General features: G+C 49.1%; 51 protein-coding genes and 2 riboswitches (1 of these 53 only partly in view). Of the genes, 35 read left to right on the top strand and 16 right to left on the bottom strand.

Annotated features, from left to right (window positions below):
• Positions 1-33 precede the first annotated feature (33 nt).
• Positions 34-2,058: a sigma 54-interacting transcriptional regulator gene (locus HPY31_RS24780; RefSeq protein ID WP_172142854.1), complete on the bottom strand. Its 2,025-nt coding sequence runs from the start codon at positions 2,056-2,058 to the stop codon at positions 34-36.
• 182 nt (positions 2,059-2,240) lie between these two features.
• Between HPY31_RS24780 and HPY31_RS24775 the strand changes: the two genes are divergently transcribed.
• The gene (locus tag HPY31_RS24775) at positions 2,241-2,912 is read left to right on the top strand and encodes a LytTR family DNA-binding domain-containing protein (RefSeq protein ID WP_172142853.1); all 672 of its coding nucleotides are present in this window, start codon (positions 2,241-2,243) and stop codon (positions 2,910-2,912) included.
• A 142-nt stretch (positions 2,913-3,054) separates the two neighbouring features.
• On the top strand, positions 3,055-4,566 hold the full coding sequence (locus tag HPY31_RS24770; protein ID WP_172142871.1) for a succinyl-CoA:acetate CoA-transferase ScpC: 1,512 nt from the start codon (positions 3,055-3,057) through the stop codon (positions 4,564-4,566).
• Positions 4,567-4,649: 83 nt separating this feature from the next.
• On the opposite strand, the gene HPY31_RS24765 is transcribed toward HPY31_RS24770, so the two are convergent.
• A complete protein-coding gene (locus HPY31_RS24765) occupies positions 4,650-5,816 on the bottom strand; it encodes an MFS transporter (RefSeq protein ID WP_172142852.1) in 1,167 nt (388 codons plus the stop codon).
• Positions 5,817-5,973: 157 nt separating this feature from the next.
• On the opposite strand from HPY31_RS24765, the gene HPY31_RS24760 reads away from it, so the two are divergent.
• Positions 5,974-6,414, top strand: coding sequence for an Lrp/AsnC family transcriptional regulator (locus HPY31_RS24760; protein WP_012684114.1), 441 nt, complete (start codon positions 5,974-5,976; stop codon positions 6,412-6,414).
• Between the two features lie 85 nt (positions 6,415-6,499).
• Here HPY31_RS24760 and HPY31_RS24755 read toward each other — a convergent pair whose 3' ends face one another.
• The 6 genes from HPY31_RS24755 to HPY31_RS24730 form a co-directional block, all read right to left on the bottom strand.
• The gene (locus tag HPY31_RS24755) at positions 6,500-7,531 is read right to left on the bottom strand and encodes a cytochrome d ubiquinol oxidase subunit II (RefSeq protein ID WP_172142851.1); all 1,032 of its coding nucleotides are present in this window, start codon (positions 7,529-7,531) and stop codon (positions 6,500-6,502) included.
• Positions 7,528-8,862 carry a cytochrome ubiquinol oxidase subunit I gene (locus tag HPY31_RS24750; protein WP_202890543.1) on the bottom strand — a complete coding sequence of 445 codons (1,335 nt, stop codon included), beginning with the start codon at positions 8,860-8,862 and terminating at the stop codon, positions 7,528-7,530. The genes HPY31_RS24755 and HPY31_RS24750 overlap by 4 nt, the downstream gene beginning before the upstream one ends.
• A 163-nt stretch (positions 8,863-9,025) precedes the next feature.
• Positions 9,026-9,799, bottom strand: a complete 774-nt coding sequence (locus HPY31_RS24745; protein WP_172142849.1) for a pirin family protein — start codon at positions 9,797-9,799, stop codon at positions 9,026-9,028.
• A 54-nt stretch (positions 9,800-9,853) separates the two neighbouring features.
• Entirely contained in the window at positions 9,854-10,240 is a 387-nt protein-coding gene (locus tag HPY31_RS24740; RefSeq protein WP_137031275.1) for a DoxX family protein, read from the bottom strand.
• Between the two features lie 75 nt (positions 10,241-10,315).
• Positions 10,316-10,942 (bottom strand): FMN-dependent NADH-azoreductase, encoded by a 627-nt coding sequence (locus tag HPY31_RS24735; protein WP_172142848.1) that lies wholly within the window; start codon positions 10,940-10,942, stop codon positions 10,316-10,318.
• Between the two features lie 140 nt (positions 10,943-11,082).
• Positions 11,083-11,529: a MarR family winged helix-turn-helix transcriptional regulator gene (locus HPY31_RS24730; protein ID WP_012684120.1), complete on the bottom strand. Its 447-nt coding sequence runs from the start codon at positions 11,527-11,529 to the stop codon at positions 11,083-11,085.
• 192 nt (positions 11,530-11,721) lie between these two features.
• Between HPY31_RS24730 and HPY31_RS24725 the strand changes: the two genes are divergently transcribed.
• Both HPY31_RS24725 and HPY31_RS24720 read left to right on the top strand, forming a co-directional pair.
• Positions 11,722-12,822: a carbohydrate kinase gene (locus tag HPY31_RS24725; RefSeq protein ID WP_064203385.1), complete on the top strand. Its 1,101-nt coding sequence runs from the start codon at positions 11,722-11,724 to the stop codon at positions 12,820-12,822.
• Between the two features lie 3 nt (positions 12,823-12,825).
• Positions 12,826-13,752, top strand: coding sequence for a pseudouridine-5'-phosphate glycosidase (locus tag HPY31_RS24720; RefSeq protein WP_012684122.1), 927 nt, complete (start codon positions 12,826-12,828; stop codon positions 13,750-13,752).
• A gap of 78 nt (positions 13,753-13,830) precedes the next feature.
• On the opposite strand, the gene HPY31_RS24715 is transcribed toward HPY31_RS24720, so the two are convergent.
• The gene (locus HPY31_RS24715; RefSeq protein WP_253901933.1) at positions 13,831-14,742 is read right to left on the bottom strand and encodes a VanZ family protein; all 912 of its coding nucleotides are present in this window, start codon (positions 14,740-14,742) and stop codon (positions 13,831-13,833) included.
• Between the two features lie 394 nt (positions 14,743-15,136).
• On the opposite strand from HPY31_RS24715, the gene HPY31_RS24710 reads away from it, so the two are divergent.
• The 7 genes from HPY31_RS24710 (at position 15,137) to HPY31_RS24680 (ending at position 22,522) form a co-directional block, all read left to right on the top strand.
• Positions 15,137-17,557: a heavy metal translocating P-type ATPase gene (locus HPY31_RS24710; RefSeq protein WP_172142847.1), complete on the top strand. Its 2,421-nt coding sequence runs from the start codon at positions 15,137-15,139 to the stop codon at positions 17,555-17,557.
• Positions 17,558-17,621: 64 nt separating this feature from the next.
• Positions 17,622-17,822 carry a cation transporter gene (locus HPY31_RS24705; protein WP_012684125.1) on the top strand — a complete coding sequence of 67 codons (201 nt, stop codon included), beginning with the start codon at positions 17,622-17,624 and terminating at the stop codon, positions 17,820-17,822.
• Between the two features lie 747 nt (positions 17,823-18,569).
• A riboswitch (cyclic di-AMP (ydaO/yuaA leader) is annotated at positions 18,570-18,716 on the top strand.
• Between the two features lie 128 nt (positions 18,717-18,844).
• On the top strand, positions 18,845-19,054 hold the full coding sequence (locus tag HPY31_RS24700) for a hypothetical protein (RefSeq protein WP_172142846.1): 210 nt from the start codon (positions 18,845-18,847) through the stop codon (positions 19,052-19,054).
• Between the two features lie 57 nt (positions 19,055-19,111).
• The gene (locus tag HPY31_RS24695; protein WP_216675797.1) at positions 19,112-20,338 is read left to right on the top strand and encodes a quaternary amine ABC transporter ATP-binding protein; all 1,227 of its coding nucleotides are present in this window, start codon (positions 19,112-19,114) and stop codon (positions 20,336-20,338) included.
• On the top strand, positions 20,322-21,161 hold the full coding sequence (locus HPY31_RS24690; RefSeq protein WP_172142844.1) for an ABC transporter permease: 840 nt from the start codon (positions 20,322-20,324) through the stop codon (positions 21,159-21,161). The genes HPY31_RS24695 and HPY31_RS24690 overlap by 17 nt, the downstream gene beginning before the upstream one ends.
• Complete coding sequence (locus HPY31_RS24685) at positions 21,158-22,093, top strand: glycine betaine ABC transporter substrate-binding protein (protein WP_172142843.1); 936 nt, start codon at positions 21,158-21,160, stop codon at positions 22,091-22,093. The genes HPY31_RS24690 and HPY31_RS24685 overlap by 4 nt, the downstream gene beginning before the upstream one ends.
• 18 nt (positions 22,094-22,111) lie before the next feature.
• On the top strand, positions 22,112-22,522 hold the full coding sequence (locus HPY31_RS24680; RefSeq protein ID WP_172142842.1) for a hypothetical protein: 411 nt from the start codon (positions 22,112-22,114) through the stop codon (positions 22,520-22,522).
• A 56-nt stretch (positions 22,523-22,578) separates the two neighbouring features.
• On the opposite strand, the gene HPY31_RS24675 is transcribed toward HPY31_RS24680, so the two are convergent.
• Positions 22,579-22,947, bottom strand: coding sequence for a Na-translocating system protein MpsC family protein (locus tag HPY31_RS24675; protein ID WP_012684130.1), 369 nt, complete (start codon positions 22,945-22,947; stop codon positions 22,579-22,581).
• 242 nt (positions 22,948-23,189) lie between these two features.
• Positions 23,190-23,336, top strand: a riboswitch (cyclic di-AMP (ydaO/yuaA leader).
• A 702-nt stretch (positions 23,337-24,038) separates the two neighbouring features.
• Here HPY31_RS24675 and kdpA point away from each other — a divergent pair.
• The 11 genes from kdpA (at position 24,039) to HPY31_RS24620 (ending at position 38,775) form a co-directional block, all read left to right on the top strand.
• Entirely contained in the window at positions 24,039-25,712 is a 1,674-nt protein-coding gene (kdpA, locus tag HPY31_RS24670) for a potassium-transporting ATPase subunit KdpA (protein WP_172142841.1), read from the top strand.
• Between the two features lie 218 nt (positions 25,713-25,930).
• Positions 25,931-27,970, top strand: a complete 2,040-nt coding sequence (gene kdpB / locus HPY31_RS24665) for a potassium-transporting ATPase subunit KdpB (RefSeq protein ID WP_172142840.1) — start codon at positions 25,931-25,933, stop codon at positions 27,968-27,970.
• 35 nt (positions 27,971-28,005) lie between these two features.
• Positions 28,006-28,569, top strand: a complete 564-nt coding sequence (kdpC, locus tag HPY31_RS24660; RefSeq protein ID WP_172142839.1) for a potassium-transporting ATPase subunit KdpC — start codon at positions 28,006-28,008, stop codon at positions 28,567-28,569.
• Between the two features lie 21 nt (positions 28,570-28,590).
• Positions 28,591-30,921 (top strand): universal stress protein, encoded by a 2,331-nt coding sequence (locus tag HPY31_RS24655; RefSeq protein WP_172142838.1) that lies wholly within the window; start codon positions 28,591-28,593, stop codon positions 30,919-30,921.
• A gap of 12 nt (positions 30,922-30,933) precedes the next feature.
• Entirely contained in the window at positions 30,934-31,659 is a 726-nt protein-coding gene (locus HPY31_RS24650; RefSeq protein ID WP_172142869.1) for a hypothetical protein, read from the top strand.
• Between the two features lie 61 nt (positions 31,660-31,720).
• The gene (locus HPY31_RS24645; protein ID WP_172142837.1) at positions 31,721-32,563 is read left to right on the top strand and encodes an arginase family protein; all 843 of its coding nucleotides are present in this window, start codon (positions 31,721-31,723) and stop codon (positions 32,561-32,563) included.
• A gap of 158 nt (positions 32,564-32,721) precedes the next feature.
• Positions 32,722-34,053 carry a DUF4179 domain-containing protein gene (locus HPY31_RS24640; RefSeq protein ID WP_172142836.1) on the top strand — a complete coding sequence of 444 codons (1,332 nt, stop codon included), beginning with the start codon at positions 32,722-32,724 and terminating at the stop codon, positions 34,051-34,053.
• A 123-nt stretch (positions 34,054-34,176) separates the two neighbouring features.
• Positions 34,177-34,743 carry an RNA polymerase sigma factor gene (locus tag HPY31_RS24635; RefSeq protein ID WP_172142835.1) on the top strand — a complete coding sequence of 189 codons (567 nt, stop codon included), beginning with the start codon at positions 34,177-34,179 and terminating at the stop codon, positions 34,741-34,743.
• Positions 34,736-36,376 (top strand): DUF4179 domain-containing protein, encoded by a 1,641-nt coding sequence (locus HPY31_RS24630; protein ID WP_253901931.1) that lies wholly within the window; start codon positions 34,736-34,738, stop codon positions 36,374-36,376. Before HPY31_RS24635 ends, HPY31_RS24630 begins: the two co-directional genes overlap by 8 nt.
• Before the next feature lie 190 nt (positions 36,377-36,566).
• On the top strand, positions 36,567-37,133 hold the full coding sequence (locus HPY31_RS24625; protein ID WP_007728877.1) for an RNA polymerase sigma factor: 567 nt from the start codon (positions 36,567-36,569) through the stop codon (positions 37,131-37,133).
• Entirely contained in the window at positions 37,126-38,775 is a 1,650-nt protein-coding gene (locus HPY31_RS24620) for a DUF4179 domain-containing protein (protein ID WP_253901930.1), read from the top strand. Before HPY31_RS24625 ends, HPY31_RS24620 begins: the two co-directional genes overlap by 8 nt.
• Before the next feature lie 59 nt (positions 38,776-38,834).
• On the opposite strand, the gene HPY31_RS24615 is transcribed toward HPY31_RS24620, so the two are convergent.
• Both HPY31_RS24615 and HPY31_RS24610 read right to left on the bottom strand, forming a co-directional pair.
• Positions 38,835-39,464: an HXXEE domain-containing protein gene (locus HPY31_RS24615; RefSeq protein WP_172142832.1), complete on the bottom strand. Its 630-nt coding sequence runs from the start codon at positions 39,462-39,464 to the stop codon at positions 38,835-38,837.
• Positions 39,465-39,483: 19 nt separating this feature from the next.
• Positions 39,484-40,074 (bottom strand): TetR/AcrR family transcriptional regulator, encoded by a 591-nt coding sequence (locus HPY31_RS24610; RefSeq protein WP_172142831.1) that lies wholly within the window; start codon positions 40,072-40,074, stop codon positions 39,484-39,486.
• 165 nt (positions 40,075-40,239) lie between these two features.
• Here HPY31_RS24610 and ytaF point away from each other — a divergent pair, with 165 nt between their 5' ends.
• From ytaF to HPY31_RS24565, 9 genes are all read left to right on the top strand, one after another.
• A complete protein-coding gene (gene ytaF / locus HPY31_RS24605; protein ID WP_172142830.1) occupies positions 40,240-40,935 on the top strand; it encodes a sporulation membrane protein YtaF in 696 nt (231 codons plus the stop codon).
• A 108-nt stretch (positions 40,936-41,043) separates the two neighbouring features.
• On the top strand, positions 41,044-43,848 hold the full coding sequence (locus HPY31_RS24600; protein WP_172142829.1) for a calcium-translocating P-type ATPase, SERCA-type: 2,805 nt from the start codon (positions 41,044-41,046) through the stop codon (positions 43,846-43,848).
• A 31-nt stretch (positions 43,849-43,879) separates the two neighbouring features.
• Positions 43,880-44,596 carry a sporulation protein YunB gene (gene yunB / locus HPY31_RS24595; protein WP_172142828.1) on the top strand — a complete coding sequence of 239 codons (717 nt, stop codon included), beginning with the start codon at positions 43,880-43,882 and terminating at the stop codon, positions 44,594-44,596.
• Positions 44,597-44,722: 126 nt separating this feature from the next.
• A complete protein-coding gene (locus HPY31_RS24590) occupies positions 44,723-45,697 on the top strand; it encodes a copper amine oxidase N-terminal domain-containing protein (RefSeq protein WP_172142827.1) in 975 nt (324 codons plus the stop codon).
• Positions 45,698-45,817: 120 nt separating this feature from the next.
• Positions 45,818-46,888, top strand: a complete 1,071-nt coding sequence (locus tag HPY31_RS24585; RefSeq protein ID WP_253901929.1) for a PAS domain-containing sensor histidine kinase — start codon at positions 45,818-45,820, stop codon at positions 46,886-46,888.
• Positions 46,860-47,516: a response regulator transcription factor gene (locus tag HPY31_RS24580; protein WP_012684149.1), complete on the top strand. Its 657-nt coding sequence runs from the start codon at positions 46,860-46,862 to the stop codon at positions 47,514-47,516. The genes HPY31_RS24585 and HPY31_RS24580 overlap by 29 nt, the downstream gene beginning before the upstream one ends.
• Positions 47,517-47,713: 197 nt before the next feature.
• A complete protein-coding gene (locus tag HPY31_RS24575; protein WP_012684150.1) occupies positions 47,714-47,881 on the top strand; it encodes a hypothetical protein in 168 nt (55 codons plus the stop codon).
• A 23-nt stretch (positions 47,882-47,904) separates the two neighbouring features.
• Entirely contained in the window at positions 47,905-48,372 is a 468-nt protein-coding gene (locus tag HPY31_RS24570) for a cytochrome c oxidase subunit II (protein ID WP_012684151.1), read from the top strand.
• Positions 48,373-48,387: 15 nt separating this feature from the next.
• Complete coding sequence (locus tag HPY31_RS24565) at positions 48,388-50,061, top strand: b(o/a)3-type cytochrome-c oxidase subunit 1 (protein WP_172142868.1); 1,674 nt, start codon at positions 48,388-48,390, stop codon at positions 50,059-50,061.
• 58 nt (positions 50,062-50,119) lie between these two features.
• Here HPY31_RS24565 and HPY31_RS24560 read toward each other — a convergent pair whose 3' ends face one another.
• Positions 50,120-50,875, bottom strand: a complete 756-nt coding sequence (locus HPY31_RS24560; protein WP_172142825.1) for an SDR family NAD(P)-dependent oxidoreductase — start codon at positions 50,873-50,875, stop codon at positions 50,120-50,122.
• A gap of 127 nt (positions 50,876-51,002) precedes the next feature.
• On the opposite strand from HPY31_RS24560, the gene HPY31_RS24555 reads away from it, so the two are divergent.
• On the top strand, positions 51,003-51,635 hold the full coding sequence (locus tag HPY31_RS24555) for a nitroreductase family protein (RefSeq protein WP_016738817.1): 633 nt from the start codon (positions 51,003-51,005) through the stop codon (positions 51,633-51,635).
• Between the two features lie 106 nt (positions 51,636-51,741).
• Here the strand turns inward: HPY31_RS24555 and HPY31_RS24550 are convergent, their stop codons facing one another.
• The 3 genes from HPY31_RS24550 to HPY31_RS24540 are packed head-to-tail and all read right to left on the bottom strand — an operon-like array spanning position 51,742 to position 55,232.
• Positions 51,742-53,136, bottom strand: coding sequence for a sensor histidine kinase (locus tag HPY31_RS24550; RefSeq protein WP_041749213.1), 1,395 nt, complete (start codon positions 53,134-53,136; stop codon positions 51,742-51,744).
• The gene (locus HPY31_RS24545; protein ID WP_172142823.1) at positions 53,123-53,830 is read right to left on the bottom strand and encodes a response regulator transcription factor; all 708 of its coding nucleotides are present in this window, start codon (positions 53,828-53,830) and stop codon (positions 53,123-53,125) included. Before HPY31_RS24545 ends, HPY31_RS24550 begins: the two co-directional genes overlap by 14 nt.
• Positions 53,831-53,867: 37 nt before the next feature.
• Positions 53,868-55,232, bottom strand: coding sequence for a VCBS repeat-containing protein (locus HPY31_RS24540; RefSeq protein WP_172142822.1), 1,365 nt, complete (start codon positions 55,230-55,232; stop codon positions 53,868-53,870).
• A 254-nt stretch (positions 55,233-55,486) separates the two neighbouring features.
• On the opposite strand from HPY31_RS24540, the gene HPY31_RS24535 reads away from it, so the two are divergent.
• Entirely contained in the window at positions 55,487-56,443 is a 957-nt protein-coding gene (locus HPY31_RS24535; RefSeq protein WP_172142821.1) for a hypothetical protein, read from the top strand.
• A gap of 169 nt (positions 56,444-56,612) precedes the next feature.
• Positions 56,613-57,671: the 5' portion of a GTP-binding protein gene (locus tag HPY31_RS24530; protein ID WP_172142820.1), read on the top strand. The gene runs 156 nt beyond the window's last position; only the first 1,059 of its 1,215 coding nucleotides appear in the window; it begins with the start codon at positions 56,613-56,615; its stop codon lies off the right edge, out of view.

The following is a 57,671-nucleotide window of genomic DNA, read 5'->3' as shown; positions in this document are numbered from 1 at the left end:
GCCTAATACATCCTATTATTCAATGGGCGGATGCTAAATCCGCCCGTGTTTTCGCAACAATTCGATACCCGCGGGGGTGATGGAGGTTCCTTGTCGGGTTGTACCTGAACGCACCAAACCTTGCTGCTCTAACAGTTTCAGCTTATGCCGCAGTGCGCTCTCCGTCCAGCCTACAGATTGTAGTTCAGGGGAGTGCGCCAATTGATAACGCCCGACTGGTTTGTTGGATACGTAATAATGATGCAAGCAATACAAAATATCCAGATCGCGATTGTCGTCCAATTTAGGGATAGAAGCTGTCTGTTGCTTTTGAAACAGCCTATCCGTCAATCGTTTGGGGAGATCCTGAATGCCGATGACAGGATGCTCGCTTACTGTAATGGCATAGTCGACGACATTTTTCAGTTCGCGAATGTTCCCCCGCCAGTCATGGCGATCGAATAGCTCCATGACTTCTGGGGACCATGTTTTGCGAATGCCTTGCTGCTCCAGATGCTCATCGATGAGAAGGGGAATATCGCTGATTCGCTCACGCAGAGCGGGAATCTGGATCGGCAGGACAGCCAAACGATAGAACAGGTCCTCGCGAAAGCTTCCTTGGGAAACAGCGTCTTCCAAATCGCGATTGGTAGCAGCGATGATGCGGCAATCCACAGAAAGAATTCCCGTACCGCCCACGCGGATGACCTGCTTTTCTTGCAGCACGCGAAGCAGCTTGACCTGAATGGCCCCAGAGATGTCCCCCACCTCATCGAGAAAAATCGTCCCGCCATCCGCTTGCTCAAACAGGCCGGGCTTTCCGCCTTTTCGTGCTCCTGTAAAGGCACCGTCTTCGTAGCCAAACAACTCGCTCTCCAGCAGGTTTTCTGGCAAGGAGGCACAGTTGATTGCGACAAAGGGGCCGTTTTTGCGCAGCGAGTGCTGATGAATGGCATGGGCGAACAGCTCTTTTCCCGTTCCGTTTTCGCCTGTCAGCAGAATCGTTTGATTGTTTTTTGCCATCTTTTTGCCGAGCTCGATGGCTTGGAGCAGTGGTTGGCTTTGTCCTTTGATATCGGAAAAGGAGTAAGTGGCTGTATGACCGCGCAACGTAAGCGTGGTTCGCAAGCGTTGGATTTCCGTCACGTCTTTTAGCGTACAAACGAAGCCTAAATGCTCATGCCTGCGGCGGATGCTTTGACTGCTGACGATAAATTGCTTGTGATCAATGGTTACGAGGGCGTCCTCCTGATCTTCCTGCTCAAAAAAGGGTTGCAGCAGGCTGTGTTCCTTCAACACCGTGTACGGTTGTCCAACAATAGAGGATGCGTGTGGACAAAACAGCTCAACGGCGACATCGTTTATAAACGTGATCAGACCTTGTTCGTTGCAAGCGATCACGGGGTCTTTGACTGCCTGAAAGGTAGATTGCAGCTGACTGTTGAGCTTCTGTACTTCGGCGTAGGAGGTGCCAAGCATTTTCGCGAGTTCAGACATTTCTACGATGAAGGCAGACAAGTACTCGCGCTCCCATTCACTGGGCACGCCTACCTTGCGACCGGTATCAATCAGGTCATGAATGCTGATTTTGCGAAAACCGAGATCGATTACCTCCACATGAGGAGGAAGAGGTACGTCAGGAACGCTCATGATGATGGCATATTGAAATTCGAGATCATCAAATGTACAGCCAGGGTGAAAGGGAACATAATTCAAATGATCGACATTCGCCTCTAATAGATTTTGGATGACCTCCTGTGCGGAAACTGGCGAATTGTTCATGACAGGGACGGTCGTCCCCGGAGGGATCTGCATCAGGGCTTTCATTTTGTGTAGCTCGAAAAAACGGTTTAAAACCGTGATGGGCACGGAGTCAGCAACAGCTTGACGGGCAACTGTGTACAGCTCCGGGGATTTGGTCGTGATAAAGACATGATCGACTCCGCTCAAATCGGGAATGTGCTCGTGGCTGGCATAACCGACGACTTTGCAATACGGCTCGAAATAAGCCCGCAGCTCTTTTAACAAAAATTCGAGAGTGTCCGTTCCTTTTGCAATCAAGACAATGGTGTGGTCCATGCTGCACCGCCTTTGCTCAAACAATCGTGAATGTTTTGTAATCTCATGATAGCACAATGCCTGGCTGTAATCGGATGGATTCGCTTGTATAGAGAGGAAAGACAAGGATTGATTTGGTGGTAGGGAAATGTGTTTTAATAGAAGAGAGAAGATAGAAAAAGCAAGGAGCAGGAGGAATCAGCATGGAGGACAGATTGGTTCCAGAGGTGCTGCAAATGATTGGAGAAGTCGTGCCAGACGGGGTATCGATTGCGATCTCGGACGGCTCACAATACTTGTACTATCAACCGAGTTCAAATATTGATTTGAAAATTACGCCAGGGGATCTCGTTCCCATTGGCTCGGCTACACATCAAGCGCTCTTAGAAATGGGAAAAGTGGGGCATCAGGTGGAGAGTCGTATTTTTGGTGTGCCGTACTACGGACTCTCGCTTCCATTAGTGCGAAATGGTCAGGTCGTGGGCTGTATTACCGCCATCTACCCCCCTCAAAACGTTCCGTTGACCAATTCGGAGGCGCGTCTATCGTTTTTGGTCGGAAAAGGGGAGGATGGCTGGCTTCCTATTCCGTTAACAGAGATCGTCTATATCAGCTCTCATGAAGGAAAAACACTTCTGCACACGGCTAGTGGATCATATGCGAATAAATACAACATGGCTGAACTGGAGTACTTGCTCCCGCAAGAGAGATTTGTGCGTTGTCATCGTTCCTATTTCGTCAATATGGAATCGATCAGCTTTATTCACCCGCATTTTCATTCGACGTTTTTATTGGAAATGAAGGATAAGCAAAAGACGAGAGTTCCTGTGAGCCAGTCGTACGCCAGCTCGTTTCGGCAATTGCTCGGCTTCTGAAATATCTGACAAATGAGAATGGTTCGCTGTTGTTTTTTCTTGATAGCCGCGTAAATATTCTGTTTTGCTGAAAATCGAGTGCCCGCTCAGAATCCATGTGCTAGTGTAAAAGGCAACAAAGATGGCATGGGAGGTCACAATGATGTGGGAACGCTTACGCGATAAACGACTGGCAGATAAAATCGTGACGGCTGAGGTAGCAGCAGGATGGATTGAGGATGGCATGACGATCGGGTTAAGTGGTTTCACGCGTGCTGGTGATGCCAAGGTCGTGCCGCTCGCATTGGCTGAGCTGGCGAAAAAAGAGAACAAGCCTTTTGGCGTAAACGTATATACAGGAGCTTCACTTGGCTCCGATGTGGATGCCGTGATGGCGGAAGCGGGGATCATCAACAAGCGATTGCCTTTTCAAGCAGATCCGGTTATGCGCAAAAAAATCAACGATGGCAGCATGATGTTCGTTGACCAGCATTTGTCTCATACAGCGGAAGCGATTCGTCAGGGAGCGATAGACGCGATCGACTACGCGATTGTGGAAGCGGTTGCAATTACAGAAGAAGGCATGATCATTCCGGCTACGTCCGTGGGGAACTCCAATATTTTCGTGGAAAATGCCAAGCATGTCATCATTGAGCTGAATATGGCTCAATCGGTGGAGTTGGAAGGCATCCATGATATTTATACACCCGCAAAACAAGGAGAGCGTGAACCGATTCCGCTCACGTCCGTGGATCAGCGAATCGGCACAGCAGGGATTCCTGTCGATCCGGATAAAATAAAAGGGATTGTCCTGACGAATCAGTTGGATTCTCCGTCAACGATTGTGGAGCCGGACGAAGAAACGGCGCAGATCGCGGCGCATCTGATCGAGTTTTTGCGTCAGGAGGTAAAAGAGGGACGCTTGCCGAACAATCTTGCGCCATTGCAATCGGGGATTGGATCGGTAGCGAATGCGGTCTTCAACGGATTTTTGGATTCGGAATTCACGGATCTGACGGTCTTCTCGGAGGTGTTGCAGGATGCGGTGTTTGATTTGCTGGATGCAGGTAAAATTTCGTTTGCCTCTGGCTGCTCGATCACGCTGACGGCTGAAAAGATGAAGCATGTCACCGAGAATTTCGCCCAATACCGTGACAAGCTGCTGTTGCGTCCACAAGAAATCACGAACCATCCGGAGCTGATTCGCCGCCTCGGTCTGATTGCGATCAATACCGCGATTGAAGTGGACATCTACGGCAACGTTAACTCGACCAATGTATCGGGTACGAGAATGATGAACGGTATCGGCGGTTCTGGTGATTTTGCTCGCAACGCACGTCTGGGCATTTTCGTAACCAAGTCGATTGCCAAAGGCGGAAACATCTCGAGCATCGTTCCGTTTGCCTCCCATGTGGATCATACCGAGCACGATGTAGATATTATCGTCACTGAGCAAGGCCTGGCTGACCTGAGAGGCTTGGCTCCGCGTCAGAGAGCCATCAAAATGATCGAGAACTGTGCGCATCCGATGTACCGCGATCAATTGATGGCCTACTACGAGGAAGCACTCACACGTGGCGGACACACTCCGCATGTACTGGAAAAGGCATTCTCCTGGCACGTACGTTACGCGCAGGAAGGCACCATGTTGGAGAAAAAGCCAGCGTTGGTTTAGTCGATGGAATGATGAAAAAAGCAAACCCGTTCGGGCGTTAAGCCTTGGCGGGTTTTTCTCGTCTCCAGTGCAAAGTTTACGTTTTACGCTTGCAAGCTTTCCTGCCTTTTTTCCTGAGCAAACGAAGCCCATGCAAAGCCAAAGCCGACGAGGACGAGCAGACCGCCGACCCAGCTAATGTGAACAATCCCTACATGGTCTACGATCACTCCACCAAGTCCTGCACCTAGCGCCAGCCCAAGCTGAAAAACGGAGGTGTTCATGCTGAGGGCCACCTGCGAAGAGTGAGGGGACAGCGTGATCAAATAATACTGCTGGGCTGGAACGGTTGTTTGCACGGCAGCGACCCAGAACATAACCGTGATGATTGCCCACGTGAACAGTTGCGAAGACAGCGGCAGGATCAGCAGGATAGCCGCATGGAGAAGCAAGCTGACATACAGCGTGGGGCGAATCCCCCATCTGTCGGTGGAGACGCCTCCGATCCGTGAGCCGGCCACACTAGCGAGGCCTGCCAAGAAAAGCGTGGTGCTTACCCAAGCAGTTGTCATGGCGGAAGTGCTCTGTAGAAGCGGAGTAATGTAGGTATAGACGGTAGAATACCCTGTGACAAAGAACAAAGAGATAAACAGCGCATGAATCACCCGTTTGTTGCCGAGTGCGGCCAACTGCTTGCGTAGCGGGACGGCTTCTTCCCCCTGCTGCTTCGGCAAATAGGCCAAGATGGCGAAGAAGGGAACGAGTGTCAGGACGGCAATGAGCGCGAAAACAGGACGCCATCCCCAGATGTCTCCCAGCATGGTACCAAGTGGAACCCCAAGCACGAGCGAGAGGCTGAAGCCCATGAGGATGATCGCGATGGAGCTGGCTTTTTTCTCTGGGGAGGCCATGTTAGCAGCTTGCGCGAGAGCTACCACGGTGTAGATGCCTCCGCAAAGCCCCAGTAGAATACGGGATACCATCAGTAGGGAGAAGCTTGGGCTTATGGATGCGAGCACGTTTGCCACTATGAAAGAAAATAGCGTCCAAAGGATGAGTTTTTTGCGCTCTACTCCCGCGGTGAGCGCGATCAAGACCGGGGCCCCAAAGGCAAAGGCCAGGGAAAAGGCGGTCACTAACTGACCAGCAAGGGAGAGGGAGACATGGGTGTCATCTGCGATCATACCGATGATTCCGGTCACGATTGACTCAGCAGTGCCAATCATGAATTCTCCCAAGGCCAGTAATAGGATTAAAAATTTTTTCGGCAAGGTGGTTCACTCCTCGGGCTAACAAAATTGATGTAGTGACATTTTACAAAACGATTTCTATAATTTACATACATGAACCAAGGTGTTTTCGATGGATGGATTTCTATATACAAGTTATTTTGTAAAAAACACTTATGGATTTGAAAGGGTGATCTGCGTGGACCAAATTGATTACAAAATCATGAGCTTGTTGCACGAAAATTCGCGGATACCGTTCGCGGAGCTGGGGAGAATCATCGGGATGACGCAGCCTGCCGTGAAGGAGCGGGTCCGTCGTTTGGAGGAGCAGGGAATCATTACGGGCTACCACGCGTCGATCTCTCAGGAAAAGCTGGGTAAGCACACGACTGCTTTTGTCATGTTCCGCACCAAGCAATGTGCGGCGTTCATCGATTTCTGCAAGCAATCGCCGGAAGTGACGGACATGTACCGGATCAGTGGGGAGTATAACTACATGCTGAAGGTGGTAACAAGGTCGACGGAGGAATTGGTTGCCTTCTCGGAACGCACTGGCGATTTCGGCTTCTCCTATACATTGATCGTGCTAACGGCGCCGTTTGAGCAAAAAATGATGCTGGAGGAAGAGAAAATCTTCTGATCGTGCTTTTGTGCTTTTGACCGAAAAAAAAGAGGCTCCGCCGTATCAGGGCGAAGCCTTTTTCCTTTTGCATATCGGGAAGTTGCTATTTTTGGCGGACGTATTGCTCGTCCCTCATAAACAGACGCCAGAAATAAATAAAACCGGGTACGAGAATCGCAAAGCCGACTAAATAACAAATGAACAGAGCGTGGAACGTATCCGGGTGTGTAAAGCTGGACTCAATCGTCACAGTGGGATAGACGATGTAGGGGAGGCGTGCTGCACCATACGCATAGCTGGCGAGCAGGTACTGCGTCGTGGCGACAATGACCGCAATCCGCGGAAGGTGGATGCCCAAGTATCGACGATCCTGGGGTACCAAGAGAGCGATATAGCTAATGAAAAAGCAGACCGCCGATGCAATAAGCCAAGGCAAATAGTCGAGAATGCGCTCATATAGCCATTTTGCCTCCAATTGCATCGTTATCACGGTAACCAATGCCGCAAGCAACGTAATCGGCCCCAGAAACACCGCATCCCGGCGATAGACAGAGAAAGCTTGCTTTTCACCTGCGACGAAGGAGTAGTCCGCGAGAAGCAGCGACGAGAGGTAGAGTGTGCTGCTGACGGCAAGACCAATAAAAGAATAGACGTGCGGGCTGGTCAAAAAGAGTCCCCAATCGAGAGACTCCACACCATTGACCGTTCGAGACAACCCGCCCTGTGTCACAGGAAGTACGCTGATTAACAGAGCTGGCACCAATATCCCGGTAACGCCAGAGACGATGCTGAGCATCTTATCATATCTGTGAATTAGATGAGAAAACACCATGAACGTACTGCGAATCAACATCAATAACACCACGAGACATCCGGGAACAAGCAGCAGGCTTGCCAATGTGTAGGTCGCGCCAGGGAAAAAGGTAACGAGTGCGACTACAATTAACACGATAAAGACATTCACGACCTCCCAGGAGGGCGAGAGGTAGCGATTGGCGATTTGAGTGGCTTTGGTTTTTTCCCGATTCAAATAGATCATCGACCAAAAACCAGCACCGAAGTCAAAGGAGGCCGCGACGGAATAGATGACGACGAAAATCCAGAGCAGCGTAATGGCAATAATCGTGTCGGTCATGCTGTTCCTCCGTCCACTTTGGGCTGTTCTGGCGGATCGAGCTCCAAGGGATGGCGGCCAAAATAGCTACGGAATACGAGTAGGGTGACGATCGCGAAAAATACATACACCGAGAGGAAAATCCAAAATAGAGTAGAGATGCCTGCTGCTTGGGTAGCGGCGTCTACTGTTTTCATCACACGATACACCACCCATGGCTGGCGTCCAGTGCAGGCAAAAATCCAGCCGAATTCGATGCCTAGCAAGGCGAGCGGGCCACTTACGACAAAGACCCAGAGAACCCAACGGGGATACTGAGAGCGCTTTAGGAGCTTCTTCCAAGCGAAGCCAATGAAACCAACGAAGATCAACAAGCTGCCGATGATAACCATCCCGTTAAATAGCGTATGGATGTAGAGTGGAGGCCACAGCTCCTTTGGAAAGTCGTCCAGACCGACCACGACCTCGTCAAAGCGGTTGGCGGCAAGGAAGCTGAGCGCCCATGGAATCTCGATGGCGTATTTGACTTTTTTCGTCTCGGGATCGGTAAAGCCGCCAATCGCGAGTGGGGCATATGCTTGTGTTTCAAACAGTCCTTCCGCAGCGGCCAGCTTTTCCGGCTGGTATTCATGCAAAAGCTGCGCCGATTCGTGACCGTTCAAGGCAGTTAAAAGGGAAAAGGTGCCTCCCACGATTAAACCGGCCAAGAGTGCTTTTTGGTGATACAAATAAACCCGACTCCCTTTTTCGGCGCGAAGCATTTTCCATGCTGCTACACCAGCGACGATGAATGCCCCCGTCATATAAGCAGAGACAGTTACATGACCTGCCGTCACGAAAAAGCTGGGATTAAAAAAAGCTTTCCAGGGGTCCACGTCGACGATCTGCCCATCGACCATCCGAAAGCCAGTTGGCGTGCCTTCAAAGGCGTGGACATTCGTAATCAGGATCGCGGAGGCCGTCGCACCAAGCAAAACCATAAACAAGCTCAGCAAGCGCATGTTGCGGGATAGGCGGTGAGCCGCGTAGACGTAGATGGACATAAATAAGGCTTCCACGAAGAAAGCGAATATTTCGATCTGAAAAGGCAGCGAGATCACCTTGCCGACAATCGCCATGAACCCAGGCCATAGCAGGGAAAGCTGGACCCCAGCAATCGTTCCAGAGGGGATCGCGACACCTAGCAAGATCGCCTGCGCTTTTGTCCAGCGTTTGGCCATAATCTCGTAATCGCGGTCACGCGTCCGCCAAAAGAGGAGCTCCACCAGCAAGATCATGAGCGGGAGACCAACGCCCATGGTCGCAAAAATAATGTGAAAGGCCATAGTCGTCCCGAAAATGGCTCTGGTCATCACGATATCTTCCACGTTCAACTTCCTTTCTGATCGGCACCAAAAATTGTTAACGATTTCCTCGTTAATGTCCCATGAGGAGGCGGAGTTTATACGAAAAAGACCGTCACAAAAATGTGACGGCCGTGCTTGATGATAGAATAAGGGCGTTTGGAAGAGTAGATTATTTACGATAGAGTGGATAATCAACCTCAGTTGGTACCTGAATCAACACCAGGCGGAGCGGAGCATCCGTTGATGCTGTGTAGATGGCTGTGCTGCTTTCCTCGGAGGAGAGAACGACAAAGTCACCTTTGGTTGCTGGGGTGTGATTCTCGCTGAGAGTTGCTTTCTCTGCAACGCTTCCGTTTCCTTCCACTATGACGACTGCGTGAGCATAACCAGCCGGGAGTTCTTGTGCATACGATTTTCCAGCGGGAATTGTGATATCACTCATCAAGGAATCCGTAACCAACTGAATGGGCGCAGGCGATCCGATGATGTGCTTCACTTGCACTCCATCAACATCCTCAGACGGAAACTCCTCATGATCATACTGATGGTAAGTTGGTGGTTGCTTCGTCGTTTGTGCCAAATGCGGTTCAAACCAGATTTGAAACATTTCCGTATCCTTGCCAAGCTCTTCAGCATGGTACGCGCCGGAACCGGTTTGCATGATCTGTGCGCCGCCTGTCGACACCTCTTGAAGATTTCCGAGCGTGTCTCGATGTCCGACTGTCCCTGTGAGGACATACGACAAAATTTCAAAGCCGGAGTGAGGGTGCAGCGGAATTTCAAATGTCTTCAGTGATTTTGCCCATGCCCAGTAAAAAAGTGGTCCTACCCGTTTGACAACGGAGCCTTCATGAGGGAAGCCAATTGGTTTGTTCTCTACGATTTCACCGTCGCCAAAATGTCCTTTTGCTTGCTCGTTCTTTGTATAGACGCGGATTTCCATCTGATGTTCCTCCCTTAGTACGATTGCTGGCTTACGGGTTGTAAGGAGTTACCATTAAAACAAGATGTATGCACCTGGACCGATCAACGCTACACCAATAACAACTGCCATTAATGTCAGGTTGTATTCGAATCCGTTTTGTGTGACCCAATATCCATTTTGACCGTGTACCTTCAAGATGGCAACCAGCATTGTGAAAGCAAGCAAAATAGCACTTGGCCAGATACCTACGCCTGCGGCAAACATCAGACCACCAACGAGCTCAGACAATCCAGCGACAAAGGCCATCGCTACGCCAGGTTTCACTCCGATGGACTCCAGCCAGCCGCCTGTTCCTTTCAAACCATAACCGCCAAACCAACCAAACAACTTCTGCGTACCATGACCTGCAAACGTCAAACCAATGACCAAACGAATCAACAACAATCCAGTATCCAACACTTTTCATCTCTCCTTAATTGTTTTTAATTAGTATATCTTTATTTTGAGATATTTGTCCAAAAAGGCTGGCGGGCCTTAGAAGGATTCCGCCAGTTTTACTGCTTTTTCTACACCAGCTGCAACGAGCTCAGCTGCTTTGTCTTGGAATTGGTTGTGACCTTCTACGATTACTTCGGTTACATTGCTAACGCCCCAGAAGCCGAGGAGCGTGCGAACGTATTTGTTTGCCATTTCCATCTGAGCCATAGGCCCTTCGGAATAAACGCCACCGCGTGCGCTCAACAGAGCTACTTTTTTGTCGCCCATCAGCCCAACTGGACCTTCAGCTGTGTACTTGAATGTTTTACCTGCTTGGGAGAGGTAATCCATGTACGAGTGCAGAACAGCAGGAACAGTGAAGTTCCACATTGGGAAAGCAAATACGACTTTGTCAGCTGTTGTAAACTGGTTCAGGTATTTGTTAACCAAGTCAGCACGTTTTTGCTCATCAGCAGACAGCTCGATGCCGTTTCCTGCTTTCCACATAGCAGTCAGCATGTCGTTACCGTAATAAGGGAGGTTTTCTGCAAACAGATCCAGCTCAACGATTTCGTCATTTGGATGTGATTCTTTGTATGCTTTCGTGAAAGCTTCGTACAGCTTTACACTTGTAGCCTGCTCAACTGGGCGATCGTTTGCTTTAATAAAAAGTACTTTACTCATGGAAATTTCATTCCCCTTCCGTTTAGTAAGTCACTAACTTTTAATGTGTAAATCTTGATTTTAAGATTATTACGTATCGGATCTTTTGTCAACACTTTTTTGAAAGATAGTGTTGGAGATCGGGGACGGGGACTGCTCTACTAATAAGTAGCTTGAGCAGTGCGTCCCAATTTTTTTAGCAGTTCGATTGCTTGACGCTGTTCTTCTGGTGTGAGACCTTCCATTGCTTTCTCAATTGCGAGTTGATGAGGCGGGAAGATTTCAGACAAAAATTGATGCCCTTTTTCAGTGAGTTCCGCAAAAATGACGCGGCGGTCTGCTGAACAGGGCTTGCGAATGAGCAATTGCTTCTTTTCGAGTTTGTCCACAACGTATGTGATGTTTCCGCTGGAGATCAAAATTTTTTCGCCAATTTGCTGCAATGGTTGAGGACCTTTATGAAATAATACCTCTAGTACACCGAATTCAGTTGGATTTAGTCCATGCTCGCGAATGTGACGATTGGAGTGAGCGGTAACCCAGTTGTATGACCTTGATAAAACGACAAAAAGATCGAGGGGATCATTTCGCAGTGGTTTGTCAGACATATGGACCCTCCTTTACATCTACATCGAAATTTCGATATCTCTAATTTAAGATAATCCTACATGATTGCATTCCTATTTGTCAAATTTAGAAAAAATAAAATGAAAAACACGCTTGTATAAACAGTTGTCTCCGTGATAAACTTTTGTTTGTAAACAAGCTGTGAAAGCGTAACAGAAGAAAGGAGGATGACCGTGGAAAAAGACATGCAGATCCTTCATCATATCCGGCAAAATCCTTTTATCACGCAACAGGAGCTGGCTGATCTGATTGGCATCTCACGTTCGGCGGTAGCTGGCTACATCGCACAGTTGACCAAACGCGGGGAAATCAAAGGACGGGCTTATGTACTTCGTGATGAAGGAATGATTGCTTGTATCGGTGGGGCCAACCTGGACCGCAAAGCACGCGGCAAGCAACAGGTTCGTCTACACTCATCCAATCCCGTAACGATTATGGAATCGTGTGGAGGGGTGGCGCGGAATATCGCGGAGAACCTCGGTCGTCTTGGCTGCAATACGTCCCTCATTACCAGCGTTGGCGAGGACAAAGAAGGCGAGTGGCTCTTGCAGGAGACGAAAAAGCACGGGGTGCACATTAGCCAAGTGTGGAGACTGCCTACACAGCGTACAGGAACGTATACGGCGCTTCTCGATATTGATGGCGAGATGGTTGTTTCCTTGGCGAACATGGATATTTACGATGCTCTTACACCAGAGATGTTCGCAGAAAAATGGTCGCACATTGCAGCAGCCCACGTGGTTTTCATCGATACAAACATTCCGGCGGACTGCTTGGCCTACATCATCGAACGTTGCCGGGAGGAAAACATCCTGCTCTTCGTTGACCCGGTCTCTTCCATCAAAGCAAAGAAGCTCCCACAGCAATTGGACGGAGTAGAAGCGATTTTGCCGAATCGCGAGGAAGCCGAGCTGATGGCTGGCATGAAGATCACGACGATCGAAGAATGCGCCGAGGCTTGCCGCAAGATCAGGGAACGAGGCGTCAAGCACGTCATCGTGACCTTGGGCGAAGAAGGCATTTACTATCAATCCGAGGACGTTGAGGAGCATATGCTTCCATATCCAACAGAAGTAGTAGATGTTACAGGTGCGGGAGATGCGTTCGCGTCAGGACTCTTGTATGGCATTGTAAACGGAGAGTCTTTCCAGAGGGCGTGTCGCCTTGGATTGGCAGCATCCGCTCTGACATTGCAAACAGAGCAGTCCGTATCTCCTCTATTAAAAGCAGAACAATTGGAACTGGCCGTAGAACAATTCGAAAAGGAGCGATAAGAGATGAAACAATATTTGACCTTTACTGAGGAAGTACGCCACGCACTGGAGAACAACCTGCCGGTAGTTGCGCTGGAGACGACGATTATTTCGCACGGTATGCCGTATCCGCAAAACATCGAAATGGCAAAAGAAGTAGAGCAAATCATTCGCGACAACGGTGCTGTACCAGCTACGATCGGGATCATGGACGGCAAAATCAAAATCGGTTTGACTGACAGCGAGCTGGAAGAGTTTGCGACGAACAAAAATGTAGCAAAAGTAAGCCGTCGCGACTTCGCTTACATTTTAGCTAGCGGTAAAATCGGTGCGACTACAGTAGCCGCTACCATGATCGCAGCTGAGATGGCTGGTATCCACATGTTTGCAACTGGCGGTATCGGTGGGGTACACCGTGAAGGCGAAATCACTTGGGACGTATCTGCTGACCTGACTGAGCTGGCGCAAACAGATGTAGCTGTAGTATGCGCAGGTGCGAAATCGATCCTCGATATCGGTCGCACACTCGAATATTTGGAAACGCAAGGTGTTCCAGTTGTGGGCTACCGCACGGATGAATTCCCTTCCTTCTTTGCTCGCAAAAGTGGATTTGGCGTAGACATGCGTATCGATACACCAGAAGAAGTCGGTAAGATGATGAACACTAAATGGGATCTGGGACTCAAAGGCGGTATGATTATCGCGAATCCAGTACCAGAATCTGATGCACTCAACCACGAAGAAATCGAGGCTGTGATCCAAAAAGCACTCGCAGAAGCAAAAGAAAACAACATTGCTGGTAAACAGGTAACGCCATTCATGCTCGATAAAGTGAAAAAGCTGACAGAAGGCAAGAGCTTGGCAACAAATATCGCGCTGGTGAAACACAATGCCGAAGTAGCGGCGAAAATCGCGGTAGCTTATCAGAAAGAAGCGAACCAAGGTAAATAAGAGAGATTGAACAACAAAATAGGGAAAGAAAAACGAGCCGCTAGAATCGCTTTCTAGGGCTCGTTTCGTTTATTTTACTCACTCCCACCAATGTTGCATTCCACGGATTCCAACATCCCATAGCTTAGCGTTTCCGGAAACGATAATGGTAATTTCGTTTACCTCGTTAAAAGGCATCTCCCTTAAAGCCTCTGCCCCTTGATAGGATTGTTCGTTTAACTGAGATAGTTCTTGTCCATCTACGATGATTATGGCTTCACCCTTTGAGCCCCCATTGTCGGGAATGCCGAAATAGAAAGAAAGCCAGACATTTTTTTGGTTCCCCAGAATATAGTGGTATGTTTTGGTTGATTCCCCTTCACTGCTATACACGTTCATTTTCGGCTCTATTCGTTCACCTGCTACCGAAAAGCTTGGGAGATTCTCAGTCATAGGTGTAGTTCCTGTCATTTCTTTCATAATCGTTAATGATTGAACGGGGCCTTCTCTTTTTTGGAGGATTTCAGAGACAACCATGACTCCAAATACAAGTACAACAATAGTTAGAGCCGAAGCCATGAGCTTTTTATAAGAAAGGTTTGAAGAAAATCCAACTCGATAGGCAACATAACCAATCGCTGCACCTATTGTATTGGATATCACATCATTTACATCAAAGCTGCCAAGGTATGTCAGGGCCTGAACAGTTTCTAGAACGAAAATCGCTAAGACAAACAAGGATATGAACTTCCCAAATCTGACACGATACAACAAGGGAAATAATATTCCAAAAGGGATAAAAGCAGCAACGTTTCCGAAATCAACAATCCATGAATAAGTTAGTTCTGGAAATGTAAGTGGTACTCCTTCTGGAGCAAGGATAAAGGTGTATCCATCTACACTAGTTGCACCGTCGAGCCTGTTAAACGCAAAGAACATAAAAAATAAAATGAAAATCGTATAGCATATGGTCCCAACTAAGATGATTTTCCGTGATTTCGTTTCCATCATTTCAATCTCCTTAAAGCCATTTGTGTCTGAATGATTTTACTCTGAATGAATACGTAAGTGATTAGCTGTTAGTCACATACTTCATTAACGGTGTGAAGCTCGGGGATGACATTGCTGTTAAGAAGTACTGCCATATGTTTGGAAGGAGACCGCCCGAACGAAGTGAGGAAAAAGGCGACTGGAAAACATGTGGCAGGGCTTCGTTCGGCACCAAGGATAGAGGACCACCCATCATTTTTCCCTGTGTTTTCAGCATTTGAAGTTTAGAAAAAAATTGAAAAAGGCACTTGATATACCCTTAGGGGGTATTGTATAGTAAAGGTGTGATCAGGAAACAACGTTAGGGAAACGATACGATAAAATATACCCCTAAAGGGTATTTGGAGGGATTATAATGAGTGCCAAAACAGCAGAGGCAACAGTCGCAATCTCAGGGATGACTTGCGCAGCTTGTGCACTGCGCATCGAAAAGGGCTTGGGAAAAATGGAGGGAGTGGAGACCGCCAACGTCAATCTGGCTTTGGAAAAATCCACAGTGGTGTTCGACCCAACGAAAACGAACATCGACGACATCCGCTCCAAAATTGAATCGCTCGGCTATGGCGTCGTCACTGACAAGGTGGAGCTAAACATCTCGGGAATGACATGTGCGGCTTGCTCCACACGGATCGAAAAAGGCTTGAACAAAACAGCTGGGGTTCTAAAGGCAAACGTGAACCTGGCGATGGAAACAGCCACAGTCGAGTACGATTCCTCACAGGTAAGTGTAACGGATCTTATTCAAAAGGTAGAGAAGCTAGGGTATCAGGCGACTCGCAAGGAAGATGGAAAAGAAGAAGAAAAAGTAGATCGTCGCCAGGAAGAAATCAAACGGCAGACCCGCAAGTTCTGGATTTCCGCGATTCTGTCGCTCCCACTGCTCTGGTCGATGGTGAGCCACTTTTCCTTCACCTCGTTTATCTGGCTGCCTGAAAGCTTGATGAATCCGTGGGTACAGCTCGCATTGGCAACACCGGTACAATTCATCATCGGAGCACAGTTTTACGTCGGAGCTTTCAAAGCCCTTCGCAACAAGAGTGCTAACATGGATGTGCTTGTTGCTCTCGGTACCTCGGCAGCTTATTTCTACAGTTTATGGGTCGCGATCAACTCCATCGGTGCTCATGGTGGCCACATGCTGGAGCTGTACTTTGAGACCAGTGCGGTACTGATCACGTTGATCGTTTTGGGTAAACTGTTTGAGATGAAAGCAAAGGGACGTTCTTCGGAGGCGATCCGCAAGCTGATGGGCTTACAAGCAAAAACAGCAGTAGTCGTACGGGATGGTGTAGAAATGACCATTCCTGTAGAAGAAGTGAGACTGGGCGACATCGTTCACGTGAAGCCGGGCGACAAAGTACCTGTCGATGGCATCGTCATGGAAGGACAGTCCGCAGTTGATGAGTCCATGCTGACTGGTGAAAGTATTCCGGTGGATAAAGCCGCAGGCGATACCGTCATCGGCGCCACCTTGAACAAAAACGGCTTTTTGAAGGTCCAGGCAACCAAAGTCGGAAAAGAAACGGCTCTGGCGCAAATCATTAAAGTAGTAGAAGAAGCACAAGGAACAAAAGCACCGATTCAGCGTGTAGCTGACAGCATCTCCGGGATTTTTGTCCCAATCGTAGTAGGGATTGCTATTCTTACCTTCTTGATCTGGTACTTTTTCGTTATACCTGGCAACTTCGGTGAGGCTTTGGAAAAAGCAATTGCTGTACTCGTAATCGCTTGCCCATGCGCCCTCGGTTTGGCAACACCGACCTCAATCATGGCTGGCTCTGGACGCGCAGCTGAGCTGGGCATCCTGTTCAAAGGCGGGGAGCATCTGGAGACGGCTCACCACTTGGATACGATCGTCCTCGATAAAACAGGGACTGTAACCAAAGGCGAGCCAGAACTGACAGACATCATCGCCATTGATATCGAAGAGCAAGAGCTGCTCTCTTTGGTCGGTGCCGCTGAGAAAAACTCCGAGCACCCATTGGCTCAAGCCATCGTTCGCGGAATTGCAGATAAAGGAATCACCTCGGCTGATACAGATTCGTTTGAAGCCATTCCTGGTTTCGGTATCCGAGCAACGGTTCATGGCAAAGAAGTACTCGTCGGTACGCGCCGTTTGCTGGAAAAATATCAAATTTCGTACCAAGCAGTGTCTGATACCATGCTGGCATTGGAGCGCTCCGGTAAAACGGCGATGCTCGCAGTCGTCGAAGGCAAGCTCGCTGGCTTGATTGCCGTAGCGGATACGATCAAACCAACCTCCAAGCAAGCGGTTCAGCGCATGAAAGCAATGGGATTGACTGTGATCATGATGACCGGTGACAACCGTCAAACCGCCGAGGCCATTGCCCGTGAAGCAGGAATAGATCACGTCATCGCAGAAGTCCTGCCTGAAGGCAAAGCCGCAGAAGTGAAAAAACTGCAAGAACAAGGCAAAAAAGTCGCGATGGTCGGCGATGGTATCAACGATGCTCCAGCACTCGCTACCGCTGACGTCGGTATGGCAATCGGTACAGGTACAGATGTGGCGATGGAAGCAGCCGATATTACCCTGATGCGCGGAGAACTGACTAGTGTCGCAGACGCTATCGAAATGAGTAAGCTCACCATCCGCAACATCAAGCAAAACCTGTTCTGGGCATTGGCCTACAACACCTTGGGCATCCCCATTGCCGCAATAGGCTTACTCGCTCCATGGCTTGCCGGTGCCGCAATGGCCTTCAGCTCCGTATCCGTCGTACTCAACGCACTGAGACTACAACGAGTAAAGCTGTAACAACAGTAACAAGCGGCTTTGTCCGCCTTACCTATACAACATAAAATGCAAGGAGAGATTGATCATGACTAATATCACATTGAACGTAGAAGGCATGTCTTGCAACAAATGCGTAGCGCGCATCGAGAACACATTGAAAGATCTGGGTGCAGAAGGTAAAGTCAACCTGGCTGAAAAAAAGGTTGAGGTTTCCTATAACGAGAGCAATTTGACTCTCGATGCAGTGAAAGAAGCTATTGAAGACCAAGGCTACGACGTCGTTTAATCATCGTGTTTGTGAAAAGCATAGCTCCTGCCTGATTCATTGAGGCGGGAGCTTTTTGGTGTTGAGGTAAAAGTGGCTGTAGTGGAGGGGAAGAAGCCCATTTCCAGTCTACGCTTCGGCCTACGCCCCGCGAGGGGGTAGACTGTCCGCTCCGAAATGAATGTCGGGAGCGCTTCAGAAGTAGAGTTTCGAGGATGTAATCTCAGAGGTTGAAGCTGAAAACCCCCGCCATTCATTTCGGAGCTAAGGAGGGCTCCAGAGGCGCTAGGACTGGAAATGTTCTTCTTCCCAAGCAGCTTTTTATTACATCTTGAAAGCAGCATTCAAGCTGTCTTTTAAAAAGCATGTAGACCCACAACAGCTCGTAGAGGAAACAGGAGAAATGAGCGAAGATCTTTGGACACACCTACCGAGGCGTAGTGAAAAAAAGCGAAACTGCCTTTAGCGTCCACCTCTGAGACACATCTTGATGGACTACTTTGGACGCGGTTTCGCTTTTTTTCACGGAGCCGGGCACCCCATGCTCCCGCGCAGGGGTTCCAAGAATCTGAGCGTTTTCTCCTGTTTCCTCCCCACCACAACAGCGAGTAAAAGGCACCAATATCTTGATTTTATGAGCAACGAACAGCTAATCCAATCCGACTCATAAAGAAAAACAGAATCCGGTTAAAACCATGCTAAACGAACGTTCACAATAACTGGAAGCGAGCGTATAATTCAAATCACAATCACCATTAAATAAGAGGCAACACAATACGGCCTAGTTCCGAGATTCTCGGAAGCGGGGGAACCAATCTTTTGGGGTTAATCCTGAGTGATCAGGAGGGATGAGGAAAAGTCTTCTCTGCCATCCTACCCGTCAGCTAACCTCGTCGGCCAAAGCAGGGAAGGTCATGGATGGATAAAGTCTAGGCATTTTATGCGCAACAAGGGGATTCCTTGCGGGCGTGTGATAGGCCGATACAGGCTTTTTCTTTGGGACCTTTGTTCTGGAGAAGAAGAATGGATCGGCCTATTTTTTTATGGAAATACCGACGAGCAGCTTATGCGATACAGACGCGAAGGAGATGGTGTGGATCGCTGGGAGGCAGTTGGTACGACATAAATCGCTGACAATCGAAAATCAGGAAGACAGAGTACAGGGGGTCCTGAAAATGGACGCCAGGTATTACGTAAGCCTGCGGATTTTCTACACGAGTAAAAATCAAGCGTGCCTGCTTGGGTTTGCTTGAGTGTGGAAGCTTCGCGGGCTTTTTGCATTTACGAAAAAACGAAGGATGAGAGATACCATGCCCAAAATGAAAGTCCATAAACTGACAAAAGTATTCGGCAAGCAGCCCGAGCTGGCCTTGAAGCTGCTGACGGAAGGACGTACGAAAGAACAAATATACAAGCAAACCGGCCAGTCCATTGGGGTCAATCAGGTCAGCTTTGAAGTCGAGGAAGGCGAAATCTTCGTCATCATGGGCCTGTCCGGCAGTGGCAAATCAACCTTAATCCGACTGTGCAATCGACTGATTGACCCGACGAGCGGAAGCATCGAGATCGATGGGGAAGAGATCGTGGACATGAAGGCGACAGCTTTGCGCGAGGTGCGGAGGAAGAAGCTCGGGATGGTTTTCCAAAGCTTCGCCCTGTTTCCGCAGCGGACGGTTCGGGAAAACGTGGAGTTTGGTTTGGAGATTCAACAAGTACCACCAGAGCTCCGGCAAGAAAAAGCACGAGAAGCACTCGCGCTCGTTGGATTGACCGAGTGGGAAAATGCGTACCCGGATCAATTGAGCGGAGGGATGCGTCAACGAGTCGGATTGGCCCGGGCGTTGGCTAATAATCCAGATATTCTCTTGATGGACGAAGCGTTCAGTGCACTGGACCCGCTCATTCGAAAAGATATGCAGGATGAGTTGCTGGAGCTTCAGATGACGATGAAAAAGACGATCCTGTTCATTACACATGACTTGCACGAAGCGTTGCGGCTGGGCGACCGGATTGCCTTTATGAAAGACGGGCAGATCATTCAAATCGGCCGCCCTGAAGAAATCATGGCAGATCCCGCGGATGAATTCGTGCGGAAGTTCGTGGAGGATGCCGACCTGTCCAGGGTGCTCGTTGCAGAAAATGTGATGAAACGGGCAGAAGCAATCACGCCAGACAAAGGGGCCCGAGTGGCGCTGCAACTCATGATGGATAACGGAGTGTCCAGCTTGTACGTCGTGGACAAAAAGCGCACACTGCTCGGATTGATTACGGCGTATGACGTATCACTCGCGATCAGTACGGGAGATTCACTGGAGGCGATCATGAAAACCGACCTCCCTACCGTTTCACCTGACGCACGTCTGCACAGTTTGTTCCCGATGATGGCAGACCTGCATGTCCCGATTGCGGTAGTGGGCGAGCAGCAGCGTTTGTTGGGTGTCATCGTAAAAGGAGCGGTGCTAGGCGGGCTGGTAGGTAAAGTCAATGTCCAAGAACATCAGAGAGCAGAGGTGATAAGTGATGGACGCCGTGCCTAAGCTGCCGATTGGCGAATGGATGGAAGGATTCGTGGAGGTGCTGGGCCAGTACAAAGGGGTATTGTTTGATCCGATGTCTATCATCATTTCCACGATGGTGACTTACTGCTCCACGGTTTTGGCAGAGATACCTTCGCTGATTCTCATCTTGCTGCTAGGGGCCGCCACGTGGGTTTTTGCAGGGAGAGCGCCTATGGTCTTTACGGTGATCGGACTTTCTCTTATTCACAACTTGGGGTACTGGGATGAAACGATGGAGACATTGGGACTTGTCCTCACTGCCACCATGATTTCGATCACTATCGGGATTCCGGTGGGCATTCTTTGCGCGAGGCACGATACGTTTCGTAATCTCGTCACGCCAGTACTGGATTTGATGCAGACAATGCCAGCGTTCGTATATTTAATTCCCGCGATCTTTTTCTTCGGCTTGGGCGAGGTGCCGGGTGTCATTGCCTCCGTTATTTTTGCTTTGCCGCCAATCGTGCGTCTTACGAACTTAGGCATTCGTCAGGTCCCAGCGGAAATGGAGGAAGCGGCGGACGCCTTTGGCGCAACTGGCTGGCAAAAGCTCGTGAAAGTACAACTGCCATATGCGAAATCGACGATCTTGGCGGGAGTTAATCAATGTATCATGCTCGCCCTGTCGATGGTGGTCATAGCGGCTATGATCGGGGCGAAAGGCTTGGGTGCAGATGTATATCGCGCCGTTTCGCAAGTGGATATAGGAAGAGGATTCGAGGCGGGGTTATCCATCGTGATCATCGCTATCGTCTTGGATCGGCTTACCCAACATGCAGGAAAAAAGGAGCGAAACACATGATGAACAAAATGGTTCCAGCTATATTGGCGGTCATGATGGGAGCGACAGCTTGGCTCGCAGGCTGCTCTAGTCAAAACACAAACACACAAATACCGACAGCAACGGTGGTCGGTCCGATTCCTTCTGAGACGTCGGACAACGTACTAGGAGAAAAGCTCGACTACAAAATCATCGGAATCGACGCAGGAGCAGGCTCGATGGTAAAGACAGAGGAAGTCATGAACCTGTATGGCTTGGATAAATGGCAGCTTGTCGAAGGCTCAGATGCCGCTATGACAGCAGCTTTGATCAAGGCGTACGAAGCGAAGGAACCAATTATCATAACGGGCTGGACGCCGCACTGGATGTTTAAAAAGATGGATTTGAAATACTTGGCGGACCCAAAGAACGGCTTTGGCGGAGCGGAACAAATTCATACCATCGTGCGCAAAGGGCTGAAAGAGGATCAGCCTGCTGCCTATCAATTTCTCGATAAGTTCTACTGGGAGCCAGCGGATATGGAGTCGGTCATGGTTCAAATGATTGACGGAAAAGATCCGGAAGTGGCCGCAGCGGAATGGGTAAAAAACAATGAAGCCAAAGTAGCGAAATGGGTGGAGGGCATACAGCCTGTCCAAAAAGAGAAGCTGACTCTCGCTTATGTAGCATGGGATTCCGAGATTGCCAGCTCGCACGTCGTAGAGCATGTGCTTGAGCAGAAGCTGGGGTATGAGGTCGAATTGAGCCAGGTGCAGACTGGACCGATGTGGGCAGGTGTGGCCATTGGGGATGTAGATGGGATGGTTGCAGCGTGGCTGCCGTCTACAGATACGAGCTATTTGAAAAAATTCGGTGGGCAAATCGAGGATTTGGGTCCGAATCTCGACGGAACCAAAATCGGACTCGTGGTTCCTTCGTACATGAACATTTCGTCCATCGAGGATCTTCAATAGGGAAGGGGAGGCTCTGCTATGAAGCACTATCTCGTAATGGGCAAGGGGGAAGCATTCACTTCTTTTGTTCAGGCACTATGCTGCGACAGTTTGCCTGCATTTTGGGGAAGAAATCCTGGTGCCTTTTCATTGACGGTGGGGTCTGGAGACAAGACGATTCAGCGTTTTTTGCCCATCTCATTTGACGAGTGCTACCGCGATCAGGAATCCTTGCTGCTCTACCATTCCGTCTACATTTTTCCCGATGAGTGGGCGGAGGGACGAGACTTCGTTACACTGTTCAGGCAACTGGGTTCCTGCCGGATTTTTGTGATGACACAGGAGCATCGGAACGCGATGTTATACAAGGCGCTCGGGGCGAATCACGTCATCGTGAGTCAGCCCGGGTATAAGGGTTACGGCTGGTTGGCTGAACAGATGAGTGGCTAAGAGAGGAATAGAAAAGGCTCCGCCTGCACATGAGGTGGAGCCTTGTTTTTGTAAAATTAGCCCAACATTTTTTCGAGGTCCTTGTCCAATACATAAACCTCGATCCGTTCACCCATCTTCGTGCTGATGTCGCTATGGCTCGATAGTACCTTACAGCTGGTCAGCTTTTCTACGATTTCTTCCGATTCTTCGCTGTACATTTCACGAAGAACCTCGCGCATTTCTTTGACGATGCGGCGACCTTTATCGTGACTGGACAGATGCTTTTCTTCGACGGTGAGAACGCCCTTGAACCTAGCGATAACCATATCACCGACGATGTAGGTCTTCGCTTCCTGCGGACCTCGTCCAATCAGTTCGCGTTGAAATTTTATGAATGCTTCGCTGATTTCAGCTTCAAGCTTTTTCTTGTTAGAGATGGCCAAACGCCATACCTCCCATAATTTATCATTGTGCCTAATATTACTCAGCAGTCTTGGGGCTGTCAAACAAATAGGCTGATAATGTGAAAACGCAAGAGAAACGATGAAATATCATGATCGGATGAGGCCTGATAGGTTTAAACCGCTTACACGGATAAAGAATGCAAAAATCGTGTGAAAAAGACTGAAATAGGACATTAACATCCGATTATGCCAGACGTATAATGAGATTCGTAACCAACAATTGCAAAATATGGCCAAATCCCGAGGCACTCGGGAACGGAGGACCCAATCAGTAGGGGTTAATCCCACGAATGAATCGTGGGAGGGATGAGAAACTCTTTCGCCATCCTACCCGTCAGCTAACTTCGTCGGCTAAAGCGAGGGAGGTCTAAAGACCGCCTATTTGAGGAGGCCTTTTTGTTATCCGTATGGAACGACAAGGGTTGACTCGAAACGTAATGCAGGTCTTTTCGTTTTGCTCAAAAACGGTTAATGACCGTTGTTACTTACAAGAAAATAGTTGTTTTTTTGAAAAAGGAAACGGGAGACAAAACGCAAAGAAGGCAACTTCAAGTCGGCTGGGCGTTAGGTAGACCAATGAGTACTTTTTCTCCGATACAAAGGATCGTTTTTATTTGCCGCGAAAAGGCGGGCGACTTCTTTCGCCTGTTTATCTTTCGCTCGGTCAAATGTGGCGATCTTTCGGGGAAATCGTAAGCATTGGTCTATTTTTTATCCCAAATGGCGGGTTTTCTTCAAAAAAGAAAGCTTGTACAGGGGATAGCGAGAGAGACGACTCGGTCAGACTTCACGGAATCATTCATACGGCAAAAAAGGAGGGACATGGCATGGACGTGGTTTCCATACTGCTCTTGGCGCTTTCATTCGGTGTATTTTTTGCACTCATCAAGTTTTGTGACGCCGTGGTAAGAGAACAGGGAGGGAAAGAGAAATGATCTGGTTGCTTTTGATTATGGCAGGGCTTGCGATGTACCTGTGCCACGCATTGATTTACCCGGAAAAATACTAGGGGTTACCCCAATCATTTGTTTATTTGGAGCTATTTTTTAAAGGGAGTAGGAGGAACTGTCGTGGACTTTATACAAATAGCATTGGTTTTGGTGGTGCTTTTCGTGCTCGCCATACCGATGGGAAAATATTTGGCACGCTCCTTTTCGCTGGAGACGACCCGATTGGACCGTGTTTTTGGCGGGTTGGAAAAAGCGATATACAAGCTGTCTGGCATTCGCGTAGCAGATATGACCTGGAAGCAGTACGCAATGGCTGTTCTGGTCAGCAACATTTCAATGGTGGCGATTGCTTATCTCTTGCTTCGTTTGCAAGGGATGTTACCTGGAAACCCGAGTGGAATCGCGGCGATGGAGCCGTTACTTTCTTTTAACACGGCTGTCAGCTTTTTGACGAATACGAATCTTCAGCATTACAGCGGGGAGAGTGGATTGTCGTATCTATCGCAGATGCTGGTCATTATTTACCTGATGTTTACCACGCCAGCGACAGGGATCGCGGTCGTAATGGCCTTCATGCGAGGGCTGACTGGACAACGCAGCATTGGTAACTACTACGTAGACCTAGTACGTGCTCATACACGTGTGTTGATTCCACTGGCGATTGTCGTGACATTGCTCTTGGTGTCCCAAGGCGTGCCACAGACGATGGAGCCGACCGCAACAGCGACAACCATTAGCGGAACGGAGCAACAAATCGCTCGCGGCCCGGTTGCTTCACTCGTATCGATTAAGCATTTAGGAACAAACGGGGGCGGATTCTTCGGGGTAAACTCTTCGCATCCGTTTGAAAACCCGACACCGCTAACAAACGTGATCGAAATTTTGTCGATGTTCTTGATCCCGGCGGCACTGCCGTTTGCATTCGGCTTCCTGGCGAAGAGCCGCAAGCAAGGCTGGGTTATTTTTGGAGCGATGTTCGTGATGTTCCTGGCGTTCCTGATTACGGCATATGCCAATGAAGGAAACGGCAACCCTGCGCTGGAGCGGGCTGGTCTGTCACAGGAAATGGGCAGCATGGAAGGAAAAGAAGTCCGATTTGGCATCGCACAAAGCGCCTTGTTCACCGCCGTGACAACAGCGGCAACGACAGGAACCGTGAACAACATGCACGATACATTGACACCACTTGGCGGCTTGGTTCCGCTCGGTGAAATGATGCTCAACTGCGTATTCGGCGGAGATGGCGTTGGAACGATTAACATTTTGATGTATGCGATTTTGGCTGTATTCTTGGCGGGCTTGATGGTAGGGCGTACGCCTGAATTCCTCGGCCGCAAAATCGAGGGAAAAGAGATGAAGCTGATCGCCATTGCGATTCTCGTTCATCCCCTGATTATTTTGGCGCCAACCGCCATTGCATTGGCAACAGAAATGGGATCGTCCGCAGTGTCGAACCCAGGCTTCCACGGCATTTCACAAGTGCTGTACGAGTACACTTCTTCCGCAGCCAACAACGGTTCCGGTTTTGAAGGATTGGGCGACAACACGCCTTTCTGGAACATTTCTACCGGACTCGTCATGCTGTTTGGCCGATACGTCTCGATCATTACGATGCTGGCAGTAGCAGGCTCCTTGCTCGCAAAAACGCCGGTACCGGAAACGATGGGTACACTGCGCACGGACAATAGTGTATTCACAGTGATTTTGATTTCAACTGTGTTGATCGTAGGCGCACTGACATTTCTGCCTGTGCTTGCGCTCGGCCCAATCGCCGAGTGGCTTACAATCCGATGACAAGGGGAAGTTCAAAAAGTCATCTTTTGATCACGAAGTAATCATGAAAGCTTATTCGACATCGAAATTGGCGTTCACCATCGAAGTCCGGTGCTCATGTAGGTCCCCTACACTCCGCTCCTCCTTCTTCAGGTTCTCGCCACTTTCTCGGTGCTGAAAAGCTGACTTTTTGAACATCGATTTGAAAATGAATACTAGAGGCAAAGGAGTAATTTTCCATGAGTAGAACGCGCACGGTTGCGCTTCCTAAAGATTTGTATCAACGGGCCTTTGTCGAGTCTTTCAAAAAACTGGACCCGCGTGTGATGATGAAAAATCCAGTCATGTTTGTGGTAGAGATCGGGTTCTTCATTACGCTTCTCCTGACGTTTGTGCCCAATTTGTTTGGGGGGGCTTCGGACCCGTTTTACAACGGCGTCGTCAGCTTGATCCTGTTCGTGACGATTTTGTTCGCCAACTTCGCAGAGGCCTTGGCAGAGGGTCGCGGCAAAGCACAGGCAGAGAGCTTGAAAAAAACGAAGCAGGACACGCAAGCAAAAAAAGTGGGGAAAGATGGTCGCATGCAGGTCGTTAGTTCCACAGAACTTCGAAAAGGCGATCTAGTCATCGTAGAAGCAGGCGAGTTGATTCCATCCGACGGGGAAATCGTCGAAGGTGTCGCCTCTGTGGACGAATCAGCGATTACAGGTGAATCTGCTCCGGTCATTAAAGAAGCAGGTGGCGATTTCAGCTCTGTCACGGGAGGCACACGTGTCGTTAGTGACCGCATCCGCGTCCGTGTGACGACTGATCCCGGCGAATCGTTTTTGGATCGCATGATTTCGTTGGTGGAAGGTGCGAAGAGACAGAAGACTCCGAATGAAATCGCGTTGAATACGCTGTTGGTCAGCTTAACATTAATTTTCCTGATTGTTTGCACGACTTTGCTGCCGATAGCCAACTATGTACATGCAGCCATTCCGGTTGCGACACTAATTGCTTTACTCGTTTGCTTAATTCCAACCACGATTGGCGGACTCTTGTCAGCGATTGGGATTGCGGGTATGGACCGGGTCACGCAGTTTAACGTTATCGCCATGTCTGGTAAAGCCGTAGAGGCATCCGGTGACATCAACACCATTATTTTGGATAAAACGGGAACGATCACGCATGGTAACCGGATGGCTGCCGAGTTTGTCACCGTAGGCAACAGCAAGAGCACGGAGTTGAACCGAGTAGCTGCACAAAGCTCGGTTCATGACGAAACACCGGAAGGACGCTCTGTTGTAGAGCTGGCGAAAAAACAAGGGCTGGCACCTGCTGAATTGGAATTGCCCGGTTCCGAAGGCGTGGAGTTCCGCGCTGAAACAAGAATGAGCGGGACGAATCTGGCAAACGGCGTTGTCATCCGTAAAGGGGCCGTCGATGCCATCAAGAAATACGTGGTAGAGCAAGGGGGCAACATCCCTGCTGACTTGGATGAAAAAGCAAACCGGATTGCAACAGCTGGCGGCACGCCATTGGCTGTAGTAGAGGGCAATGCGATTCTCGGTTTGATTTACCTGAAGGATACCGTAAAGCCAGGGATGCGCGAACGCTTTGAAGAGCTGCGCCGGATGGGAATTCGTACGGTCATGTGTACGGGAGATAACCCGCTGACAGCAGCGACGATTGCCCGCGAAGCAGGTGTGGACGATTTCGTAGCCGAAGCCAAGCCGGAAGACAAGATTGCGCTGATCCGCAAAGAACAAGCGGCAGGCAAGCTGGTCGCTATGACAGGTGACGGCACGAATGACGCGCCAGCTCTCGCACAAGCCGATGTTGGTCTGGCGATGAACACGGGTACGGTAGCGGCGAAGGAAGCAGCGAACATGGTCGATCTGGATTCTGACCCGACCAAAATCATCGAGGTCGTGGCGATTGGCAAGCAGCTTTTGATGACACGCGGTGCATTGACGACGTTCAGTATTGCTAATGACGTAGCGAAATACTTCGCGATCATTCCTGCGATGTTCATGCTGGCGATCCCACAAATGAGTGCGCTCAACATTATGGGGCTGGCTACACCGCAAAGTGCGATTTTATCAGCGTTGATCTTCAATGCGATCATCATCCCGATTCTGATTCCGTTGGCGATGAAAGGTGTGAAATACACACCGATGAGCGCGACAAAGCTACTGAGCCGCAACCTGGTGATCTATGGCTTGGGCGGAATTATCGTTCCGTTCGTGGGCATCAAGCTGATTGACGTGATTTTGAGTGGATTGAATTTAATTTAATTCATATTGAAAAAAGAAAGCTCAGGTGAACCGATATGATTTTAAAAAATTTGCGTCTCAGCCTCGTTTTGCTGCTGATTTGCGGCGTTGCCTACCCGCTGGCGATGACAGGGATTGCACAGGTTGTCATGCCTGCCCAAGCAAGTGGTAGTCTCATCACCGATGGGAGCGGCAAGGTGGTTGGCTCCGAGCTGATTGGGCAGACCTTCACCGATCCGAAGTACTTCTGGGGCCGCATTTCTTCTATTGATAACAATGCGTCAGGCTCTGGCTCGAACAACTACGCGCCATCCAACCCGGCGCTGATCGAACGTACGCAAAAGGATATCGCCGCATTTCTGGCAGCGAATCCTGGCGTGAAGCAGGAAGACATTCCGGCTGATTTGCTGACCAACTCCGCTTCCGGTCTGGACCCGCATATCTCGCCAAAGGCTGCCCAGATACAAGTGGAACGCGTAGCCAAGGCGCGCAATCTCGAACCGGTACAATTACAGGCACTGATTGAAGCCAATACAGACGGAAGAAGCTTGGGTGTATTCGGGGAGCTGCGTGTCAATGTAGTGAAGCTGAATTTGGCTTTGGACGAATTGAAGAAGTAAAGAATGAAGGAGGGCTGCGAGATGGTAGAGCAGTTTCGGCGAAAGTCCCCGGAGGAAATCTTGCAGTCCATCTCCAGAATGCACCGGGGCAGGCTGAAAATCATTCTGGGGGCTGTCAGTGGTTCAGGTAAAACCTATCACCTGCTCATGGAAGGGCAGACGCTTAAGAAAAAAGGGATTGATGTGGTCATAGCTGGATCAGGTGAGGCCACTCATCCCAAGCTGGCGCAAAAGCGGGAGGGCTTGGAGCAAATCCAGCCGACCATCTGGTATTCCCTCGGGGAAGCGAGACATGATCTGGACGTTGCAGCCATTATCGAGCGTGACCCGGAAGTCGTGCTCGTAGACGGTTTGGCTCATCGCAATCGTCCAGATGCCCCGCGTCCAACCAGGCTCGACGATGTTCAGTATTTGCTGAACCACAATATTAGTGTGATTGCGACGGTCAACATTTACGAATTGGCCGGGATGAAAGAAATGGCGGAGCGACTGACGAAGGCAGAAGTGCGGATTGACCAGTGTGTTCCTGAGGATACGCTTGCTATGGCTGACGAGGTGAAATTGCTCGACGTCACGCCAGAAGCCATTCTGAAAAGGCTACAAGAAGATAATCGCAACCAGATTCGAACGAAGCATCCGTTGTTTCGCAGAGACAATCTGCATATGCTGCGAGAACTCGCTCTTCGGTTCGTAGCGACGGGCGTAAACGAGGATTTGGAGGATTATCGGGAGAAGCACGGCATGGTAGGGGCTTCAGGAGCCACAGAGAAGGTGCTGGTTTCTGCCCAGTATCATTGGAACGGCTCGATATTGGTTCGGCGCGGACAACAGGTTGCCAAGCGGCTCGGCGGAGAGCTTTTGGTCGTCTGTTTTCTCCCTTTATCCAAGAAGCTGACGAAGGAAGAAGCGACTTTTAAGAGATCCATTGGAAAGCTCGTGGACAAAGTCGGTGGTACCTTTGAAGAGCAGCTGCTTGCACGTGAAAAGGACGTAGCAAACAGCCTTGTCGCCTATGCGATGGAGAATAATGTGACCCGAATCGTCATGGGGCAGTCCAAGCGTACGCGCTGGGAAGAGATATGGTACGGCTCCATCGTTCATAAGATTCTTCGGCAAACGAAAAATATCGATATCTTGATCGTGGCAGATCGTTCCGAGCGAGACGGTGAGCGCGTCATGCCGACCAAGCGAGAACAAGCGAAAACGCCGAATCCGTACCGACGGCTCTCCGATGAGGAGATGCAGCAAGAAATCGGTAAAATCAAGCGGGGGACGCTAAAAGTATATGTAGGAGCCGCACCTGGTGTCGGCAAGACGTACACGATGCTCCGAGAAGGCAACGAGCTCGCTGAAAATGGCATCGACGTGGTGATTGGGCTTTTAGAAACGCATGGACGAAAAGAAACCATTGAGCAGGTAGGGGGACTTCCTCTTATCCCGCGCAAGCGCATCCCCTATAAAAATGTGACGCTAGAAGAAATGGACACAGACGAAATTATTCGGCGAAATCCGGAGGTCGTATTGGTAGATGAGCTGGCACATACGAATGTGCCCGGAAGTGCCTATGAGAAGCGCTACCACGATGTCGAGAAGATTTTGGCTGCGGGTATTTCCGTCATATCCACGATGAACATTCAGCACCTAGAGAGCTTGAACGACAGCGTCGAGCAAATCACGGGAATCCGCGTGCGAGAGACGGTGCCGGACCATATTCTGCATCAGGCAGATGAGGTAGAGCTGATTGATATTTCACCCAAAGCGCTACGCCAGAGGATGCGGGAGGGCAATATTTACGCGATGGAAAAGGTGGAGCAGTCACTGACCAACTTTTTCAAAACAGGGAATTTGATCGCGTTACGGGAGCTGGCCTTGCGTGAAGTGGCGGACGACGTCGACGAACGCTTGGAGGCATGGGAGCGCCGAACGCTGCGCGGGCCTTGGCGGCAGCAGGAAGTCATTTTTGTCTGTGTGAATTTGCGGGCAGACAGTGAACGATTGATTCGCCGAGGGTTTCGCATTGCTTATCGGTTGAAGGCGTCCTGGCATGTAGCTTACGTGCAGGATCATTCGTCGCTGACAGAAGAGGAAGAGACACAGCTGGCGAAGCTGAAGGCACTAACGGAGCGTCTCGGAGGTCGTTTTGAACGATACGAAGCCCCTTCCCGACGCAAGGTTTTTACCCGGCTAGTTTGGCATATGAACGAAAAAGAAACGACGCAGGTTGTCATCGGGCAGTCGGCGCGAACCCGCTGGAAGGAAATTCTCGAGGGTTCGGTCATTCAGCGATTATTGCGGGAGGTCCGACACATGGATGTGCTGGTCGTGGCCGATCACGCACCCGATATGATGTGAGGGAGGGTAATGATGGGCACAGAAAAAGAAGGGCAATGGGACCAAAGCGTGGCAGACGCCTATAGCCGTTTGGAGTGCCTGATACGAGAGCCATCTACGGAGGCAGATTTATTTTCCAGGCTGATCCGGGTCTATCTGGAGGAAGAAGAGGTGCGCATACGGCAAAAGCTAAAGCGCAAATCCTCACAGCGAATCTCTCGCGTCATGCATGAGCGGGTGGGTGAGTTTTTGTCCGGGCAGTTGAGCGGGCTTTCGTTTCAAGTGATCGACGGTCTCTTGTTTATAAAGAGGGAAGAGCAGCTAGTCGGGGCACTCAAATGCATCCCTGATCTCGGTAGCTACGATACGCCGTCCTGGAATGCGACGCTCGCCCGTTTTGCCAAGCAGTATCAGAAGCGGTTCAATCTGGAACCAGAGAAGCTGCTATTCGTTATCTGCTCGCTCGCCAAAAGCCTGGATGCAGCCCATGCCAAGGAGTTGACCGGAATTGACGTGTGGTGTGGCGCGGCATTAACGACTCCCGTCTATCGGGATGCGTTGCAGGTGTATGTTAACAAATATGTGGAAGTCATGGACGCTCTTCCGCAGCCTGTACACCAAGTGTATTTTTTAAGCGCAGATGTCCATCCGAATGCGCTTGCTTGCCAATTGCTGCGCGGGGAAAAAGCATCCTTGCCAGATCGTTGGTTACGACCGTCCGTCGGTGAACTCATCCAATTTTTGCACGGCAGGATGTGATATACTTTTATGGATATACATACCATAAATTCCTTGGGAGGGACTATTTATCAGAATAAAAGTGGCTGGTATCCCGCATTTTACAGGAGCATATGTCTCTGGCACAGAATTAGCTCCGGACGCGCTTCGTACAGCAGGATTGATCGAGCAGTTGCAGCAGCATGGCTTGGAAGTGCAGGACGTAGGAAATCTACATCTACCCGATGATTTGCCTCGCCATAATATTCCACCAGTTCGTAATTGGCCGGCACCGCGCATGTTCTGGGATTTGCTGCAAAAGGACGCGCAAGAGTGGCTCGATACAGACGACTTTGTCTTGATGCTTGGCGGCGATTGCAGCTTGGTTGTTGCAACGGCTCAGGCTCATCAGGCTATTCATCAAGAGAAAGCGTATCTGCTGGTGTTAGACGGTCATCTGGATGCATTAGTGCCATCGGCTTCTCGCTGTATTGGGGCAGCAGGGATGGGATTGTGGTTTTTGCTACAGGATCGCGGACAATGGATCGAACCAAGCGGCTGGGATGCAGAGCGAATCCGTCTTGTCGGTTGCCAGCGGATGCCCGAGGAGACATTTGGCGTAGAGGTCATGACCCTGGCACAGCTCACAGAAGGAAGCCTAGTGGAACGAGTTTCTCATATGCTCCAATCGATCCCGCCTGATGCCAAAATCCTCGTTCATTTCGACGTAGATATCATGCACAAAGACGCGATGCCAGCAGCCTATTCTCCCAGTGAGATTGGATTGTCGCTTTCCGAAGCGGAGGCATTACTGGAAACTGTTTTGCGAGATTCGCGCGTGACAAGTATGGAAGTGACGGAATTCTCAGGGGCAAGAGATACGACTGGCGAGTATGCAAGGAGACTGGTAGAGTTGCTCGCTCGGGCACTATCTGCACGTGTGTAAAGCCCTCCCATCTATGAAATAAATTCGATAACGAGTGAGCTCGGCAGACCTGATTTCGTTCAGGCTGTCGAGCTCTTTTTTTGCGTGCTCCTCGTGAACCGAACGATTGTTTCTCGTGAATATAGAGTGAATCTAGGATAATAAGGAGTGGAGCAGTTATGAAAAAAATGGCATTATGTGTGGCAGCATTGGCAGTCGTTGTATCAACGGGAATCCTCGTGTCCCCGTCGTTTTTCACAAGTAGTCCGGCAGCAGTGGTGAATGCAGCACCGTCTGTGAACACTAGCTTGTTTGTCTCGCAAAAGGCTGGAGATCCTGGAATTTTGCAAGCCGCTCAAAATGGATTTACCCAGCCGCTTGATCTGAAAGTGACCGATCAAGGCTTTACCTTGGAAGCAAAAGAGGTTCTGGCAGACCCGCTGCGCATCAGTATCATCGCAGGGGTAAAAGACAAAGACGGCAGGGCAACAGATGTGTATTGGGATAATTTCCACGCCCCCACCCATGAATATCAAGAAATCACGATCAAGGATAAAGCAGGCAAGGTTTTACATAGCTCATCCCCCAATCAAGAGTCGTGGAAAACAAACCAGATAGGCGATTACATCCTGTTTGAACACGAGCTCAGAAGCTATTTTGACGATGGGAACAAGCTGCCGGACGAGCTGGTCGTAGAGTTCCACATGAAAAAGATGGGCAGTACCAAAGGAAACTGGCAGCTGTCGGTACCCGTGAACTTGAAAAAAGCAAAAGCTGCGACGAAAACAGTGGCTGTCAATCAGTCCCATACCTCTCTCCAAGGATTTCAGTTCGATTTGCGAGAGATTACCTTTGCACCGAGTGGAACAGAAGTGGTGATTGATTCGAATAACAAGGACTTCAGCTATCAGCTTGTCAATGAAAAGGGAGTCGTCCTTGGCGCATGGGACTCTGCAGTCGCTATCCATGATGAGAGCATTCAGAAAAACGTAATCAATACGATGAAATGGCGCGAATCTGCTCCAGTGGAAAAAGGGCTGCGACAATTTCATTACTTCCACGACCTGAAAGAATCGAATGGTCTAACCTTTAAGCTGCATGCTGTTTATACAGAGGAAGAGCCAGGATTCAGCGTAAAGCTGGACCCTGCCAGTGTGGGAGCAAAGCCAGTTACAGCAGAAAAGAATGGGACTCGCTTCACGTTTCACAAGGTATCTAAGGGCAGCGGAGAGGATCGCCACAACATCGAGTTTGAGGGGACGCTAGCGGAAGGAGTAGTGGGAATCTTCCCGTTTGATACATGGTACGTGACGGACGAAAAGGGCAAAAAGTACAGTGCGGTATGCCATATCGAGGAATCCGCCAATCAAAATGGACGGATGAAAGTAAGAGGGAATTTGGAAATCGAGGAGATGAAATCCTTGCCAAAGCAAATGACGATCACCTTTGACAGTATGTTGAAGGAGCATCGCGATGTGAGCTTTGCGGTACCTCTTTTGACAGGAAAATAAAATTTTTCAAAATAACGAGAAAGGATTTTCCAGCTCATTCGTATTAGTGGTGAATCAACCAAAACAGGAAGCTGCGCAGCATTCCCTACTGGCTGATCGGTTATAGATGGAGGAGTAGTAGAAATGCCGGACGATCGGGAATTGATCGAGCAAATCCTGGCTGGCAATCATCAGCTGTACAGTCAGATTATCGACAGGTACAAGGGCAAGATCGTGACCTACTTGTACAAAATGATTGGCAACATGCCGGACGCACAGGAATTGGCTCAAGACGTGTTTACCAAAACCTTTTACCTATTGAAAGACTATCGGCCTGAGCACAAGTTTTCTTCATGGCTGTATCGAATCGCGAGCAATCATTGCCTCGATGAAATACGAAGACGCAAAAGAACGGAGCGGACGGCAATCGTGGAGGAACAGATCGTTGATCCAGAGACACCAGAAACCGCCCTGTTAAAAAAGGAACGGGACGCCCAACTGGAACGAAGTATCATGCAGCTGGATGAGGAGTATCGCGAGGTGTTCGTCCTGCACTACTTAAAGCGTCTGTCGTATCGGGAAATCAGCGAGCAACTGTCTCTTACGGAGAGCGCGGTTCAAATGCGTTTGTTCCGTGCTCGTAAAGAGATGAAAAAAAGCCTGACGAAAACAATGGGAGGGGGAGATGTTCATGAAATGCTTCATGTTTAATCAATGGAAGCTCTATGCCAATGGCGAGCTCCCCCCTGCCGCAAGCAAAGGACTGGAGCAGCATGCAGTAGAATGCCCACAATGTCAAATCAAGCTGCAAGAGTGGGTAGATCACATGCTGAAAGAGGAATTTTCCACTTATCCGGAAGTTCCTGTACCCGATACGTTTACGGACGAGGTCATGCGTAAACTGTTCGAAGCGGTTCCCGCACGCACTGCACGGAAGCACTCCTCCCGAACCAGAAGACAAAGGGGCTGGGATATTGTGAAGAAGACAGGATTGGTAGTAGCAGGACTTACCGCGTTGGTGGTGACAGGAACGGTTGTATCACCTACGTTTGCGAATTATGTGAATAGCTTGTTCCAGATTGAAAAGGATGCAGATAGCGGGATGAAAAATGCCGTGAATAAAGGCCTTGTCCAAAAGCTGGAGCAGAAGGTAACCGATCAAGGGATTACTTTCGAAGCAAAAGAGTTGATGGCTGACTCGATGAGGATTGCTATTATCTTTGATATGTACGACCAGAATGGTAAGCAAATAGAAGATCACTCTATGAAGCTTCAGTTAATTGATTCGAACGGAAAAGATTGGTTGGCGGAGGATGGAAGCGAGGAGTCTGGGAGTAATCATGGACAGTTTTTCATCACTGAGGTGAGCTTGAACGATATTTTCGAATCGGCGGAGGCTACTCCTGAACAACTGACCTTGAAAATCATACCAACAGACATCGAAGGCAAGACAGGGAAGTGGGACTTGGAAATTCCGGTCGATATGAAGAAAGCGAAAGAAGCGACCAAGACGGTTGCGTTCAAAGACGCCGTGTATCAATCACCACAAGGGCTTGAGCTTAAACTGAAACAAATCGAATTCTCCCCAAGTGCGACACGGGTTATGCTGGATTCAACGGTTCCAAAATCAGCTTATGTAGAGTTTGAACGGGCGGTGCTCATGTATGATAAGGATCATCCGGGTGGAGTCCACATCACAAACAAAAAAGTCGAACCTACTTTATCAGGAGATGATATCGCGTACGAAATTACCAACGAGAAAGGTGAGGTCGTGGCAGCTCGGGATATGTTTGTATTAGATAAAGGAATCGCGATAAAGAAGAATGTTCTTTACGTCTCTGGACTGTCCAGTAAACAAGAAGGCGATATCATGAAGTGGTGGCATACATTTGGCCCGCTACAGGGTGAACAAAAGTTAAAGTTTCAGCTCCAAAAAGTTTATGAGAACAAACTGGCTTCTCCCAAATTCGACCTCATTCCAGAAGACTTAAACAAGAAGGCAGCGACTTTCAAGGATGAGACAGGCAGTTCGTTTACATTCTCCTCTTTTTCGTGGACACCTGCTAGCGGTGAGGAAAAAGGCAAGGCTGTGATAACTGTAGAGGGTACACTAGGAAAAGATGTGGTCTCCATCAAATATTGGTATGTAAAGGATGAAAACGGGAAGATTTACTATGCGACATTGAGACCAGAAAGCACTAGAGATAAAGATGGACGCGTACTGGTCAAAGGAGAGCTGGTCATTCCGAAATTGGAGCAAGTACCGAAAAAACTTACTATTTGCTATCCCGAATATACGGTGGAGCACCACGTGAATTGGGAAGTGCCGTTTGAAATCAAATAGATGAAAGACAGACAGGGGAAGAGGCTGACAGAGGCCTCTTCTTTTTTATTTCGATAAGTGATTATAGAATTTTTTAAAAGTAGAGAAAGGTTTTTCCAGCAAATCCGTAATAGCTTATGAATCAACCAAAAACGGAAGCTGCGCAGCATTCCCCGCTGGCTTGATCTGTGATAGATGGAGGAGTAGCAAAATGCCGGACGATCAGGAACTAATCGAGCAAATCCTGGCTGGCGATCATGAGCAGTACAGACAAATTGTTGACAGATACAAGGGCAAGATCGTTGGCTATTTGTACAGGATGATCGGCAACATGCCAGACGCACAGGATTTGGCTCAAGACGTGTTTATCAAAACCTTTTATCGTTTACACGACTATCGGCCTGAGTACAGGTTTTCTTCATGGCTGTATCGAATTGCGAGCAATCATTGTTTCGATGAAATGCGAAAACGTAAACGGACAGAGCAGGTAGAAATCGATGAGGAGCAGCTGATTGACCCAGACACGCCAGAGACAACTTTGTTGAAAAAAGAACGGGACGCCGAGCTGGAACGCAGCATCATGCTACTGGATGAGGAGTATCGGGAGGTATTCGTCCTGTTTTACCTACAGCGACTGTCGTATCGGGAAATCAGCGAGCGACTGTCTCTCTCGGAGAGCTCCGTTCAGATGCGATTATTCCGTGCCCGCAAAAAGATGAAGGACAGCCTAGAGAAAACGATGGGAGGGGGAGCTATTTATGAAATGCTTCATGTTTAATCAATTGAAGCTATACGTAAACGATGAGCTGGCCCCTGCCGAGAGCAAAGGATTAGAGCAACATGTGGAAAATTGCCCACAATGCCAGAAGCACCTGCAAGAGTGGGTAGAAGGCATGCAAGAAGTGGATTTTTCCGACATTCCAGATGCTCTTGTACCCGATTCGTTTACAGATGAGGTCATGGATAAGCTGTCTGATGCAGTTCCTCCACGTTCTACGCGAAAGCACTCCTCCCTAACTAGAAGACAAAGGGGTTGGGATATTGTGAAGAAGACAGGATTGGTAGTAGCAGGACTTACGGCGTTGGTGGTGACTGGAACGGTTGTATCACCTACGTTTGCGAATTATGTGAATAGCTTGTTCCAGATTGAAAAAAATGCGGATAGCGGTATGAAAAATGCTGTCAATAAAGGTCTTGTCCAAAAGCTGGAGCAAAAAGTAACCGATCAAGGGATTACTGTCGAGTTAAAAGAGCTGTTGGCTGACTCGATGAGGATCGCAGTCATCTATGATGTGTACGACGAGAGCGGCAAGAAGATTGAAGATCATGTTTTGAATGCGAAGCTGATTGATCAGAACGGAAAAGATTGGTTCGAGGATGATGGAGGAGATAATTCGGGAAGTCATGGAGAGTTTTTCATCACAGAGCGATTTTTGAACGAAATCTTCGAATCAACTGAGGCGACTCCTGACCAACTGACCTTGCATTTAGAACAGACAGAAATCGCAGATAAGACAGGAAAATGGTCATTGGAAGTTCCGATCGATATGAAGAAAGCCAAGGAAGCGACGAAAACGGTTGCCTTCCAGAATACGGCTTTTCAATCGCCGCAAGGGCTCGGGATTGAGCTGAAAAATATCGAATTTTCCCCGAGTGCGACACGGGTCATGCTGGATACCACTTTCCCAAAATCAGCTTATTTGGAGGTTGAACGAACGTCGATCCTGTACGATCGGAAAAATCCGCAAGGCGCCATTATCACAGAAAAAGAGCGTGATCCTGCTTTTTCGGGAGAGAATATGATGTACGAAATCACCAATGAAAAAGGAGAAATAGTAGCCGCTTGGGATATGAAATCATTGGATGATGAGCTGGATAAAAAGGAGAATGTTCTTTTCACACCAAGAACAGAAGAAGAAGCGGAAGAAAGACCAGAAGGCGATGTCTTGAATTGGTGGCATACATTTGGCCCGATACAGGGAGAACAAAAATTAAAGCTTGAGCTAAAGAAAATTTATGAGAAAAAGCTGGCTTCGCCTAAATTTGATCTGGTTCCAACAGAACTAGACAAGAAAGGTGCGACTTTCAAGGATGAGACAGGTAGTACCTTTACATTCTCTTCTTTTGCATGGGAGCCAGGTAACGGCGAAGATCTAGGTGAGGCCGTAATGACCATAGAGGGTACATTAGGAAAAGGCATAGTCGAGAACCGCGATTGGTCTGTAAAGGATGAAAATGGGAAGACTTACCCTGCGGCAGTGAGTACGGAAAGCACCAGAGACAAGGACGGACGGGTACAGATCAAAGGTGAGATCACGATTCCGCGCTTGAAGCAACAACCGAAAAAGCTCACGGTATCCTACGCTACCTATATGGTGGAACACGACGTGAAGTGGGAAGTACCGATTGAAATTAAATAGTTCAAAAAAAAGGAAGAGGCCGACAGTGGCCTCTTCTTTTGCATTTCAGGAGCTGGTTTTTATGATTTGTGTACGTAAGGCCCCAACTGTTGACGAGTAAAGGTATAACGGGAATTTTCGTCCTTCAGCCACATATTTCCCTTCACAATGAGAATGTACACCGCAACGATGAAGTAGCTCGTCCCAATGATCCAGTCTGATGTGGTCACCATGCCAGTGTAGATGATGTGCCGGATATACCATACCCCAATCGGGATGTGGAAGACGATAACGGCGAACAAGCCCGGATTGTAGAGCGTTTTCGCTTTTAGATTCGCAAAAATTCCATGCCAGATAAACTGGAAGAAGCCCATGAGAATCGGTGCCAAGCCGAGCCAGGCGACAGTTGGGAACAACAGGGGAACCAGATAAAAGACATAGGCAATGACGAGGTTGATGATCATCGCAGATTGTGGATTCAACGGGTATCGCTCTGGATGGCTGCTTTTGAAAATCAAACCATTAAACAGTCCGGCAAAATATCCGGGCCAACGATACTCTTCATACTGATGAACAAGGATGGCGATGAAGCTTAGCCACAACAGCCGCTCGATAACAGGAATGGTACCCCATTGAATCATCAAATACAGACCAACGCCAACTGCCACTAGCAGACCGAAATCAGACCAGTATTTTCGCAAAAAACCCATCTGTCTCTCCCCCTATTTCCTATTTTTCATGAAAATAGCGTGCGAATAACAAATCAATCTGTTGTTCTACGGAAGCGACCTCGATGCCAGCGCCTGTAGACAATATCGATTTGAGCAAGGCAGGCAGAAATATCGCTCCAAACAACTGCATGATCATCATCATGAGAACCTCATGGTCTTCTTCGTGGGTAATTTCCTTCAAAACTCCCGCAATCTTCACAAACCCGATGCTTTTGAGGAATTGACCGTACTCATATTGCGAAGTAAATACAGCGCCACCAAGTGAGAAGATTCGCGAAACCAGCTCGGGATATTGCTGAATGATCTGCACGTAGCTGATTAAAAACTGCTTGAGCCGTTCTTGGGGAAGTAGAGATGTGTTATCCAAGAGATCAAATGTAGCTGTAAAGCTGCTTAGAAATTTACTGAGGGTTTCATTGATGAGCTTATCCTTGGAACCGAAATAGTAGTTAACCAAAGCTACGTTGGTACCGGAATCCGCTGCGATTTTCCGTACGGTCACGCTCTCGAAGCCCTCTATCTTGATCAAATCCAGTGTGGATTGCAAAATTTTCGCTTTCGTTTCGCTGTTTTTATCTACCCGTGACATGAACAACCTCCTTTTGAATGGAAGCAAAATGTTTTGTTAAACTAAGTTTTAAACATTGTTTAATTTAATGGTATCAGTTTCCAACTGGTAAGGCAATGATTTATTGGCACATCAGCGGAGCTTTTCGCGTATACCTAATAGGCAATGGGAAAGAGGTGACCACATATGAGCGGATGGCTCGCACTCCTGCTCGTTTCCCTGGCCATCAGCATGGACAGTGTCAGTGTAGGATTGACGTATGGTTTACGGAACATGAGAATGCCCTTTTTGTCGCTCGTTGTCGTTTCCGGTTGTTCGTTTGCTGTTGTATATGGTGTCATGCTCGTAGGCTCATCCCTCACCGAATGGTTAACACCCGAGATTGGCCAGTATATTGGAGCCGCGGTCTTGATCCTCATGGGTTTGTTTACTCTGTGGCGGCTGATTGCGACAAGGTCGGGGACAGAGGTTCAGGAGTCTACTACTGCTGCCAGCAACAACGCCGTTCTAGCCGAAGAAAAACAGGAAGAGCAGGAATCCATCGTATTATTGTCGCAGTTCCGCATTTTTGGTGTGATGATCCAGATTTTAAAAGATCCTTCCAAAGCCGATACTGACCGTTCTGGGCATATTATGGGCTGGGAGGCCGTCATGTTGGGGCTTGCTCTGTCTTTAGATGCTTTCGGCGCAGGTATCAGCCTTACGTTCTTGGGATACTCGCCACTGCTCGTCGCTCTCTGTATCGCGGTGATGAGTGCCTTGCTTCTTGTGGTAGGAATTGCTCTCGGCAGCCGTGCAGGAAGAGCCAGCTGGCTGACGCGGCTCACCTGGCTGCCGCCGATTTTGTTGATTTGCATTGGTGTAGCCAAAAGTTTGAAATAACCGACAAACTAACACGGACCCCGTCCAGATAAATGGACGGGTTGTTTTATTTTCTAGCTCGTCTGCATACACATGAAAATGAGTGAGATGTGGATGGAGGAGATGTAGGTGGATACACAGCCAATTCGAAAATGGTACACGCTGGCGGCGGCCGACGTGACCGAAGCCCTTCATAGTGATGCTGCGCAAGGGTTGACTCAGCAGGAGGCGGAGCGGCGACTGGCTAAACAAGGTGCCAACCAGTTGGCTGAACAAAAGCGAAAGCCTCTCTACTCGGTCTTTGTTGATCAGTTCAAGGATTTTATGGTACTCATCCTGTTCATCGCAACACTGATCTCGTACTTCCTCGGAGAGTACCTGGATGCGATTGCGATCATCGCGATCATCCTCATTAACGGCATCCTCGGCTTTATTCAGGAGGCCAAGGCTGAGCGATCCCTGCAAGCGCTAAAGGAGCTGGCATCCCCGATGGCGCGTGTCATCCGGGGTGGGAACATTTCCATGATACCGGCTTCGCGGCTGGTACCTGGTGACCTGGTGCAATTGGAAGCTGGGGATCGTGTTCCCGCAGATTTGCGTTTGCTTTCGGCCAATCGGCTAGAGGTAGAGGAATCTGCATTGACAGGAGAGTCTGTTCCCGTCGGAAAAAACGTGAAAAGACTGGAGACAGCCCAGGCCTCCACTGTACCGCTTGGCGACCAAAAAAATCTCGCGTTCATGGGCACGATGGTGACCGGAGGAACAGGGAGCGGTATCGTCGTAGCGACAGGGATGAGCACAGAAATTGGGAAAATCGCGCACTTGATGAATACAGCGGAAGAAGCAGAAACTCCTTTGCAGCTGCGCTTGGAGCAAATGGGCAAAATTCTCGTGGTCGTCGCACTACTGTTGACGATTGTAGTCATTGCTGCTGGTGTCTGGCATGGTCATGAGCTGTTTACGATGTTCCTCGCCGGGGTGAGTCTCGCAGTTGCGGCTATTCCGGAAGGCTTGCCAGCGATTGTGACTGTCGCGCTAGCGCTTGGCGTCCAGCGGATGATCCGCCGCAATGCGATCGTTCGCAAGCTACCGTCAGTTGAGACATTGGGCTGCGCTTCTGTTATTTGCTCAGATAAAACAGGGACCCTGACTCAAAATAAAATGACTGTTACCGAAGTGTGGCACAGCGACTCCACGTATGAGGTGAGCGGTAGCGGCTACGCACCAGAGGGAGCCTTTCACTACCTGGGGAAAATGGTATCTCCCGCCCGTGACGGGGCTCTCACACAAATCATCCGAATCGCAGACCGATGCAACAATGCCCGTTTGACATGCGAGGAGCAAAGCACGCGCAATCTGCTTGGGATGGGCAAGGCATCACGCTTTTGGCAAGTCATAGGCGACCCGACTGAAGGTGCTCTCAAGGTGCTTGCCGCGAAGGCATTGGGCGGCAATACAGAGCGTAGCACCCCCAAAAATCAGGGGCAGCGTGTGGAGGAGCTCCCCTTTGATTCTGACCGCAAAATGATGTCCGTCGTCGAAAAGGGGACGGACGGTGTGTATTCCCTGCTGACAAAAGGCGCGGCAGAGGCATTGCTGGCGAGATCGACACATATTTTGTGGAAGGGTGACCTCATTCCACTCTCCGCAACGCTTCGTCATCAGGTATTGGAGCAAACGGAACAGATGGCGGGCAAAGCGTTGCGCGTACTGGGCTTCGCTTATAAGACGCTGCAAGGCTATCGCCCGGGACAGCCGATCGGCTCCATGGAAAACAATCTTGTCTTTGTCGGATTGGCCGGGATGATCGATCCACCGCGTGAAGAGGTGCGTCCAGCGATCAATCTTTGCCATCAAGCAGGGATCAAGACAGTCATGATTACAGGCGATCACAAGGTGACAGCAGAAGCAATTGCCCGTCAGATTGGTTTGATGCGTGGCTACGGAGAAGTATTGGAGGGGCGGGAGCTGGATGGCATGTCAGATGAGCAACTCGCAGAGTATGCGGAGCGAGTGACTGTTTATGCCCGTGTGTCTCCAGAGCACAAGCTTCGGATCGTCCGTGCCCTGCAAAGCCAAGGACATGTTGTCGCCATGACCGGGGACGGTGTCAATGATGCTCCTGCGATCAAGACCTCAGACATTGGGATCGCGATGGGGATTACTGGTACGGATGTGACGAAGGAAGCGGCCGATCTCGTGCTGCGCGACGATAACTTCGCCACGATTGTCGCCGCCGTCGAGGAAGGGCGTAACATCTATGACAATATCCGAAAATTTATCCGTTATTTGCTGGCGTCCAACGTGGGCGAGATTCTCGTCATGTTTTTTGCAATGCTCCTCGGGCTTCCTTTGCCTTTGGTGCCGATTCAAATCTTGTGGGTCAATCTCGTGACAGATGGTTTACCGGCCATGGCGCTGGGCATCGATCAGGCGGAAAAAGATACGATGTATCAGAAGCCGCGCAACAAGGCAGAGAACATATTCAGCCGAGGGTTGGGCTGGAAAATTATTAGCCGTGGCTTTCTCATCGGGGCCATGACGCTGCTCGCGTTCTGGCTGACTCTCAAAGAAGATCCGAATGACTTGGTGCATGCCCAGACTGTTGCTTTTGTCACGTTGGTTATGGCGCAGCTAATTCACGTTTTCGATTGCCGGAGTCAATACAGTGTTTTTCACCGCAATGTATTTGAAAACAAATACCTCGTTTGGGCCGTACTTTCGTCGATCGTGCTCGTGATCGGTGTCGTATACATGGAGGCACTCCAGCCGATCTTCAAAACAACGGATTTGAATCTGCGCGATTGGGCATTAATTTTGGTCGCTGCGGGAGTTCCTACTTTTGTCGCGGGAATCGGTGGGGTGCTTACTGGGGGCAGACAGCGCACAAGCAAAGAAAAAAGCCCAGCTATGCGCACGGTTCGTCCTGACTAACCGAGCGGCCAAAGGGGGTGAGGGAGCCATCGTGCGCGTGAGAAGGGGAGGATGGAAAAGACGCAGAAGGAGAATTTTTGCTGGGATCCTGCTGATCATTGTGGTATTGATTGTTTTGTTTATCGTTGTGGAACGCAGGGTGGAGCCGACGTTGATGCTGATTGCCCAGGCCAAGGCAGAGCAGGTCGCCAAGCTCGCGATTACCGATGCAGTCACCAAACGCATGACCCAGCAAGGTGTCGACGTCAACGAAGTTGTCATCATGGAGAAGGACGAGAGTGGTAGCATCAAAGCAGTGAATTTTAATTTCAAAGAGTATTCCCGGATTGTGGGGGAAACGACAGCTCGTATTCAAAATCGCTTGAAGGAATTCGAGCAGGAGCATGTTCAGACAACCATACCACTGGGCTTGGCTACCAAAAACGTCTTTCTTGAGCACTTTGGGCCTGAAATTCCGGTGTCGTTCGTTCCGATTGGTGCGGTCAAAACCAAGCTAGAAACGAAGCTGAAGCAAGCGGGAATCAACATGGTGCTGGTGACGGTCTACATTTATGTGGAAGTCGATCTGCGGGTCATTATTCCTTTTGCAACCAAACAGCAAACAGTCACCACGGAAATTCCAGTCTCTGAAGCCCTGATCGTCGGCAAGGTACCAACTTATTTTTACGACAACCCATCAGGCAAGCCCGATGTACCGATGCCGCAAACGAACCAAGTCCCAGGTAACCAAATCCCAGGCCAGCCGTGATGTTTTTCGCTTATACATGAAGGATTTACACATCTATGAAAATTTTGTTGAAACGTTTCTGAAAGGGTGCCGTCCAATGAATAGAGACACACAAAAACTAGCAAGAACATTGGAGGCATAAACAATATGAAAACATTCCGTACAGGTATGATGACAATCGCGGCACTGGCCGCTTTGGGAACTAGCGTGGTATCCGCAACCTCCGAACCAGTAAAAGAACTTTCTGTTAACATAAACGGTCAAGCAATCGCACAAGATGCGATCTTCGATAAAGGTCAACAAACCGTACTGGTTCCACTTCGTCCTGTTGCTGAAGCTCTTGGTTTCAAAGTAAGCTGGAACGACAAGGAAAAAGCAGCAGAAGTGCAAAGAGGCGCGATTACCAGCTACGCAAAAGAAGGAGAGGACCGCTATCCTTTCGCAAAAATGTACAAAACGCTGGGAGCAGAGCCTCGCGTACTGAATGGCAGCACCTATGTGCCAGTTAAATTCGTAGATGAAATCCTGCAAGCAGACGTGAATGTAACCGATGATACAGTGACTGTAGTGGAGGACGAAATCGCTCCTATGCGTACGGGTACTATTACGAACATCAACAAATCCGATAAAGGCTACTCCGTTACACTGAACATCTATGAGTCTGGCATCATCCTGCACCTGACAGCAGACACCAAAATTACGGATGAAGCTGGTAAAGTACTGAAGCCAGAAGATTTGAAGCTGGGTATGGCTGTAGATGCTACGACCGAAAAATTCATGGCAATGAGCCTGCCGCCACAAACAAGTGCGCTTAGCATTACGGTAAAAGGCGGCCTGAAGACTCAGGACGTCCTGGGAACCGCGGGAAAAGTAGCGAGCATCTCTGCTGACAAAGATGGCAACTACAAAATGCTCGTAGAGGGTCGCGGTATTACCGGAACCTCCCAAGAAAAAATCAACCTGAACATTACCGAAAAAACGGTGATTATCAATGCGCGAGACAACAAAGTACTCTCGCCAGCTGAGCTGAAAGAGGATATGCAAGTAGTTGCCTTCTACGGCCCAATGATGACGAAGAGCCTGCCGCCAATCGGCACTGCTGAAAAAATCGTAGTAGAGTAAGAGAAAGCACGGGATGGCATTTGCTGTCCCGTTTTCTTATGTTCAGGGAATTCCCTGATACACTTTCTTTTATGGAAACTTTACAATAACGTTAGGATGATTGTCTCAAAAGGAGGAGCCATGGGTACGTCGAGTGAAGTGCTTTCCCTGATGCAGTCCATCTTTGCCAACGTCAGCGATGCGATCCTGGTGATTGATCAGGAGGGACGAATCGTAAAAGCCAATGCTGCGTTGGAGCAGATGACGGGCTGGACAGAAGAAGAGCTGATTCGAGATAAACATATTTGCGAGCTGTGTCTCGGAATGGCAACGTGTATGGAAGAAACGAGCTGCGCGGATTGCTTTTTTAAGCGCGTGCAAATGCCTTCATTCGAAATGAGGCTCCGAACGAAATCAGGTGTGGATTACCCTGTCGCTGCCAGCTCAGCGAGACTAGAGGATGAATCGCAGGGGAAGCTGGTCATGATTTTGCGTGATATGTCTGCGCAACAGCGAGTAGAAAAAGAGCGCTACCAGTACAAGCTAACGAATTTTGCGATCCAAGCACAAGAAGAAGAGCGAAAGCGCATCGCCCGGGAGCTGCATGATGGCGTAGGGCAGGCGCTTTATAGTATTTTAGTGGGGCTAAACGTAGTCAGACAACGAGAATTGAGCGAGCCGGTTATGCAGCATGTCGCGGAATTGGTGAATATGACTTCCAAGGCGATGGAGGAAGTGAAGCGTATGGCACTGGAGCTACGTCCATCTGCACTGGATGATCTCGGTTTACTGCCTGCCTTACGTTCGTTGATGAAACGGGTGGAAAAGACGTTTCATATCCAGGTGGAGCTGCATGTTCAGGGGGAAAAACGCAGATACTCCGCTGCGATGGAAACAGCACTGTACCGGATTGTACAGGAAGCCATGACTAATACGGCAAAATACGCAAAGGCAAGCCATCTAGGAATCATGTTCGAGAATAGGGAGAAGGAAATTGTCGTCACGATTGTGGATGACGGCGTAGGATTTGAAGTAGAGAAAACATTGAAAATCGGCAAAGGTCTCGGTGTGTTTGGCATGAAGGAGCGTGCCCAGCTGCTTGGTGGTACCGTTGATATTCGCTCCGCACCCGAGGAAGGAACGACGGTGATCGTCCGAATTCCGGTGCCGAAGGAGGTAGAGGATGAGCATTCGTGTCTTGATCGCCGATGATCATGCGATTGTACGCTCTGGGCTGGGGATGCTGATCAACGCCCAGGAGGACATGGAAGTCGTCGGATATGCGGCTGATGGAAAAGAGGCATGTGAAAAAGCATGGGAGGTCCGGCCCAACGTCGTCCTGATGGATTTGAGCATGCCGCCTGGGGAAAACGGCTTGACGGCAACGGCCAGACTGAAGGAAACGGCACCAGACATTCAGGTGCTCGTGCTTACGATGCATGATGACGAGGAATACTTGTTTCGGGTACTGCAAGCCGGTGCTGCCGGCTATATTTTAAAAAGCGCCCCTGACCTCGATTTGATCACGGCGATCCGCTCGGTCAATCAGGGCATGGCGTATTTGTATCCATCTGCGACGAAATCTCTGATCGAGGAATTTCTGCAAATGGTCAAGAACGGTGAAGAGCAGGCCAAGTACGACATCCTGACTGATCGGGAAAAAGAAGTGCTGGTCTTGATCGCAAAGGGCTTCAGCAACAAGGAAATTGCCGAGCAGCTCACTGTTTCCGTCAAGACGGTAGAATCGCATAAAGCGCATATTATGGAAAAGCTCCACCTGCGTACGAGGCCTGATTTGGTGCGGTATGCGATTAAGAAGGGCTGGCTGGATTTTGAGTAAGGACGATCCCAATACGGGGTCGTCTTTTTTTGTGTCGAACCTGTGACCAAAAATGGTCATAAAAAGGTCGAAATCAGGGGTTTCCCGGAACATTTTAGGGGATTTCCCCGAATTACTTCCAAGGGGTTCCAGCGTTAGAATGAAGGCGTGAAAACTACACCGCGCCCGTGAGGCACGTAGGAAAGGAGAAGAGCGCGATGGAGACGCAAGTTAACAAGGCGGAGAAAGGCAAGAAATCAAAATCCAGCAAGCTGCAAACGGACCAGGAAGACTTGAAGGGAACGTTTGTCGCGGTTCTGATCGTCGGAGGTATCATTCTAGTCGGTTGGTTGGGTGTATTTGGGCTTTTCCTGGATAGGGCGTAATAAGGAAGTAAAGGAGGGTACTTATGCATTTGCATCGATATGAAAAAATCTGGTTGATGCTTGGCGCAGGCGGTTTGGCCTTATTTATTGTATTGTTGTGCGTCAATGCTTTTGCCATGGGGATGGCTCCGCCAAGTAATATGGAAATGATTGACCCGGAGAAGGTTACGGAGACGCCTCCTTTTGATAAACCAGGCTTGAAACAGGTAGGAGACAACGAATACGACGCTTACATGACAGCATTTGCTTTCGGCTTCTCTCCGACCAAGATGGAAATACCAGTTGGCGCGACGGTGAATTTCCACGTCACGAGTCCAGACGTTATTCACGGATTCCAGATTCCGGAGACCAACATTAACTTCATGGTTCTGCCTGGACACATCAGCTCGGCGACACACACGTTTGACAAGCCAGGTGAGTATTTAATCCTTTGTAACGAATACTGTGGTGCAGGTCATCAGGTAATGGCGACCACGATTATTGTGAAATAAAGGTAGGTGAATTCTATGGTAATCGCACGGAAGATCGACGATACACTCCCCCATGTTCCGGTTCAGCGTTCTGCGGCAAGGCTTAGTTTGGCCTATGTGTGGGTAGCTTATATTGCATTCGGTTTGGCAGCTGTGGCTGGGATGGTACAGGGCATGGTTCGCGGTGGAATCATGGAACTACCGAGCTGGACAAATTACTATCAAATTTTGACCGCCCATGGCGTGTTGATGGCACTTATTTTTACCACGTACTTCATCGTCGGATTTATTTTCTCAGGAGTCGCGCGCACGACAGGTGGTTCCTTGCACGGAGCCGCTCTGAAATTTGGATGGGCCGGCTGGATTCTCATGACGCTTGGGACGTTGATGGCTGTTGTCACCATTCTGTTGAATGAAGCCTCTGTCCTTTATACGTTCTACGCACCACTGAAAGCATCTCCGTACTTTTACATTGGTTCTGCCTTGCTCGTAGTAGGCAGCTGGCTAGCGGGATTCGGGGTTTTTGCCAGCTATCGTAAATGGAAACGCGAAAATAAAGGGAAAACGTCTCCGCTGTTCCTCTACATGGGAGTCACTACTTACATTCTGTGGATTACTGCGACGATTCCTGTAGCGGTGGAGGTTCTGTTCCAACTCATCCCGTGGTCACTCGGGTTGGTTCCGACGATTAATATTATGCTCAGCCGTACGCTGTTCTGGTTTTTCGGTCATCCACTCGTTTATTTCTGGCTATTGCCTGCTTATATGGCGTGGTATGTATGTTTACCAAGAATCATTGGCGGTCACATCTTCAGTGATTCGCTCAGTCGACTCGCCTTTATCTGCCTGCTGTTGTTCTCGATTCCTGTCGGGTTCCACCACCAATTGATGGAGCCGGGGATCTCACCAGCATGGAAAATGATCCACGTTACACTGACGCTGATTGTTGTAATCCCGTCTTTGATGACAGCATTTTCGATGTTTGCCATTTTTGAAACAACTGGACGTAAAAAAGGCGGAGTTGGACTTTTCGGTTGGTTCAAAAAACTGCCTTGGACAGACGTACGTTTCTTTGCTCCATTTGTAGGGATGCTGTTCTTCATTCCTGGCGGAGCTGGGGGAATTATTAATGCAAGTAACCAGATTAACGCGGTCGTACACAATACGATTTGGGTTACCGGTCACTTCCACATCACAGTAGGGGCAGCTGTTGCGCTCACCTTCTTCGGTGTCACCTTTTGGCTAATTCCAGCATTGACCGGACGGCGGTTGACCAAGACTGCGAATCGGATGGGAATGGTGCAAACGGTATTCTGGGCAGTAGGAATGTTCTTGATGTCGCTCGCTATGCACACGATGGGCCTGCAAGGGGCGCCACGCCGCACGGACTATACAACGTATATGGATCACCCGTTAGCTCTGGGCTGGATGGATTACCAGCGCGTGATGGCCTTCGGCGGAGGACTGTTGTTCGTATCTGCGATTCTCTTGATCGTGATCTTGCTGTATCTAACTTTCTACGCACCAAAAGGGAATACAGAATATCCGATTGCCGAGACAGAGACAACGCAAGAAGTTCCAAAAATTTTGGAGCGCTGGCCAGTTTGGATTGGATTGGTCGCCTTCCTGATTATTCTCGCGTACGGTTATCCGATTATGCAACAAATTCAGCACCAAGCACCAGGCTCGCCGCCTTTTGTGACTTGGTAAGACAATACGTACGAAAAAAGCCGCTCATTCCATTTGGAAGCGAGCGGCTCTCCTGTTTTTATGGTTCGTATATCATCTTGCGGGTCATTCCGCCATCTATAATCAGCTCAGTACCCGTAATGAAATCGTTGTCCTTTTGTGTCAAAAATAGACAGGCACGGGCAATATCGTCGGGTGTTCCTACGCGACCTGCTGGATGCTGGGCATGATCACCGGGACGAAGAGCGCCATATTCGCGGTGTTCAATCCAGCCGGGAGAGATCGCGTTGACACGAATCCCATCGGGGCCGAGTGAGACACCAAGCGCATGTGTTAAGGATAAAATGCCTCCTTTGGAAGCCGCGTATGCCTCCGAGTGCGGCTCGGACATGTGCGCCCGCGTCGAACAAAGATTAAGGATAGCGCCTCCACTATGGCGACGCATGATTTTGGCTGCTTCCCTCGATGCGAGAAAAACACTGCGCAAATTTGTGTTCAAGATATGGTCCCACGCTTCGACGGTCAGTTCATAGGGAGATTCCCATACGGACAAGCCCGCGTTGTTGATCAAAACATCGAGTCGCCCCCAGCGTTCATCGACGGTTCTCATCAATTGTTCGATCTGAGCTGGCACGCTGACGTCGATGTGCTCGAAATGTGCAGTTCCCTTCACTGCTTCTGTCGAGTTAATTAGCGAGGCCGTTTCCTCTCCCGCAGCACGATTGTACTCAGCGATGACGACATGTGCTCCTTCGGTAGCATACATGGTGGCGACAGCTCGTCCGATACCTTGGCCACCGCCAGTGACGATGACAATGTTATCCGTGTATTTCATCGAGAGTGCCTCCAAACAATAGGGTATGAAGCGAATTGTAAAAAGTGATTGCAAAATGTTTGTAACGATAATAAAGTAAGTAATATCTTTTTAACAGCGTACTATACAGTATGGAGGAGATTCAATCATGAATACAGAACTGAAAATTACCGCTGAACAGGTAATGGAAGCCCGTCACAGCGTACGTAAATACGATCCGAATGGAAAAATTCCACAAGGCGAGCTGAACGAAATTCTGCGTCTTGCAGCAAGTGCGCCATCGTCCTGGAATTTGCAGCATTGGCGTTTCCTCGTCGTAACTGATCCTGCGATCAAAGAAAAACTGCTCCCAATCGCATACAATCAGCAGCAGGTAGTGGATGCTTACGCTACGATCATCATTCTCGGCGATTTGGAGGCTTACAAGTCTGCTCGCCCTGTTTATGACGAAGCATTGGCAAAAGGTTACGTTACAGAGCAAGTACGGGAGACCATGATCGCGCAAATCGAAGGGGCGTACAATAACAACCCGGAAATCGCACGTGATGAAGCAATCCGTAATTCGTCCTATGCAGCGATGCAGCTCATGCTGGCGGCAAAAGCAAAAGGATACGACACGTGCCCAATGGGTGGCTACAACCGTGATGCGCTCATTAAAGAGCTGAATATCCCATCCCGCTATTTGCCAACACTCATGCTGACTTTGGGGAAAGCAAGCGTGCAAGCTTATTCGACTTCCCGTTTCGGCTTGGATCAATTGGTTATTCAAAATAGCTTCTAATATCGTGTTCCAACAGCAAAAAACTCATCCACGCCACATGTATCAATGTGGCAAGGGGTGAGTTTTTGTCATTTCTTCTTCAGGAGAGCTACCCGCTCTTCCTGCCTTATTGATTCGCCAACAACGGTAAATCCACCATAATCGATGTTCCTTGACCAAGGGCACTGCTGACCGAAAACCGTCCGGCATGGAGTTGAATGATCTCTTTGCAGATCGCCAATCCCAAACCACTGCCGGAGAGCTTGGAGCGTCCTTTGAAAAACTTTTCTGTGACATGTGGCAGGTCTTCTGGGTTAATGCCTTCGCCAGTATCCGTGACGGTAACAAGAAGCCTATCGGCTGACAAGGAAGCTGCGATGACGATCGAGCCATTTTGTGGCGTGAATTTTAACGCGTTGTCCAATAGATTCACAAATACTTGCTTCAGCCGATTCGGGTCTCCCATAACGATAAGTGGGGTGGGGGGAGTCTCCAGCTTCAACTCGATTTGTTTTGCATGGGCACGTACTGAAAATTGAAGATGCAAATCTTGGAGAAGCTCCCGGACATCCATAGGTACACGAGACAATTTCATCTCACCGGATTGAAACTTTGAGAAATCGAGTAATTCCTCGACGAGCCCGATCAAACGATCTGTTTCCTTGGAGATGACCTCCAGACCGAGCATCGTCTCCTCAGGTTCTTCCAAACCACCCGAGATAAGTGTTTCGCCCCACCCTTTAATCGACGTAAGTGGGGTACGCAGTTCATGGGAGACAGAGGAAATGAAGTCATTTTTCAGCTTTTCGTTTTTCCCGATCTCCGTTGCCATGTAATTGAAAGTATCCGCGAGAGTTCCTACCTCATCATCGAATCGTTTTGGAGCGCGGACAGAAAAATTTCCTTCTGCCATTTGTTTAGCCGCGTTGGTTAAATCTTCGATAGGGTCAACGATTCGTTTTGCCATGAGCAGGCTGAGTGCAAAAGCCAGGATGACTACGCCTGTCCCAACGCCAGCGCCGTACAAGGCAATGCGATTTACTGCTTGGTAGAGCGGTTCAGCAGAGATCGTGTACCGCAGAACACCTACAAATTCTCCGCTGTACGTAAGCGGATTGGACACCGCGATGACACGCTCCCGCGACTGTGGACTTTTCCCGATGTAAAGACCACTTTGACCCTTGAGGGCATCCATCACATCAGGGGTATTGATGATCTCGCTGGTCTGAAAGCCGTAGGAGTTGAGAATGACTTTTCCTCCTGGATCCAAGACTTCGATTTTGGCGTATTCCTGATTCGAAACATTCTCCAAAATGTATCGTGCTTTGTCTTTTAACCGATAGCCAGTGGCGTACTTGTTAATAAAATTGGTGAAGGTCGTGCTGCGGGTCACTAATGCTTCGGTCGCAGTCCCGATGTAATACGTATGAACGGCCCAGTAAAACAGTCCTTCCAAAAGCAACACGATCAGAAGGAGGATCAGGCCGAAATGAAGAACCAGCCTACTCTTAATGCCTTTCATCCGAGACGTCCTTTCGCCACAGGTAGCCATACCCCCAGACAGTCTCCAGGAAGGCTGGATGAGCCGGATCGTCCTCGATTTTTTGCCGGATTCGGCGGATATTCACATCAACGATTTTTAAATCCCCGACAAAAAATTGACCCCAAACTGCTGTCAAAATCTCGTCCCGACTGATGGCTTTATTCGCATTTTCTGCGAGTAATTTGATGATGGCAAATTCTTTTGGCGTGAGGTCAATTTCTTGCTCCACCCGAATTAGCTTTCGTTCATCGAGCAATAGTTTGAAGGGGGCGATGTTAATTTCATTTTTGTCCTCGGCTTCAGGAATGGGTGTCAATCTGCGGTGCAACGCTTTGACACGGGCCAGCAGTTCCGCAGGGCTAAATGGCTTGGAGACGTAATCGTCTGCCCCGAATTCGAGACCCATGACTTTGTCCAGCTCCTGGCTTTTGGCCGTCAACATAATGATCCCGAGACGCGGATATTTTTTTCGTAGCTGCCCACATACTTCGAAGCCATCAATGCCGGGGAGCATGACGTCGAGAATCGCGATGACGATGTCTGTTTGTTGATCTGCGAGATCAAGTGCTTCTTCTCCGGTTCCAGCCTCGATCACCTCATAGCCCTCGCGCTTGAGATTGATGCGCACAAAATCCCGGATGGATTTCTCGTCTTCCAGTAATAGAACCTTCATTGGGCAAATCTCCTTGATAAGGATTTACTATTTCACTTTATTCCCGGTTCGTCATCGGTTTGTAGAGCTGACGAATCTCCTCCGCGGTAAGCTGCATGGATCGATATTCCGCGAGAGCAGCCTTTCCAAGGGTAGGGGTTGTTTGCGGTAAAATGGCGATCAAAACTTGTTTTCCCTCTTCCTTCAGCAAAATGTAGGGAACTTGCTTTTGTTTCAATCCGCTTTCAAATTTGATCCATTCGTTTTGTGGAATACTTTGCAGCGTTAGTAATTCCGCCTTATTTTTCCCATTCGCACCGTAATATTGGAATCGGACTAGAAGTGGATTCGTATCATGGTTGATGGAGATGGTGTACTTTTCGCCCCATTTTGCCGGAATCTTGAGGTCAAAGCCCTGTGTGTAATTTTGATAATGATCCTCGATGTGTTTCAAGCCCGTTTTCCCGTCCCATTGGAAGTAGGAGGAGACCCAGGGGATTTCCGCCATGGCTAAATCCTCTGTCCCAGCGGGTTGTATCTTTGTGCCGATCTCGATGATGCCATCACCGTTGATATCTTCACTTTCCAAAGAATACGGCTTGAAGGTCAGGTCCATCTCTCCTTCTATTTTTGCCAAAGGGTTGGACAGTTGTCCATTGTCCCAGAGGAGTAGTTCAGTGGAAGCAGAGTGAGCACCTAATCCAGCATCAATAAATAGTCCGTTTCGGTTTGGCGATGCTTTTCCGATGATAGCCTGATAGTAACCATTCACATATCCGTCAAGGGCTATCTCCGTCTTTTTGGCTATTGTGCCGTTCGCCGCTCCATACAGCTCGGCTTTGGATGTGAAGTTATTTTTATCGAGAACAACGAGAGCGAGATCCGCGTGATTATCTCCTGTCAAATCGCCTACGGTCATAATGGTATAGGGCTGCTTCATCAATTCCTGGGTCATATTATTCGCTAGCGAATAAACGGAGAGCTCCTTGTTCAAATCTTCGCCGCCGCCCATTCCAATCAGCATTTCCGGAATTTTGTCCCCTGTGAGATCTTGAAAGGAGACGTAATCCAATTCACTGCCGACACCAGTAAAGGAGGAGAGCTTTTCCCAGTTTCCTTGCTTTTGGGTAAGCACAAGCACACCGATTTCATAATCGGTTTTTTCGGTTTTGTAAAAAGCGACGACCTCTGCAACCCCATCTCCGTTTAGATCCTGTAGGGAGACGGCACTGGCTTCTGCGGGATGAAGAGGAACAGATAATTGTGACCCAGCCGGCAAAAATTGCATGACGGCCTGATTAATCGATTTTTGATCGCCGTCTGCTGACGGGGCGCGCATCAATTCATTGGGTGTATCTGTGAGTCCGCAACCGCTAACAAGCGAGGCGCAGAGTGCTGTCGTTACGAGCCAAGCCTTTTTCATTTCAAATGTTCCTTTCTATTGCTGCATCCATTTGACTATATTGTAGCTTGCCCATCCCGCGAATTTGTTGCAAAACGGTAAAAAAACCCGTTTTCGAGCTTTTCAAGAACGAACGAACATGCTCTAAGCTACCTTATACAGGAAAAAAGTGCGAGAGAACAGGGAACATTGTACTAGCAACAATTGACCTAGCAAATTCGTTTAAAAATGTAGGATAGGAGTTGGATGTTATCTATACGAAGGAGGAGAATAGGATGAAAGCATGGCATAAAACGATGGCGGCAGTTCTTTGCAGCGGCACAGTTCTCATGGCTTCGGGCATTGGGGCTGACCCCGTTCAAGCGAGCGGCACCCAATCGCAAGCATTCGCGCCGGTAGTCTTATTGCAACCAGAGCAAAATATCCCGTTCACCATACAATTTGTCGATGGATTTGTGGCAAAAGTAACGAACACAAAAACAAAAGCGACGAGTACAGTAGATATATCGGACAATAAGGCTACGTATGTGAAGCAAGGGATTTATCATGCCAATGGAAAGCTGCAAAAGGCAACCAATGGATATACACAAAAGCTGGTGGAGCTGGTGCCATTCCGGGATGCGAAAGGCAACCTGCGTTACATGGGCAAGCAAATCTTGCATGGGCTGAACACAGAGGATCGTTTGGCAGTGGCGACCAGTGTGTGGAACGTCGTCGAAAAACAACCGCAGCTTTTACAGGTAACGGTTCAAAAAGCAGACTGGGACAATATGCCGTCGCCAGATGTGACGATTAATAGCGGCTTCAGTATGAGCAGCGATAGTACATTTGTCCTTGACTCGAAGTATGCAGACGTGACGGGGGACAACATCAAGGATCACATTTTCCTTATAGGCGATAAGATGGGCGTATCGATGAATCAGACGGCCCATAACCTGCGTGTCGTGGTTCGGGAAGGGAAGGATAATCAGCAGACGTTTATCTCTGTTGGAAAGCACGACAGTGGTATTCTTCCGAAGCTCGCCATCACAGATGGCAATGCCGATCAGGTGAAAGACATCCTCGTCACGATGCCGACTGCGACAGGTCATGTGTATAGTCAGCTTACGTGGAAGGAAAATCGCCCGCAGCCAGTCGTCGACCAGGGGAAATTAAATGATCGTCAGGCGTACCAGCCAGTCATTGGGGTTTATGGTGAAGCGATTGATATGAATAAGGCGAAAAAACAATAGGAGAGTAGGCGTGGACGAAATCAGTCAGAGTGGAATCTGGCTGATTTTTCTTCAGTTTCTCAAATCGTAACAATTACGTTTTGTATTGACTCTGGATATTTCAATGCGTTATGATAACCAACAAATCGTAACAATTACGTTTTGAGGAAACTGAAAAGGAGAACCTGGCATGAACATGATTGAAAAGAAAATCCCTGTCACAGTCCTGAGCGGGTACTTGGGAGCGGGCAAAACGACGCTACTGAACCATGTCCTGAACAATCGGGATGGGCTACGAGTCGCCGTGATCGTTAACGATTTGAGCGAAGTAAACGTAGACGCTTCTCTTATTCTTTCGGGTAGTGGTCTTTCACGCGTGGATGAAAAGGTCGTGGAGCTGTCGAATGGCTGCATTTGCTGCACCCTGAGAGAGGATTTGCTGACGGAGGTAGAGCGTCTGGCTTTGGAAGGACGGTATGACTACATACTGATTGAATCGACGGGAGTAGGTGAGCCGGTTCCTGTCGCCCAGACTTTTACATACGTAGACGAAGAAAATGGCATCAATTTATCGTCCCTATGCCGCCTGGACACGATGGTGACCGTAGTAGATGCGTACCGCTTCTGGCATGACTTTTCGTCCGGAGAAAACCTGTTGGACAGAGGGCAGGCAGTTGGTGAAGAGGATATTCGTGAGGTCGCGGATCTGTTGATCGACCAGATTGAATTCTGTGATGTGTTGATTCTGAACAAATGTGATCGTGTTGCTCCAGATGATTTAATCCAGCTGGAAGCGATTCTGCGCAAGCTACAGCCAAATGCTCGCTTCATCCGTGCTGTTCGTGGACAGGTGGACCCGCAAGAAATTTTGAATACCCATCTGTTCGATTTCGAAACTGCCAGTCAATCAGCGGGATGGATTGCTGAGCTCCAGAAGGAAGTACATACACCTGAGACGGACGAGTACGGAATTTCCTCCTTCGTGTATCGCAGTCGCAGGCCGTTTCATCCAGCCCGTTTTGAAAAGTGGTTGGAGGATTGGCCAGAGGAGATCGTACGTGCCAAAGGCTTTTTCTGGTTGGCGACACGAAATGATGTGGCGATGACACTCAGTCAGGCGGGGCCATCCATCGAAATCGGAACGGCAGGCTATTGGACTGCGGCGTTATCGGCAGAAGAGCAACAAGCCATTCTGGTAGAAGAGCCGGATTGGCAGCAAACATGGCATCCCGTACATGGGGATCGGACC

Origin of the sequence: Brevibacillus sp. HB1.3, from assembly GCF_013186635.1 — a bacterium.
Classification (GTDB): domain Bacteria; phylum Bacillota; class Bacilli; order Brevibacillales; family Brevibacillaceae; genus Brevibacillus; species Brevibacillus brevis_D.
The sequence above is the reverse complement of the archived record's forward strand: the minus strand, read 5'-3'. Positions and strand labels throughout refer to the sequence as shown.

Excerpts from the sequence above, each read along its gene's own strand:
- HPY31_RS24635 (WP_172142835.1), top strand. The coding sequence starts at position 34,177 with ATGCCGGACGATCGGGAATTGATCGAGCAAATCCTGGCTGGCAATCAT.
- HPY31_RS24540 (WP_172142822.1), bottom strand. The coding sequence starts at position 55,232 with ATGAAAAAGGCTTGGCTCGTAACGACAGCACTCTGCGCCTCGCTTGTT.
- HPY31_RS24650 (WP_172142869.1), top strand. The coding sequence starts at position 30,934 with ATGGGCACAGAAAAAGAAGGGCAATGGGACCAAAGCGTGGCAGACGCC.
- kdpC (WP_172142839.1), top strand. The coding sequence starts at position 28,006 with ATGATTTTAAAAAATTTGCGTCTCAGCCTCGTTTTGCTGCTGATTTGC.
- HPY31_RS24750 (WP_202890543.1), bottom strand. The coding sequence starts at position 8,862 with ATGACCAGAGCCATTTTCGGGACGACTATGGCCTTTCACATTATTTTT.
- HPY31_RS24690 (WP_172142844.1), top strand. The coding sequence starts at position 20,322 with ATGGACGCCGTGCCTAAGCTGCCGATTGGCGAATGGATGGAAGGATTC.
- HPY31_RS24745 (WP_172142849.1), bottom strand. The coding sequence starts at position 9,799 with ATGGAAATCCGCGTCTATACAAAGAACGAGCAAGCAAAAGGACATTTT.
- HPY31_RS24620 (WP_253901930.1), top strand. The coding sequence starts at position 37,126 with ATGTTTAATCAATTGAAGCTATACGTAAACGATGAGCTGGCCCCTGCC.
- HPY31_RS24685 (WP_172142843.1), top strand. The coding sequence starts at position 21,158 with ATGATGAACAAAATGGTTCCAGCTATATTGGCGGTCATGATGGGAGCG.
- HPY31_RS24715 (WP_253901933.1), bottom strand. The coding sequence starts at position 14,742 with ATGATGGAAACGAAATCACGGAAAATCATCTTAGTTGGGACCATATGC.
- HPY31_RS24630 (WP_253901931.1), top strand. The coding sequence starts at position 34,736 with ATGTTTAATCAATGGAAGCTCTATGCCAATGGCGAGCTCCCCCCTGCC.
- HPY31_RS24655 (WP_172142838.1), top strand. The coding sequence starts at position 28,591 with ATGGTAGAGCAGTTTCGGCGAAAGTCCCCGGAGGAAATCTTGCAGTCC.
- HPY31_RS24770 (WP_172142871.1), top strand. The coding sequence starts at position 3,055 with ATGTGGGAACGCTTACGCGATAAACGACTGGCAGATAAAATCGTGACG.
- HPY31_RS24625 (WP_007728877.1), top strand. The coding sequence starts at position 36,567 with ATGCCGGACGATCAGGAACTAATCGAGCAAATCCTGGCTGGCGATCAT.
- HPY31_RS24590 (WP_172142827.1), top strand. The coding sequence starts at position 44,723 with ATGAAAACATTCCGTACAGGTATGATGACAATCGCGGCACTGGCCGCT.
- HPY31_RS24555 (WP_016738817.1), top strand. The coding sequence starts at position 51,003 with ATGAATACAGAACTGAAAATTACCGCTGAACAGGTAATGGAAGCCCGT.
- HPY31_RS24615 (WP_172142832.1), bottom strand. The coding sequence starts at position 39,464 with ATGGGTTTTTTGCGAAAATACTGGTCTGATTTCGGTCTGCTAGTGGCA.
- HPY31_RS24775 (WP_172142853.1), top strand. The coding sequence starts at position 2,241 with ATGGAGGACAGATTGGTTCCAGAGGTGCTGCAAATGATTGGAGAAGTC.
- HPY31_RS24585 (WP_253901929.1), top strand. The coding sequence starts at position 45,818 with ATGGGTACGTCGAGTGAAGTGCTTTCCCTGATGCAGTCCATCTTTGCC.
- HPY31_RS24720 (WP_012684122.1), top strand. The coding sequence starts at position 12,826 with ATGAAACAATATTTGACCTTTACTGAGGAAGTACGCCACGCACTGGAG.
- HPY31_RS24680 (WP_172142842.1), top strand. The coding sequence starts at position 22,112 with ATGAAGCACTATCTCGTAATGGGCAAGGGGGAAGCATTCACTTCTTTT.
- HPY31_RS24550 (WP_041749213.1), bottom strand. The coding sequence starts at position 53,136 with ATGAAAGGCATTAAGAGTAGGCTGGTTCTTCATTTCGGCCTGATCCTC.
- HPY31_RS24700 (WP_172142846.1), top strand. The coding sequence starts at position 18,845 with ATGGAAATACCGACGAGCAGCTTATGCGATACAGACGCGAAGGAGATG.
- HPY31_RS24580 (WP_012684149.1), top strand. The coding sequence starts at position 46,860 with ATGAGCATTCGTGTCTTGATCGCCGATGATCATGCGATTGTACGCTCT.
- HPY31_RS24705 (WP_012684125.1), top strand. The coding sequence starts at position 17,622 with ATGACTAATATCACATTGAACGTAGAAGGCATGTCTTGCAACAAATGC.
- HPY31_RS24560 (WP_172142825.1), bottom strand. The coding sequence starts at position 50,875 with ATGAAATACACGGATAACATTGTCATCGTCACTGGCGGTGGCCAAGGT.
- HPY31_RS24780 (WP_172142854.1), bottom strand. The coding sequence starts at position 2,058 with ATGGACCACACCATTGTCTTGATTGCAAAAGGAACGGACACTCTCGAA.
- HPY31_RS24570 (WP_012684151.1), top strand. The coding sequence starts at position 47,905 with ATGCATTTGCATCGATATGAAAAAATCTGGTTGATGCTTGGCGCAGGC.
- HPY31_RS24755 (WP_172142851.1), bottom strand. The coding sequence starts at position 7,531 with ATGACCGACACGATTATTGCCATTACGCTGCTCTGGATTTTCGTCGTC.
- HPY31_RS24695 (WP_216675797.1), top strand. The coding sequence starts at position 19,112 with ATGCCCAAAATGAAAGTCCATAAACTGACAAAAGTATTCGGCAAGCAG.
- HPY31_RS24640 (WP_172142836.1), top strand. The coding sequence starts at position 32,722 with ATGAAAAAAATGGCATTATGTGTGGCAGCATTGGCAGTCGTTGTATCA.
- HPY31_RS24565 (WP_172142868.1), top strand. The coding sequence starts at position 48,388 with ATGGTAATCGCACGGAAGATCGACGATACACTCCCCCATGTTCCGGTT.
- HPY31_RS24610 (WP_172142831.1), bottom strand. The coding sequence starts at position 40,074 with ATGTCACGGGTAGATAAAAACAGCGAAACGAAAGCGAAAATTTTGCAA.
- HPY31_RS24710 (WP_172142847.1), top strand. The coding sequence starts at position 15,137 with ATGAGTGCCAAAACAGCAGAGGCAACAGTCGCAATCTCAGGGATGACT.
- HPY31_RS24735 (WP_172142848.1), bottom strand. The coding sequence starts at position 10,942 with ATGAGTAAAGTACTTTTTATTAAAGCAAACGATCGCCCAGTTGAGCAG.
- HPY31_RS24730 (WP_012684120.1), bottom strand. The coding sequence starts at position 11,529 with ATGTCTGACAAACCACTGCGAAATGATCCCCTCGATCTTTTTGTCGTT.
- HPY31_RS24545 (WP_172142823.1), bottom strand. The coding sequence starts at position 53,830 with ATGAAGGTTCTATTACTGGAAGACGAGAAATCCATCCGGGATTTTGTG.
- kdpB (WP_172142840.1), top strand. The coding sequence starts at position 25,931 with ATGAGTAGAACGCGCACGGTTGCGCTTCCTAAAGATTTGTATCAACGG.
- ytaF (WP_172142830.1), top strand. The coding sequence starts at position 40,240 with ATGAGCGGATGGCTCGCACTCCTGCTCGTTTCCCTGGCCATCAGCATG.
- HPY31_RS24535 (WP_172142821.1), top strand. The coding sequence starts at position 55,487 with ATGAAAGCATGGCATAAAACGATGGCGGCAGTTCTTTGCAGCGGCACA.
- HPY31_RS24575 (WP_012684150.1), top strand. The coding sequence starts at position 47,714 with ATGGAGACGCAAGTTAACAAGGCGGAGAAAGGCAAGAAATCAAAATCC.